Annotated in this window: 55 protein-coding genes (2 of these 55 running past the window's edge); 20 read left to right on the top strand and 35 right to left on the bottom strand. The window is 28.5% G+C overall.

Annotation, left to right across the window (positions count from 1 at the left end):
- The 5 genes from ACQY5W_RS04665 to ACQY5W_RS04645 all read right to left on the bottom strand — a co-directional run.
- A protein-coding gene (locus ACQY5W_RS04665) for a DEAD/DEAH box helicase (RefSeq protein ID WP_428023785.1) crosses the window boundary here: on the bottom strand, positions 1 to 121 show its 5' portion. Its footprint begins 2,849 nt before the window's first position; only the first 121 of its 2,970 coding nucleotides appear in the window; the start codon lies at positions 119 to 121; its stop codon lies beyond the left edge, outside the window.
- 2 nt (positions 122 to 123) lie between these two features.
- Positions 124 to 420: a hypothetical protein gene (locus tag ACQY5W_RS04660; protein ID WP_428023784.1), complete on the bottom strand. Its 297-nt coding sequence runs from the start codon at positions 418 to 420 to the stop codon at positions 124 to 126.
- Positions 421 to 526: 106 nt separating this feature from the next.
- The gene (locus ACQY5W_RS04655) at positions 527 to 1,426 is read right to left on the bottom strand and encodes a nucleotidyl transferase AbiEii/AbiGii toxin family protein (RefSeq protein ID WP_428023783.1); all 900 of its coding nucleotides are present in this window, start codon (positions 1,424 to 1,426) and stop codon (positions 527 to 529) included.
- A gap of 1 nt (position 1,427) precedes the next feature.
- Positions 1,428 to 2,066: a type IV toxin-antitoxin system AbiEi family antitoxin domain-containing protein gene (locus ACQY5W_RS04650; RefSeq protein WP_428023782.1), complete on the bottom strand. Its 639-nt coding sequence runs from the start codon at positions 2,064 to 2,066 to the stop codon at positions 1,428 to 1,430.
- Between the two features lie 323 nt (positions 2,067 to 2,389).
- Positions 2,390 to 2,737: a winged helix-turn-helix transcriptional regulator gene (locus tag ACQY5W_RS04645; RefSeq protein ID WP_428023781.1), complete on the bottom strand. Its 348-nt coding sequence runs from the start codon at positions 2,735 to 2,737 to the stop codon at positions 2,390 to 2,392.
- Between the two features lie 217 nt (positions 2,738 to 2,954).
- Here ACQY5W_RS04645 and ACQY5W_RS04640 point away from each other — a divergent pair, with 217 nt between their 5' ends.
- Both ACQY5W_RS04640 and ACQY5W_RS04635 read left to right on the top strand, forming a co-directional pair.
- Positions 2,955 to 3,824 carry an NAD(P)-dependent oxidoreductase gene (locus tag ACQY5W_RS04640; RefSeq protein ID WP_428023780.1) on the top strand — a complete coding sequence of 290 codons (870 nt, stop codon included), beginning with the start codon at positions 2,955 to 2,957 and terminating at the stop codon, positions 3,822 to 3,824.
- Between the two features lie 17 nt (positions 3,825 to 3,841).
- Complete coding sequence (locus ACQY5W_RS04635; RefSeq protein ID WP_428023779.1) at positions 3,842 to 4,348, top strand: SRPBCC domain-containing protein; 507 nt, start codon at positions 3,842 to 3,844, stop codon at positions 4,346 to 4,348.
- Positions 4,349 to 4,425: 77 nt separating this feature from the next.
- On the opposite strand, the gene ACQY5W_RS04630 is transcribed toward ACQY5W_RS04635, so the two are convergent.
- The gene (locus ACQY5W_RS04630; protein ID WP_428023778.1) at positions 4,426 to 5,133 is read right to left on the bottom strand and encodes a DUF445 domain-containing protein; all 708 of its coding nucleotides are present in this window, start codon (positions 5,131 to 5,133) and stop codon (positions 4,426 to 4,428) included.
- A gap of 122 nt (positions 5,134 to 5,255) precedes the next feature.
- Between ACQY5W_RS04630 and ACQY5W_RS04625 the strand changes: the two genes are divergently transcribed.
- On the top strand, positions 5,256 to 6,962 hold the full coding sequence (locus ACQY5W_RS04625) for a GNAT family N-acyltransferase (RefSeq protein ID WP_428023777.1): 1,707 nt from the start codon (positions 5,256 to 5,258) through the stop codon (positions 6,960 to 6,962).
- Positions 6,963 to 6,976: 14 nt separating this feature from the next.
- Here ACQY5W_RS04625 and ACQY5W_RS04620 read toward each other — a convergent pair whose 3' ends face one another.
- The 9 genes from ACQY5W_RS04620 to ACQY5W_RS04580 all read right to left on the bottom strand — a co-directional run bounded on the left by ACQY5W_RS04620 (position 6,977) and on the right by ACQY5W_RS04580 (position 17,090).
- Positions 6,977 to 8,605 carry a cation:proton antiporter gene (locus ACQY5W_RS04620; protein WP_428023776.1) on the bottom strand — a complete coding sequence of 543 codons (1,629 nt, stop codon included), beginning with the start codon at positions 8,603 to 8,605 and terminating at the stop codon, positions 6,977 to 6,979.
- A 7-nt stretch (positions 8,606 to 8,612) separates the two neighbouring features.
- Positions 8,613 to 10,733, bottom strand: a complete 2,121-nt coding sequence (locus ACQY5W_RS04615; protein ID WP_428023775.1) for a TOTE conflict system archaeo-eukaryotic primase domain-containing protein — start codon at positions 10,731 to 10,733, stop codon at positions 8,613 to 8,615.
- The gene (locus tag ACQY5W_RS04610) at positions 10,702 to 11,160 is read right to left on the bottom strand and encodes a bactofilin family protein (protein ID WP_428023774.1); all 459 of its coding nucleotides are present in this window, start codon (positions 11,158 to 11,160) and stop codon (positions 10,702 to 10,704) included. The genes ACQY5W_RS04615 and ACQY5W_RS04610 overlap by 32 nt, the downstream gene beginning before the upstream one ends.
- A complete protein-coding gene (locus ACQY5W_RS04605) occupies positions 11,106 to 12,020 on the bottom strand; it encodes a peptidoglycan DD-metalloendopeptidase family protein (RefSeq protein WP_428023773.1) in 915 nt (304 codons plus the stop codon). The genes ACQY5W_RS04610 and ACQY5W_RS04605 overlap by 55 nt, the downstream gene beginning before the upstream one ends.
- Positions 12,004 to 13,173 carry a bifunctional folylpolyglutamate synthase/dihydrofolate synthase gene (locus ACQY5W_RS04600; RefSeq protein ID WP_428023772.1) on the bottom strand — a complete coding sequence of 390 codons (1,170 nt, stop codon included), beginning with the start codon at positions 13,171 to 13,173 and terminating at the stop codon, positions 12,004 to 12,006. The genes ACQY5W_RS04605 and ACQY5W_RS04600 overlap by 17 nt, the downstream gene beginning before the upstream one ends.
- Positions 13,174 to 13,176: 3 nt before the next feature.
- Positions 13,177 to 13,716, bottom strand: coding sequence for an LPS assembly lipoprotein LptE (lptE, locus tag ACQY5W_RS04595; protein WP_428023771.1), 540 nt, complete (start codon positions 13,714 to 13,716; stop codon positions 13,177 to 13,179).
- 2 nt (positions 13,717 to 13,718) lie between these two features.
- Positions 13,719 to 16,184 carry a leucine--tRNA ligase gene (gene leuS, locus ACQY5W_RS04590; protein WP_428023770.1) on the bottom strand — a complete coding sequence of 822 codons (2,466 nt, stop codon included), beginning with the start codon at positions 16,182 to 16,184 and terminating at the stop codon, positions 13,719 to 13,721.
- Positions 16,184 to 16,528 (bottom strand): DUF6394 family protein, encoded by a 345-nt coding sequence (locus tag ACQY5W_RS04585; protein ID WP_013134466.1) that lies wholly within the window; start codon positions 16,526 to 16,528, stop codon positions 16,184 to 16,186. The genes leuS and ACQY5W_RS04585 overlap by 1 nt, the downstream gene beginning before the upstream one ends.
- A gap of 94 nt (positions 16,529 to 16,622) precedes the next feature.
- Entirely contained in the window at positions 16,623 to 17,090 is a 468-nt protein-coding gene (locus ACQY5W_RS04580; protein ID WP_428023769.1) for a hypothetical protein, read from the bottom strand.
- Positions 17,091 to 17,209: 119 nt separating this feature from the next.
- On the opposite strand from ACQY5W_RS04580, the gene ACQY5W_RS04575 reads away from it, so the two are divergent.
- Positions 17,210 to 17,947, top strand: a complete 738-nt coding sequence (locus ACQY5W_RS04575; protein WP_428023768.1) for a hypothetical protein — start codon at positions 17,210 to 17,212, stop codon at positions 17,945 to 17,947.
- A gap of 66 nt (positions 17,948 to 18,013) precedes the next feature.
- Here the strand turns inward: ACQY5W_RS04575 and ACQY5W_RS04570 are convergent, their stop codons facing one another.
- The 5 genes from ACQY5W_RS04570 to yajC all read right to left on the bottom strand — a co-directional run bounded on the left by ACQY5W_RS04570 (position 18,014) and on the right by yajC (position 21,677).
- Complete coding sequence (locus ACQY5W_RS04570) at positions 18,014 to 18,319, bottom strand: CcdB family protein (RefSeq protein ID WP_428023767.1); 306 nt, start codon at positions 18,317 to 18,319, stop codon at positions 18,014 to 18,016.
- Entirely contained in the window at positions 18,319 to 18,564 is a 246-nt protein-coding gene (locus tag ACQY5W_RS04565) for a type II toxin-antitoxin system CcdA family antitoxin (RefSeq protein ID WP_428023766.1), read from the bottom strand. The genes ACQY5W_RS04570 and ACQY5W_RS04565 overlap by 1 nt, the downstream gene beginning before the upstream one ends.
- A gap of 228 nt (positions 18,565 to 18,792) precedes the next feature.
- Positions 18,793 to 19,764, bottom strand: a complete 972-nt coding sequence (gene secF, locus ACQY5W_RS04560) for a protein translocase subunit SecF (protein WP_428023765.1) — start codon at positions 19,762 to 19,764, stop codon at positions 18,793 to 18,795.
- Positions 19,764 to 21,332 carry a protein translocase subunit SecD gene (secD, locus tag ACQY5W_RS04555; RefSeq protein ID WP_428023764.1) on the bottom strand — a complete coding sequence of 523 codons (1,569 nt, stop codon included), beginning with the start codon at positions 21,330 to 21,332 and terminating at the stop codon, positions 19,764 to 19,766. The genes secF and secD overlap by 1 nt, the downstream gene beginning before the upstream one ends.
- 75 nt (positions 21,333 to 21,407) lie before the next feature.
- Positions 21,408 to 21,677 (bottom strand): preprotein translocase subunit YajC, encoded by a 270-nt coding sequence (gene yajC, locus ACQY5W_RS04550; protein ID WP_428023763.1) that lies wholly within the window; start codon positions 21,675 to 21,677, stop codon positions 21,408 to 21,410.
- A gap of 25 nt (positions 21,678 to 21,702) precedes the next feature.
- Between yajC and ACQY5W_RS04545 the strand changes: the two genes are divergently transcribed.
- From ACQY5W_RS04545 to ACQY5W_RS04490, 12 genes are all read left to right on the top strand, one after another.
- Complete coding sequence (locus tag ACQY5W_RS04545) at positions 21,703 to 22,938, top strand: apolipoprotein N-acyltransferase (protein WP_428023762.1); 1,236 nt, start codon at positions 21,703 to 21,705, stop codon at positions 22,936 to 22,938.
- Between the two features lie 51 nt (positions 22,939 to 22,989).
- Positions 22,990 to 23,874 (top strand): DMT family transporter, encoded by an 885-nt coding sequence (locus ACQY5W_RS04540; protein ID WP_428023761.1) that lies wholly within the window; start codon positions 22,990 to 22,992, stop codon positions 23,872 to 23,874.
- Between the two features lie 192 nt (positions 23,875 to 24,066).
- Positions 24,067 to 24,300: a hypothetical protein gene (locus ACQY5W_RS04535; RefSeq protein WP_428023760.1), complete on the top strand. Its 234-nt coding sequence runs from the start codon at positions 24,067 to 24,069 to the stop codon at positions 24,298 to 24,300.
- Positions 24,300 to 24,959, top strand: coding sequence for a hypothetical protein (locus tag ACQY5W_RS04530; protein ID WP_428023759.1), 660 nt, complete (start codon positions 24,300 to 24,302; stop codon positions 24,957 to 24,959). Before ACQY5W_RS04535 ends, ACQY5W_RS04530 begins: the two co-directional genes overlap by 1 nt.
- 22 nt (positions 24,960 to 24,981) lie before the next feature.
- Complete coding sequence (locus tag ACQY5W_RS04525) at positions 24,982 to 26,106, top strand: branched-chain amino acid ABC transporter substrate-binding protein (protein WP_428023758.1); 1,125 nt, start codon at positions 24,982 to 24,984, stop codon at positions 26,104 to 26,106.
- A gap of 14 nt (positions 26,107 to 26,120) precedes the next feature.
- A complete protein-coding gene (locus ACQY5W_RS04520) occupies positions 26,121 to 27,023 on the top strand; it encodes a branched-chain amino acid ABC transporter permease (protein ID WP_428023757.1) in 903 nt (300 codons plus the stop codon).
- Positions 27,023 to 27,979 carry a branched-chain amino acid ABC transporter permease gene (locus ACQY5W_RS04515; protein WP_428023756.1) on the top strand — a complete coding sequence of 319 codons (957 nt, stop codon included), beginning with the start codon at positions 27,023 to 27,025 and terminating at the stop codon, positions 27,977 to 27,979. Before ACQY5W_RS04520 ends, ACQY5W_RS04515 begins: the two co-directional genes overlap by 1 nt.
- A complete protein-coding gene (locus ACQY5W_RS04510; RefSeq protein ID WP_428023755.1) occupies positions 27,979 to 28,755 on the top strand; it encodes an ABC transporter ATP-binding protein in 777 nt (258 codons plus the stop codon). Before ACQY5W_RS04515 ends, ACQY5W_RS04510 begins: the two co-directional genes overlap by 1 nt.
- Positions 28,755 to 29,477 (top strand): ABC transporter ATP-binding protein, encoded by a 723-nt coding sequence (locus tag ACQY5W_RS04505; RefSeq protein ID WP_428023754.1) that lies wholly within the window; start codon positions 28,755 to 28,757, stop codon positions 29,475 to 29,477. The genes ACQY5W_RS04510 and ACQY5W_RS04505 overlap by 1 nt, the downstream gene beginning before the upstream one ends.
- Before the next feature lie 185 nt (positions 29,478 to 29,662).
- Entirely contained in the window at positions 29,663 to 33,232 is a 3,570-nt protein-coding gene (locus ACQY5W_RS04500; RefSeq protein WP_428023753.1) for a proline dehydrogenase family protein, read from the top strand.
- 94 nt (positions 33,233 to 33,326) lie between these two features.
- The gene (locus tag ACQY5W_RS04495; protein WP_428023752.1) at positions 33,327 to 35,024 is read left to right on the top strand and encodes a glutamate synthase-related protein; all 1,698 of its coding nucleotides are present in this window, start codon (positions 33,327 to 33,329) and stop codon (positions 35,022 to 35,024) included.
- Between the two features lie 189 nt (positions 35,025 to 35,213).
- Positions 35,214 to 37,079, top strand: coding sequence for a methyl-accepting chemotaxis protein (locus ACQY5W_RS04490; RefSeq protein ID WP_428023751.1), 1,866 nt, complete (start codon positions 35,214 to 35,216; stop codon positions 37,077 to 37,079).
- Positions 37,080 to 37,157: 78 nt separating this feature from the next.
- Here ACQY5W_RS04490 and ACQY5W_RS04485 read toward each other — a convergent pair whose 3' ends face one another.
- From ACQY5W_RS04485 to ACQY5W_RS04440, 10 genes are read right to left on the bottom strand one after another with little or no spacing between them, the layout of a single operon-like run.
- A complete protein-coding gene (locus tag ACQY5W_RS04485; RefSeq protein ID WP_428023750.1) occupies positions 37,158 to 38,570 on the bottom strand; it encodes a CCA tRNA nucleotidyltransferase in 1,413 nt (470 codons plus the stop codon).
- Complete coding sequence (locus tag ACQY5W_RS04480) at positions 38,542 to 39,357, bottom strand: mechanosensitive ion channel family protein (protein ID WP_428023749.1); 816 nt, start codon at positions 39,355 to 39,357, stop codon at positions 38,542 to 38,544. The genes ACQY5W_RS04485 and ACQY5W_RS04480 overlap by 29 nt, the downstream gene beginning before the upstream one ends.
- A 9-nt stretch (positions 39,358 to 39,366) precedes the next feature.
- The gene (locus ACQY5W_RS04475; protein ID WP_428023748.1) at positions 39,367 to 41,085 is read right to left on the bottom strand and encodes a proline--tRNA ligase; all 1,719 of its coding nucleotides are present in this window, start codon (positions 41,083 to 41,085) and stop codon (positions 39,367 to 39,369) included.
- Between the two features lie 10 nt (positions 41,086 to 41,095).
- A complete protein-coding gene (hemA, locus tag ACQY5W_RS04470) occupies positions 41,096 to 42,388 on the bottom strand; it encodes a glutamyl-tRNA reductase (RefSeq protein ID WP_428023747.1) in 1,293 nt (430 codons plus the stop codon).
- Between the two features lie 3 nt (positions 42,389 to 42,391).
- Positions 42,392 to 43,288, bottom strand: a complete 897-nt coding sequence (locus ACQY5W_RS04465; RefSeq protein WP_428023746.1) for a polyprenyl synthetase family protein — start codon at positions 43,286 to 43,288, stop codon at positions 42,392 to 42,394.
- An 11-nt stretch (positions 43,289 to 43,299) separates the two neighbouring features.
- Positions 43,300 to 43,569 (bottom strand): DUF2018 family protein, encoded by a 270-nt coding sequence (locus ACQY5W_RS04460; RefSeq protein WP_428023745.1) that lies wholly within the window; start codon positions 43,567 to 43,569, stop codon positions 43,300 to 43,302.
- A 1-nt stretch (position 43,570) separates the two neighbouring features.
- Complete coding sequence (hisD, locus tag ACQY5W_RS04455) at positions 43,571 to 44,863, bottom strand: histidinol dehydrogenase (RefSeq protein WP_428023744.1); 1,293 nt, start codon at positions 44,861 to 44,863, stop codon at positions 43,571 to 43,573.
- A gap of 7 nt (positions 44,864 to 44,870) precedes the next feature.
- On the bottom strand, positions 44,871 to 45,383 hold the full coding sequence (locus tag ACQY5W_RS04450) for a shikimate kinase (RefSeq protein WP_428023743.1): 513 nt from the start codon (positions 45,381 to 45,383) through the stop codon (positions 44,871 to 44,873).
- A 33-nt stretch (positions 45,384 to 45,416) separates the two neighbouring features.
- Positions 45,417 to 48,332, bottom strand: a complete 2,916-nt coding sequence (locus ACQY5W_RS04445) for an ABC transporter substrate-binding protein (protein WP_428023742.1) — start codon at positions 48,330 to 48,332, stop codon at positions 45,417 to 45,419.
- A 26-nt stretch (positions 48,333 to 48,358) separates the two neighbouring features.
- Positions 48,359 to 49,246: a 1-aminocyclopropane-1-carboxylate deaminase/D-cysteine desulfhydrase gene (locus ACQY5W_RS04440; RefSeq protein WP_428023741.1), complete on the bottom strand. Its 888-nt coding sequence runs from the start codon at positions 49,244 to 49,246 to the stop codon at positions 48,359 to 48,361.
- Positions 49,247 to 49,289: 43 nt separating this feature from the next.
- Between ACQY5W_RS04440 and ACQY5W_RS04435 the strand changes: the two genes are divergently transcribed.
- The 4 genes from ACQY5W_RS04435 to ACQY5W_RS04420 all read left to right on the top strand — a co-directional run bounded on the left by ACQY5W_RS04435 (position 49,290) and on the right by ACQY5W_RS04420 (position 53,076).
- On the top strand, positions 49,290 to 49,766 hold the full coding sequence (locus ACQY5W_RS04435; RefSeq protein ID WP_428023740.1) for a MotA/TolQ/ExbB proton channel family protein: 477 nt from the start codon (positions 49,290 to 49,292) through the stop codon (positions 49,764 to 49,766).
- Positions 49,763 to 50,152, top strand: coding sequence for an ExbD/TolR family protein (locus ACQY5W_RS04430; RefSeq protein ID WP_428023739.1), 390 nt, complete (start codon positions 49,763 to 49,765; stop codon positions 50,150 to 50,152). The genes ACQY5W_RS04435 and ACQY5W_RS04430 overlap by 4 nt, the downstream gene beginning before the upstream one ends.
- 82 nt (positions 50,153 to 50,234) lie before the next feature.
- Positions 50,235 to 50,915: a response regulator transcription factor gene (locus ACQY5W_RS04425; protein ID WP_428023738.1), complete on the top strand. Its 681-nt coding sequence runs from the start codon at positions 50,235 to 50,237 to the stop codon at positions 50,913 to 50,915.
- A 1-nt stretch (position 50,916) separates the two neighbouring features.
- Positions 50,917 to 53,076, top strand: a complete 2,160-nt coding sequence (locus ACQY5W_RS04420; RefSeq protein WP_428023737.1) for a cache domain-containing protein — start codon at positions 50,917 to 50,919, stop codon at positions 53,074 to 53,076.
- Here ACQY5W_RS04420 and ACQY5W_RS04415 read toward each other — a convergent pair.
- From ACQY5W_RS04415 to ACQY5W_RS04395, 5 genes are all read right to left on the bottom strand, one after another.
- Positions 53,073 to 54,128 (bottom strand): AbrB family transcriptional regulator, encoded by a 1,056-nt coding sequence (locus ACQY5W_RS04415; RefSeq protein WP_428023736.1) that lies wholly within the window; start codon positions 54,126 to 54,128, stop codon positions 53,073 to 53,075. The genes ACQY5W_RS04420 and ACQY5W_RS04415 overlap by 4 nt on opposite strands.
- Before the next feature lie 23 nt (positions 54,129 to 54,151).
- Positions 54,152 to 54,994 carry a universal stress protein gene (locus tag ACQY5W_RS04410; protein ID WP_428023735.1) on the bottom strand — a complete coding sequence of 281 codons (843 nt, stop codon included), beginning with the start codon at positions 54,992 to 54,994 and terminating at the stop codon, positions 54,152 to 54,154.
- 9 nt (positions 54,995 to 55,003) lie between these two features.
- Positions 55,004 to 56,509: a tripartite tricarboxylate transporter permease gene (locus ACQY5W_RS04405; protein WP_428023734.1), complete on the bottom strand. Its 1,506-nt coding sequence runs from the start codon at positions 56,507 to 56,509 to the stop codon at positions 55,004 to 55,006.
- Positions 56,510 to 56,513: 4 nt separating this feature from the next.
- On the bottom strand, positions 56,514 to 56,960 hold the full coding sequence (locus ACQY5W_RS04400; protein ID WP_428023733.1) for a tripartite tricarboxylate transporter TctB family protein: 447 nt from the start codon (positions 56,958 to 56,960) through the stop codon (positions 56,514 to 56,516).
- Positions 56,961 to 57,202: 242 nt separating this feature from the next.
- Positions 57,203 to 57,671, bottom strand: the 3' end of a protein-coding gene (locus ACQY5W_RS04395) for a Bug family tripartite tricarboxylate transporter substrate binding protein (protein WP_428023732.1). 491 nt of this gene lie beyond the right edge of the window; 469 of the gene's 960 nt are visible here — the last part of the coding sequence; the start codon falls outside the window, past its right edge — the gene reads right to left on this strand; the stop codon is at positions 57,203 to 57,205.

Genomic DNA, 57,671 nt, shown 5'->3' with positions numbered 1-57,671 from the left:
GAAAAGGTTTCTTTTTATTGAAAGCTAAAACATCATAAGCTTCTTGTGCTTCTTTATCATCACTTACTATTAAAAGTTTACAATCATTTTTTTCTTTAAAAAATTCAAATAAAGAGTTCAAAATTATTTAACCTCTTCAAAATCATTTGTCATCTTGTCATAAGTGTAAGCAGGATAAGGAGTCTCATTAAGTAAAAAAACCATATTACATGAGTCAAATTCTGTCTTTTGTAAACCTTTTTTAAATATTTCTAAAATATAAGCCTTTGTAGCAAAAGTTGTAGTGGTGGAAGTTCCTGTATAAACAAACTCTTCATCTGGAACTTTTATAAACCCCTCTTTTACAACATGCTTTTCAAAAACTTCTTTGTCCTTCAATCCACTAACTTCTAATATAACTAATAATTCTATGCCGTCCAATTCTTTTCCATTATAATAATTTGCCTCGCAATTTTAGCATATTAAAACTTTCTAATTTATACATAGTAAAGATTAATTTTCAAGGCTAACTATATTTTTTATCTAATTATTTTGTAAACTTAATCATATTTGCAATAGCACTAAAAAATTCTTTACTCCAAATATTTAATTCATTTTCATCAGAAATAAATCTTTTTACATCATCTTTTGCTAATTCAATATCAAGGGTTTCTATTCTTTTTTGTAATAAGTTTTTAATATTCTCTTCTGAATACCCTTCTATAGAGTTAGGCAAGTTTTCATCTATGCTTTCTAATGCTTTACATCCGCCAGTTAATCTTGTTGCAAGATGGAATAAGTCTAATTCATAAGCACTTTGAACATACCAAACTAAATCATACCAATCTCTACCTTTGGGTCTAGTCTTCCAACCCCTGCACAAAATAGCATGAATTTTACCAGCAAATAAAGATGATGGTGTCATTGTTCTAATCATAAATGGACTTGGTAGTAAATGAAGTTTTTCTTCATCATTAAAATTTATTGGAGGATTTGTATCTACTTCAAATTTAATCTTTAATGTTTTTCCTGAATGAAATGTTTTTATAATATCATCAGGAGCATTAATAGCTATTAAATGTTTAAGAGTATTTCCTTTTAAAAAAGCAGATTGTACAGCACTTGTATCTTTTATTTTTGTTTGTATTTGGGCTTCAAATCCATATGTTTGGAGCTTGTCTATTACAGCTTTTTCATACTTTGAAAGGTCAAATGATGGGTCAGGTTTTATTAATGAAAAATCTAAATCTTCCGAAAATCGTGGTAAATTATAAAGTATTCTTAATGCTGTTCCTCCATAAAATACTGCATGTTTAAAAAAACCTGCATCACTTAAAGCAGCTAATACAATCTCTTGTAAAATTTCTCTTAATGCTTCAAATGGATCATCTTTTGTTAAATCATATTTCTTTAACATTGCTTCTATATGTGGATGTGCTGTTGCCAACTTAACTCCTTTTGATTATTGAGGCTAGAGATTGTAAAGTTTTTGATGAATATGCCATAGAAATTTTCCATATAAGTTTACTATCTAAACTTTTTAAATCATCAATATCAATTCTTAAATCCTCTTCCAAATAACTTTCTATTTCATCTTTTTTAATATTTGAAACTCTTTTATCTGTATATATTTTATCACACAATGCTTTCTCAGCCGTCGCAATCATATATCCACCATCATTTTCATCAAACTTCCAATCTATACCCAAAGAGTATGCTATTAAAGGAATCTTTGTATATGAAAATCTTCCTAATGGTGTTTCAAATTCTTTACTACGGGATGTACTAGCTGATGTAATTGTATATACTCTTTCAGGTATTAAGCTATAAAAAGACAAAGCATATTCAAATGATACATAAGAGGGTTTATATAGCATATTTGCAGTTGAAATTAAATTTAAAGAATGATTTCTATAATCTTCTGAAAAAGTATAAATACCTTTTTTTAACTGAATTAATTCACCCTTTTTAATCATTGCATTAATTTTTTGTACAGGATGGGAGTATTCTTCTTGTAAAATACTTTTTATCATCTCAACTGAAAAAGTGTTTAGACTTAATTTTTTTCTAATATCAAATATATTCATAAAAGAACTATATATCATTTAAACTTAAATTAAGCTATATTAAACATAATAATATACAAAAAACATATTATTTAGTTCAATATAGCTTAAATATTAATTAATTTAATAAATTTATATTTTTTTGTATTATTCCACTCTTTTAAAATATTCGATATTTTCATTTATTGTGTTTTAAAATTTCAATCCACTAACTTCTAATATAACTAATAATTCAATATTTTCCAATTTTTCTCCTAAAGTACTACAAAAATCAATTAAATAAATTTATGAAAATAATATTGTATTTAAAATAAGGTTTACTTTGGGGTTTAAATAATTACTAATCAAAGCTTGCAAAGCACTTCAATTCCATTGTTTTCTCCATATTCAACACCCCATTCTTTCATCAAAATAAATATTTCACCTAATTTTTTACCTTGTTCTGTCAATGAGTATTCAACTTTTGGCGGAATTTGATTATAAACCTTTCTCTGAACTAATTTACTTTTTTCCATTTCTCTTAATTGTTGAGTTAACATTTTTTGGGTTATTTCAGGTATTGCTCTATCTAATTCACCATATCTTAAAATACCTTTTTCATGAAGATGCCAAAGTATTAAACCTTTCCATTTTCCACCTACAAGTTCTAATGTCAATTCAAAACCACAGTTGTATGACTTTTTCTTTGCCAAATACATTCCTTTTTATATGTACAATATTTTTATTGTATTATAGCAAAAAATATTCTATATAGTTGGTTTAGCAAATCAAAAATTTGATTTTTTTAATTCTTTTTATACATTACTTTTCAATATATCTTACTTTTTAGTATGTATCATACTTTTTAGTATATACTTGACTAAAACAAATATATAAACTATGATTTCATAAAAATTAAAAGGAAAGCAAATGAAAATAGGATGGATAGGTTTAGGAGCTATGGGAAAACCTATGGCTACAAATCTTTTAAATGAGTTAAAAAGTATAAATGTTTATAATAGAACTACTCAAAAAACACTAGAACTAGTAAGTAAGGGTGCTACAGCTTTTAATAGTATAAAAGAATTAGTTGAAAATTCAGATATTATCTTTTTAATGTTAACAAATACAGATGCAATAAGAGATGTATTGACATCAAAAGATTGTGTTTTAGATTCACTAATAAAAGGGAAAATAATAGTAGATATGAGTACAATCTCTCCAGAAGATTCAAAAGAATTTTTCTCGTTAGTAAAAGAAAAAGATTGTTCATATATAGATGCACCAGTATCAGGTTCTATAGGGGCAGCAATTACAAAGCAATTAGTTGTTTTAACTGGTGGCGAAGAAAAAGCAAAAGATGTTTGTAAAAAATATTTTGAAATATTAGGTAAAGCTACTATTGATTTTGGAGAAAGTTCAAATGGAAGTATTGCAAAACTGTCAATCAATATGCTTTTAGGTGTATTTACCCAATCTATGGCTGAGTCTTTAACTTTTGCTCTAAAGCTTGGATTAGAAAAAGAGAAAGTACTAAATATGATATCTTTATCAGGAATGAATACACCTCTATTTCAATCAAAAATAGAATCTTTTACAAAAGAGATTTACCCTTCAGCTTTTGCACTTGAACTTATGTCAAAAGATTTAGGATTGTTAAACGATATGATAGATAAACATCATTTAGATCTCCCTTTAAGCAAAATCGCAAATGAAACATATAAAAAAGCAAAAGAGAGTGGTTATGGAAAAGAAGATTTAGCAGCAGTTATCAAAACTGTAAGAGAAGATAATAAATAAATTTAAAAGGATAAAATATGAATTCAATAGTTTGGCCAAAAGGTTATGTACCAGGATATAGTGATAATTATGTATCAAATGAGATGATAATAAAAGATTTGTCTTTAGAAGCTGTTTGGGAAAATTTAGTAAATACTTCTGTTTGGGATAAATACTACTCTAATATGGCAGATGTAGAGTTTTACAATGAAAAAGGACCTTATTTAGAAGAAAACTCTCGATTTAAGTTTAAAACATTTGGTTTTCCAATAGAAGCAGAGATAACAGAATTTGTTCCACCTTTTGATGGGGAAGCAGGAAGAGTTGCTTGGCATGGTTGGAATGAGGTTGAAAATCAAGATGAAAGACTAGATGTGATTCATGCTTGGTTAATAGAAGAGTTACCAGGAAATAGAGTAAGAGTTTTAACTCAAGAAACTCAAAATGGTAAACCAGCAATTGAATTAGCAAAAACAAGACCAAATCCAATGTTAAATGGTCATCAAGAATGGCTTGATGGACTTATATCATACTCAAAAAATTAGTTTTATTGTTATCGTTTAGAATATTCTAAATGATAACAATAACCTTTTTTAGAATAGAAAAGTTATTTATTATCAACCTACATTATTAAAGTAGATGCGAATCCAATAAGTCCACCAAAAACTCCACCCCAAACAACAAGCCAACCAAGGTGTTCTTTTATCATCTTTTGAACAATCTCTTTTACCATCTTTGGAGTTAACTCTTCAAGTCTTTTATTTACAATAAGACTTACTTTTTCATAAATATCATCACTTACATTTGATGAACCTAAACTTTGGTGAAGTGAAGATTGAAAAGATTCGTTTTTTGAGATACCAACAATTGCACCTTTTAATTTATCTACAAATGGTTCTTTCAAAGGTTCAAGTGCAGCTTCTCCACCAAACATTCCTAGCATTCCACCAAATGGTGATTCAAGTACTGCTTGTTTTAGAGAATCAAAAGCTGGCGTAAAATCTGTCTTTTCTAAAATTGGTGATAAATCAAAATGTGATTTTTTTGAAGTGATTTCTTCTTCAAAAAACTTTTGTAAGTTTTCTTTTGTAAAAAACTGCTCCATAATTAAAGAATGAATCCCATTTTTAAACTCACTAAATCTATTTTCAACTACACCACTTCCATATAAAAAAGGAACTTTTTCAAAAAGCATATGTACTGCAAGCCAATTTGTAACTGCACCACTTAGAGCAAAAAGCCCTACCATAAAAAGTACATCTTGTTTTAAAACAAAACCTAAAATAACCACTACCAATGATAATAAATTTGTTGCTAATGATTTGTTCAAAAACTTCTCCCTTGACTTTTTTTTGTGGAGTTTACCATAAACAAACAAAGGAAAAAATCAAAAAAAGAGTAACCATCATGTAATCATTTAAATATAAAATTTCAAATAACAAAAGGATACAAATGGTAGATGTAAAAAAAGAGATAAAGAAAAAATTTCCAAAGATAGATATTGAATCATCTTTTATAAATAAATCTTTAATCAAAATTGCAAAAAAAGTAGTACATGAAGAGTCTATAAATGAATTTTTACAAACAAATGCCCATAAAAAAGGTTTTGAGTTTGTTGATGCTGTTTTAGATAATTTTGATTTTGATTATACTGTTTCAAGTAATGATATACAAAATATACCAACTTCTGGAAAAGTAGTAATTATAGCAAATCACCCACTAGGTGGTTTAGATGCTTTATGTTTATTAAAACTTGTGGGAAAAGTAAGAAAAGATGTAAAAATAGTTGCAAATGACTTTTTAGCAGGAATTGAAGCTCTTAGTTCTTTATTTGTACCAATTGACAATTACAAAAGAAGACAAAGTAAAAAAGATATCAAGGCTATCTATGATGCACTAAATGCTGACCAAGCTATTATAATATTTCCAGCTGGAGAAGTAAGTCGTGCAACAGCTAAAGGTATAAAAGACCCTTCTTGGAATAAAGGCTTCTTAAGTTTTGCACAACATTGCAATGCCCCGATACTTCCTATACTTGTTGATGGTAAAAACTCAAAACTATTTTATACTATCTCAATACTAAATAAAACTTTTTCAACTCTACTTTTATCAAATGAGATGTTTAAAAAGAAATCAAAAAGAATTAGTATCAAAATTGGTGAAATTATTCCAAATGAACATATTATGCCAAAAGGAATTGATAAAAAATATCTAATCACTTTATATAAAAAACATCTTTATGCTCTAAAAAAAGGAAAAAAATCTTTTTTTATAACCCAAAAAGCAATAGCCCATCCAGAAAGCAGACAAGAGATAATCAATGAATTAAAAAATTCAAAAGTTATTGGTGAAACTTCTGATGGTAAAATAATATACTTGTATAACTATAGTGAAGACTCAATTGTCTTAAAAGAACTTGGAAGATTAAGGGAGTTATCATTTAGAAGTGTTGGTGAAGGAATCAACAAAAAAAGAGATACTGACAAATATGATATTTATTATGAACACATTATATTATGGGATAAAGATGCTTTAGAAATAGTAGGTTCATATAGAATTGGAAATGGTGAATTTATAAATAATAATTTAGGAGTTTCTGGATTTTATTCTCATACTTTATTTGAATATAAAAATGATTTCATACCTTATTTAAATGATTCGATTGAGTTAGGACGTAGTTTTGTTCAGCCAAAATATTGGGGAAGTAGAGCTTTAGATTATCTTTGGTATGGAATAGGTGCATACTTAAAAGCAAATCCACAAATCAAATATATGTATGGTCCAGTTTCTATTTCAGCTTCACTACCAAAAATTGCAAAAGATATGCTTGTATTTTATTACTCTTTATATTATTCAAGTGATAAAAATTTACTTGAATCAAAACTACCGTATCAATACTCTGTTGATGTTAAATCATTAAAAGAGATGTTTTCATGTAGCGATAAAAAAGAGGATTTTAAAAGATTAAAAACAGCATTATCAAATATGGGTGTTGCTGTTCCAACTCTATATAAACAATATTCAGAGCTATGTGAAGATGGTGGAGTTAATTTTCAAGGATTTAACATAGACCCTAATTTTTCAAATTGTGTTGATGGTTTGATTGTTGTGGAAATAGAAAAAATAAAAGATAAACAAAAAGCTAGATATATGAAATAAGATACTTTTGTATCTTATTTCTTAGAAAAATCAATACTACAAACTCTCGTTTCTTCAACTAAAGCTTTTGCTACTATTTGGTCATCTACAACAATATGTTCTAAATGTAATCCCTCTAAAAGTTTTATATCTTCTGTTTTTGTAACTTTTACTATTGTTTTAGTATTTTTTGTCAAATCATGGACTGTTTCACACACAATTCTTAGCTGATTTGGATTATCTATTGCTACAATAACTGCACAAGCTTTTTTTATATTTACAGACTCTAAAATATGTTTTTGAGCTGCATTTCCAAAAATAATTGGCTCATTATCATTTTTTCCCATTTGGTAAAATAAAACCTTATTTTCAATAATTATATAATCATTTCTCATATCTTTTAATTCTCGTACAATCTCTTGCCCCAAATGCCCATATCCAAGAACAACCACATGACCTTTTAAATCCTTGTCAACTGCCATTGTTGTAGGAACTTCCATCACATCATCAGGCAATAATGAAGTTGTGATTTTTGATAGGTTTTTAAGTGCTATTGGAGTTAAAACCATAGATAAAACTATTGTTACTATTAATATTTGAGTGTGAGTAGAGTCCAGTAAATTTGCACTTCTAGCTAACTCTAAAATAGCCAGTGAGAACTCACCAATTTGTACTAAAGAAAAAGCTGTTTTAAAAGCAACTCTTTTTGTATCATCAATTCTAACAATTGCATAGATTATCAAATATTTTAAAATCATTAAAATAGGAAGTAATAATAAAATCGTAAATAGATGCTCATAAATCATAGAAAAATTTATTTGCATACCAACGGTAATAAAGAAAACTCCAAGTAACAAATTCCTAAATGGAATAAGATCTGATTCTACTTGATGTTTAAATTTAGTTTCAGATATCATCATACCAGCTACAAAAGCTCCCAATGAATAAGAAAAGCCAAAATAGTGAGCCATGTATGAAGCACCTATTGCAATAAGCAATACTGAACCCACAAATAACTCTTCTGAATTTGTTTCGCTAACATGGGTAAAAAATGGTTCAAGTAAATATTTACCTGCTAAATATAGTATTCCTATTAAAACAGCTGCTGCAACAGTTGTTTGAAAAATTATATATGCAACACTATCTTCAGAGTTTGTTGTAAAAATTGATATCATTAAAAGGATTGGGATTACAGCAATATCTTGCATAATCAAAATCCCTAAAACCCTTTGTCCATGTCTTTTTTTAATATCTCTATTTTCATTATATGTTTTTAGTACTATTGCTGTAGAAGATAATGATAAAGCAGTTCCAATTATCATAGAAGTTTGAAAATCAAAATTTAATATATAAAAAGAGATAAAAACTACTATTAGTGTAGTAATTACAACTTGTAAACTTCCAGTTAAAAAAACTTCCCTTTTCATTCTAATAAGGGCATCAACAGAGAACTCTAAACCAATTGTAAACATCAAAAATACAACCCCGAACTCTGCTATTTCTTTTAGGTCGTGATTGTTTACCACTGTTTCATGTAAACCAAATAAATAAGCAATAATAGTACCTGTAAATATATATCCAATGATAGTTGGCAAGTGAAATTTTTTTAAAATCAAATTAACAATAATTGCGATAAAGATTGTTGATACAATAATTCCTAACATTTTTATCCTAAAAAATTCTATAGTGCATCTGTTTATAACCTTCAAGCCTTTTTTTAAAAGTAGAGTTTAACATTGCATTTTTTGAATCAAGTAAATCTATGGCTAAGCACTCTTGCCCATCTCGACCAACTCTTCCTAAATATTGAACCAGTCTTCCATAATATGAAATAGGAGTAACAAAAATAATTGTATTTAAATGTGGGAAATCTATCCCCTCACCAAAGTACGAAGTTGTTGCAAGTATTAAGTTGCTATTTTCTATTAAATCCAAATTCTCTTGTTGCTCTTTTTTACCTAGACTTCCATGAATACTAACATATTCTAGGTTGTTTTTTATTAATAGCTCTTCTAAAATATTGATGTGTTCAATTCTATCAGTTAAAATTAAGATTTTTCTGTTTTTATGCTCTAAAATCTCTTTTATAATCAACTCATTTCTTTGTTTATCTACAGTTATTTCATTTATCAGTTGTGCATAATTATCTGCTTCACTTTTAAAATCAGTATTTACTACTTTTACCCTATGTGTCATTGTTCTTTTCTTTTTATATTCATAGGATATTTGTCCTAGTTGCTGAAAAAGTATTGGTTCTAAGCCATCTTTTCTATTTGGTGTTGCACTAAGTCCTAAAACATATTTACCACAATATTGTTTTATAATTTGCTCAAAAGTAACAGCTGGTATATGGTGACACTCATCAACAATCACAAAAGAGTAGTTTTTTATAAGTTCTGGTTGATTTTTCAAACTTTGCATAGTTGCAATATCAAGTTTATTATTAAGTTTATTTTTGCTTTTTCCCAAAAATCCTATCTCTTTTTTATTCATGCCAAAATAATCCACAAACCTTTGAATCCACTGATCTAAAAGCATATTTTTGTTTACTATAATTAAAGTATTTACTGCTCTTTGCTCTATCATTTTTGCACCAATTAAAGTTTTTCCAAATCCAGGAGGAGCAACACAAATAGAAAAATCTTTTTTCAATACTTTTGATATGGCTAAGTTTTGTTCCTCCCTTAGCTCAAATTTTATTTTAGGAAAATTCTCTTTATTTTCTACTCTTTTATCTTCTAAAGAGTAATTTACATCATTTTGTTTTAATATTTTTAAAACTGCCCCAAGTAGACCCCTTGGAAGTTTTAAATAACTCTCATCTTCTTCATAATTTTTTATTTGTTTAGGAGTATTGTAAAGAGGTTTTCGTAAAGAAATTAAAATTTTAATTTGTGGATTATCAAAAACGGCTAAGTTTTTTAACTCATTTAAAAATGATTTTGATAAATTTTTTGTTTTTATATATACATAATCAAAAATAGTTATTTCTAGAATAAATTTAGGATATTCAACCCTATCTTGAGCTTTATTTTCCCAGCTTTGTAAACTATTTTCTTCATTTGATTTTGAGATAGTTAAAACTTTGCTTTTAGATATTTTTTCTACATTTGCCAAATAATTCCATTGGTCATCATATGGCATAAAGGTATTACAATCAAAAAAAACAGTTTTATTACTCTCTCTAAGTTTTAAATGCAATGGCAATTCAATATAAGAACCAAAATTTGAGCTATTTACAAACTCCGAATTTGGATAAATTTTAGCACTAATATTTGCACTTTTAATAATATTTTGTAAGAACTCTTTTGCTTCACTTGCTTGAATATTCTCTTCAAAAAAGAACCAAACTAAAATATCATTATAAGAATCAAATTGATAGTTCCCATTTAGCGTTAACTGTTTCAAAGCACTTTGTAATTTTGATATATCATTTTTAGAGATTTTTAAAACTGCATATTTACATCTATTACTTATGGATATAGTGTAAGTTGCAAGTTGTACTTTTCCCCGTAAGTGCTGTTCAATATCTTGATTTAAAAGGGGTAAGTAATCCTCACCTTGGAAAGTTTTAGTAACAGGGAAATAAGACTCTTTTGTGGAGTCTTTACTAACCCATTTTTTTAAGTACACATCAGGACGAGACACAAATAAAGATTTAAATAAATCGATTTTTTCATCTTTATTTAACTCTTTTTTATTTAACTCTTTTTCTAATAGAGCTATCTCTTTTTCAATATTTAGTTTGTCTTGGTAAAGCTTATTTAATCTTTTCTGTATTTGGGTTTGCATATGGGCTATCTTCTTGTTTACTTGATACAAAACCACCAATTCTGTTCTCTATTTCGTTATATCTACTTTTTAGTTCAGAATTTTTTCTACTAACTCTTCCTTCAAATTTAGCATCTTCTTCGATTATTAAATCATTGTAAGTAAAATCACCAATAACTTTTCCAGCAGATAATACTTGCATAATATTACAATCAATTTTACCATCAAAAAAACCACTTATAACCACGTGATTTGCTTTAATATCACCGATTACTTCTCCAGTTTTTCCAATAGAAATTGCATCGGCTTCTAAAATAACACCTTCAAATTTACCATCAATATGAACAGTACCTTGTGTAGAAATTCCACCAATAATACAAGTTCCTTTTGCTATTACAGTTGCCCCAGCTTCTGTTGCTCTTTTATCAGATTTACCAAATATTCCCACCTTACTCTCCTTTGTTTACTAAATATTGAATCATATTTCTTCAAATCCCAATCAATAAAATCCTTTGGATCTAAAACCATACTTGCATATCTTACCTCATAATGTAAGTGTGGACCTGTACTTCTCCCAGAATTTCCAGTCATTCCAATAACTTGATTCTTTTTAATTACATCACCAAGTTTAACATTTGTAGCTTTTAGATGTGCATAAACCGTTTCAAATCCAAAGTTATGTGCAATAATTACTACTCTACCAAAATCTCCTGTATCACGTGATTGGACATACCTAACTACACCATCAGCAGTTGCATAAACTGGCGTTTTTATATGGGCACGTAAATCAATTCCCCTATGAAATTTTTTTTCATTTGTCACAGGATGAATCCTATATCCAAAATTTGCAGATACGCTAATCTCTTGCAATGGTGTACCATTTGGAATAGTAGATAACATATACATTTTTTGAGCTGGTGTTATTTTAGTCAAAGTAGCCTTTGTAATAGCTATTTGTTCATTTGAATCTCTTTTTAATCCTACAATTTCTTCAATACTATCTAGTTTGCTACTTAATTCTTCTATATCTTGAACTTTACCCTTAATTTGCATAGAGTAAAAAAGATTTTGTGCTTGTAGCTTCTTCTCTTTTTCTGTTAATATTGCAATCTCTTTTTCTTTTTTGGCTTTAAATTCACTAATTTCACTTGATAAAAATGAAATAAACCAAAAAGAACCAGCTATAATCAATACAGTTGCAATAATTACAATAAAAATAATCTTTCTAAAAAGCTGATGAATATTGTATGATTTAGTGCTATTTACATCCGAAACTGTAATAACTAATCTATTATTTAATATCTTCATCTACTCTTTTCTCAATTTTCAAAAATTTTTCTACGACCAAAAATGAACCAAAAACCAAATACTCTTCATTTTCTAAGATCTCATTTTTAAACAATTCCGATATTATATTCAAATTTTCACAAACATTCATTAAAGTAGTCTGTTTTACCACTCTTTTATCATCTAATGGCAAAATATACAACTTTTTTATTATAGGTTTTAGTATCTTAAGTACTTTTTCATAATCTTTATCCCCATAACTATTATAAATAAGATTGATTTTTTTATTGCTAAACTCTTCTAAAATACTTCTTGCAGCTAAAGGATTATGACCAACATCTAAAGTAATATTACTTTTATATTTTTCACATCTTCCACTTAATTTCATATTTTCAAACATTTTTATATGTAACTCAATATTTAAATACTTTAAAGCTGCAATTACTAAAGAGATATTTTTTAATAAATATTTAGGAAAATATGTATTTAAATCACTTACATCAATATTAAAATCATTTAAAGTAAATAATTCTATACCTCTTTCCTCTTTTATTGTTTCTCCATGCAAATAGACTTCATCATGGATTTGTGCACCAATAATCATGACCTTATCACATGAACGCATTTTTGTTAAAGAGATATCTTTTATGGAATTGCCAAGAAAACTTTGATGGTCTAAATCTATTGTAGTAATTAGTGATAAATCATTTGTTGCAACATTTGTTGCATCAAACTCTCCACCAAGTCCTGCTTCTAAAATAAGATAATCTCTATTTGAACTTAAATAAAAAGCTAAAAGTGTAGTGTACTCAAAGTAAGTAAGTTTTTCTAAAAGTGATATTTCTAAAATATCTTGCAAAAACTTGTGTGCTTTTTCTAGTTCTGTATCACTTACATCAAAATTATTTATCCATATTCTTTCATTAAAATCTTTTATATGTGGAGAGCTATAATGAAGAACATTTTTGCCAATATTAAACAAATATGTTGATAAAAATCTTCCTGTAGTCCCTTTTCCATTAGTTCCAACAATATGAATTATATAGGGTAGTTTTATTTTTTGTTTTAAAATTTCAAAAGAGTTCCTAACTATGCTAAAGTCTATTTTATCATAGTACATAGTTTTATAATCTAGAAACTCTTTTAAAGGAATTTTCTTAAAATCAATCTTCACGTTTTAGTTTTTGTTTAATGTTTTTTTTGGCTTTTCAAATGATAATACTGCTATTTTAGATATTACTTCATCTAAAGCTTTTGTTGATGCAATTTTTATAGCTTCAAATCTTTTTGCATCTGAAATAGTTCCACCATTATCTATTGAAAAATCATATGTTCCTGAAACATTAAAATTTCTATATATTTTTTGCTTTTCGTTAGTATAATGTACATTTACACTTGATGTTGCTTTATACAATTTTGAATAACCATCAGCATCATATTGTAGTGTTGTAAAACTTGTAGAGTTCAAAGTTACTATTGCAATTGTATCAGCAAGTTCTTTTTTATTAACTAATTTAGCATCTAATTTATGAACTAAAAGTTCATTCATTGCATCTTTTATTAATACAGAGTTTTTTGGATCTTCTATATTAACTCTTAAGTCAACAAAAACATTTCCATTTATCTCTTTTTTTGCATAATACGAACCTGGTTTATATCCGCAAGCTGTAAAAATAAAGCCAATTAAAAATGCCAATACAATTGATTTTAGTTTCATAATTATCCCTTAATTACTAAGTTCACCAATTTATTTGGAACAACTATTTCTTTTATTATCTCTTTTCCCTCTATCCATTTTTCTGTTGTCTGTTTTGCTATTGCCAATACTTCATCTTTTGAAGCATTTGGAGCAACTTCTATTTCAGCTCTTTTTTTACCGTTTATTGTAATAGCTAAAGTTATTGTATCTGATACAAAAACCTCTTCTTTTACTTTTGTTTCATTATTAAAGTTTTTCAACTCAAATAATTGATTTGATAATTCCCAACAAAGATGAGGAATAATAGGTTCTAAAATATTTGTTAATACATAATAACCCTCTGCCCAAATAGTTTTATTATCTTGAACATTTAAAGCATTCATAGCTTCCATTGAAGCAGCAATTAATGTATTGAAAGCATAAGTTTTAGAGAAAACTTCATTTGATTTTTGTAAAGCTTCATAAACTTTTTTTCTAGCTTCTTTTTCATCTTTTGATAAAGAGTTATGGTCAATAGAGTTTATCTCTTCGATTGTCACCCCTTGAGCCATTTCAGCTTTAGATGAAAATCTTTTTATAAATCTATATGCTCCATCAACTGCACTATCATTCCAATCAAGCTCTTTTGTTGGAGGAGCAGCAAAAAGCATAAATAACCTTGCCGTATCAGCACCATATTTTTCAACAATCATATCAGGATCTACAACATTCCCTTTTGATTTTGACATTTTTGCACCATCTTTTAAAACCATACCTTGAGTAAGAAGTCTTTTAAATGGCTCTTTTGAGTTAGTATATCCAAGTTTATTTAAAGCTTTAGTGAAAAATCTTGCATATAATAGATGTAATATCGCATGCTCAATTCCACCAATATATTGGTCAACATCCATCCAATAATCACTATCTTCTTTAGATATTCCTTCAGTATTCCATTTTTTATTATTTGTAGCATATCTTAAAAAGTACCAAGATGATTGAACAAATGTATCAAGAGTATCTGTTTCTCTAATGGCATCTTTACCACATTTTGGACATGTACAATGCTTCCATGTAGGATGTTTATCTAAAGGATTTCCTTCACCTGTTATCTCCACATCTTCTGGTAATGCAACTGGAAGATTTTCGATTTTTTCAGGAACCAAACCACAATCATCACAATGTATAAATGGAATTGGAGCTCCCCAATATCTTTGTCTTGAAACACCCCAATCTCTTAGTTTATAATTAACTTTTTTTGTTCCAAAAGAATTTTGTTCAAAGTGATAAATAATAGCTTTTTTTGCTTTTTCATTATCTAAGTTTGTAAAACCTTCAGAATTAATCAAAGTTCCTGCATCAGTATAAGCCTCTTTCAGATTTGAAATAAGCCCATCTTTTCCAACAATTACTTGATTGATTGGTAAATCATACTCACGTGCAAATTCAAAATCTCTTTGGTCATGTGCAGGTACTGCCATAACTGCTCCACTTCCATATGATACTAATACAAAGTTTGCAACCCACACAGGTATTGTTTTTCCTGTTAATGGATGAAGAACATCTAATTCTAAAGAAACACCCTCTTTAGGCATAGTTGCTCTATCTCTTTCGCTAACTTTTTGCATAGCTTTTATTTTATTTATTTTGTTTTCATCAAGTAGTTCATTTTCTACTAGATATTTAACAATCGGGTGTTCTGGTGAAAGAGCAGTATATGAAACTCCATAGATAGTATCAGGTCTTGTTGTAAAAACATCAAACGAAGCAAAGTTTTTATTTAATTTATATCTTGAGTCTTTTGTAAGTTCAAATGTAAATTCTAAACCTTCACTTCTTCCTATCCAATTCTCTTGCATAGTAAGTACTTGTGATGGCCATGAACCTTCAAGTGTTTTTAAATCATCAAGTAATTCTTGTGCAAATTTTGTAATTGCAACATAATAGCCAGGCATCTCTTTTTGCTCAACAGGAGTATCACATCTCCAACAACATCCCTCTTCTACTTGCTCATTTGCTAAAACTGTATGACAAGGTTCACACCAGTTTACAGTAGTTGATTTTTTGTATAAAAGACCCTCTTCATACATCTTAATAATAAACTCTTGTTCCCATCTAGTGTATAGTTCATCACTAGTTGCAAACTCTCTATTTTGAGAAAAACTTAAACCTAAACCATTAAGCTCTTTTCTCATATAGTCTATGTTTTCATAAGTCCATTTTTTAGGGTGTAATTTGTGCTTAATAGCTGCATTTTCAGCAGGCATACCAAAACTATCCCAACCAATTGGATGCAATACATTGAAGTTTGATTTTCTAAAAAATCTAGCAAAAGCATCACCTAAACAGTAGTTTCTAACATGTCCCATATGTATCCTACCACTTGGGTATGGAAACATACTTAAAATATATTTTTTATCTTTTTTTGTATCATCACTTGGTTCAAAACTATTGTTTTCTAACCAATAGTTTTGCCACTTTTTCTCTATCTCTTGTGGATTGTACTCCATTAAAACTCATCCTTTTCTTGACTTTTTGCACTTTCGATTAATGCTAAGGCTATAGAAAAAATATTTGCAACAATTGCCCCAATAGCAAGAGCTATAGCCAATCTTTCATCACCCATAAAAGTAAGAACCATAAATGCAGGTATCAAGTGTAAGTCAGCAACTAAAGAACTTGCAAGTAATTCCGCAGACAATAAGTTTCTAACACCTAATTTTAAAATTGTAGATATTACATTAACCCCAGCTGCTAAAAACAGTGCCAAAGAGTTTGGCTCATATAAAAACCCTGCTGTTGTAGTTAAAGACATTAGTGAAAAGAATATATAGGTTACTTTACCCCAATCCATGTTCATCCTTTTAAAGTATTTCTAAAAGCAGTTATAATAGCTAAAATATGTTAAAAAAGCTCTTTTATAGTTCTAAAAACTAAAAGTATGATTTTTAATTTTTTGAAGTTCGAAGGGACTTGATAAGTTGATATATCAAATAAAAAATTATGATTTTGAAAAATAGTTGAATAATTAGGTTTATTCCCGTATCACTTTGAATCAGCCTAAAAATATTTATGTTGTTTATAAATAAATCAAAAACAAAATCATGGGTAGTAATCAAATAAAGACCAATAAAACCAAATAAAATAAGAAACAAAATAAAACTCTTATTCCAAAATACAAGATTATAAACACATAACCAAATATACACCGTAACTATCAGTCCAATAATTATTTCTGAATAAACACCATCAGGAATATGTAGCATAATACTTGGTGTTTGATGTACAAAAGAGTATTCAATAAGCGTAGCAAGTATTTCAAATATAACTATCCAAAATAGTGCTAAACTCCAACTTTCAGAGTTATTAGAAGTTATTTTATCAAAATTATTTTTTAAAGCTATATATTTTTTCATATTTATTCCATTGTAAAAATTATATTCTATAGTTTTATGTTTAAATTTTGTATTAAAATAATCTTAAAGTTATTATATTATAATTATTCATTAATCCTACTCACAACTAAAGAAATATAATGAATGATTTTAGTAAAAATGAAAAGTCTCTCTTATTTAAGATTGAAACTATACAACGTGAAGCCAGTAATATTAGAAAAGACATCTCAATTAATTTTGCTGTTTTAATTGCACTTGTATCATATTATTCTACTTCAGATATTGTTGGATTACACTATGTACTTTTTTCTATTTTTTCACTAAACTACAAGTATAATGAATTAGAAATTCTCTTATCACTTTATATGTCTTTTTTTATTTTAACTATATGCATAATTATCTTTAGAAATTTAACTATCCTCTATGGAATTAATAAAGAGTTATTTAAATATAAACCTTTAAATTACAAAAAACTATATAATTTTTCAAGCTATGCTTGGATTACAATAGCAACATTACTTTTATTAATAATAACTTATTTATTTTCTACTGATTATTCTAACAGATATACTGAAAAACAAATTGATGATAAAATAAATACTAGTCAAATGAATAGAATAGATTTTCGATTCTGTAACTACGAAAATGTTACTATAATAGGTAAAAAATTCGAAAGAAACTATGATAATAATAAAAACCCTATATCAGTAACTGATACAAAATTAATCCAAATGAATAATATAATTTACAAATGTACAAGGGAAACTTTTATAAAAGACTCTCCAAACAAAATTTTATATAAAGTTTTCTATATCTCTAATGGAAAATCTTATGAATTAAAAGATTTAACTAAAAGCTATCCATCTATCATTTATTAATATAAATTATATTTCCATAGATAAGACTGTTATTTTATTAGATTTTAAAGAACAGTCTTATCAAATTTAAAATCCTGTAATCAAAAAATCAATCGCCCCAATTATTTCATCTCTTCTTTCTTCTAAAGAACAAACTTTTTCACCTATTTTATCATTTGGAATACTTGCAAGTTCAGCAGTTGACATAATAACTTTTTGGTTTTCTATTTCAAATATTGGGTTTAATATTTTTGCACCTTTTGATTTTAAAACTAAAGGAACAACCACCCGGGAGGATAAGTTTTTTAAAATATTATTTTGAATATCTAATAAATAAGGAATAGATTCTTTTGAACTTTCATTTATATTTTTATATACATCAAACTGTGCCATCAGAAACTTCTTAACCCATTGCTAAAAAGACCATTTTGTACTATTCTATTGTTGTAGTCATTGATAGCTTCTTTATTTTCTTCTTCCCATAATTGAACTTCTTTTTCTTTTACTAAAACTTCTAAAGTTTTTTCTATACTTGAAGAAATATTTATCTTATAATATTTTGCCTTTTCCAATAAATCTGAATTGATAGAAACATTTGTAGCTTTTTTCTTTGCTGTTTTATCATAAATAGCAGTCATGTGTACTCCTTATGCATATATTTTATATACATAATTCTAGCATAAAAAAATTTGAAAACAAAGACTAATGAATTTCTAGGAGAAACGTAGTTTATAAATATTAGATTTTGTGAGAATTCAAGGCGGAGAGGAAGTTTAAAGCGGAGCGTACACTTTAGTACGTGAGCATTTAAAATTCCTCTCCAACGCAGAAATTTTGCAAAAGATGATGTTTAGAAACTACGTTTCTTAGACTGTTCCCTGCTCAAACATCGCTCTTAGTTTTTCTTTCTCTTTTTGCTTTTTCATCTTCTCTGCTTCTTTACTTCTAAAATTCTCAATTGAGAATTTAAGCTGTACTAAAAACGAAGCTGCGATAAAAATAGATGAATATGTACCAACAATAATACCAACTAATAATGTAAAGGCAAAACCATTGATAATCTCTCCACCAAAGAAGTATAAAGTTGCAACCACAAAGAATGTTGTCAATGATGTAAGAGTAGTTCTTGATAATGTTCTTGAAACTGATTCATTAACCACAACTCCTAAATCACTCTCTTTAGAAGTTTGAACACCCTCTCTAATTCTATCAAATACAATAATTGTATCATTTAATGAGTACCCAAGGAGTGTAAGAATAGCTGCTAAAATATCAAGATTAACTTCCACATTAAATAAACTCACGGCACCTAAGGCAATCGTAACATCATGCACTAAAGCTAAAATAGAAGCAAAGGCAAATCTCCACTCAAATCTAAATGAAACATAAGCCATAATCACAATAAGTGATAAAACAAATGCCATAAGACCTTTTTCTCTTAATTCACCACCAACTTTTGGACCAACGATATCAACTCTTCTAATCTCAAAGTTTCCAGTATTTACCAATACTTTTCTAATCTCATCACCTAAGTCATTTGATACACTATTTGTAGAACTTGTCACTCTAATAACAATCTCTTCATCACTACCAAATTTCGTAATAGCTGAGTTTTTATACTCTTTTGTATTGTTTAATATCTCTCTAATTTTATCAATTGGAGCAGGAGTTTCATATTTAACTTGAACTAAAGTTCCACCTGCAAAATCAATACCAAAATTAACACCTTTTGTAAGAAGTAATACAATTGATGCCACGACTAAAATAGCTGAAAAACCTAAAAATGGTAATCTCTTACCCATAAAATTGTATATTTTATCACCTTTAAAAAATTCCATTATTTTATCCCAAACCATTTTCTTAAATTTTTCTCTCTATTCATCTTTGGTAATAAAGATTCATAAATACCATGTGTTCCTAAAATAGCTGTTAACATAGATGCCAAAATACCAATAGAAATAGTAATAGCAAACCCTTTAATAGGTCCCGTTCCATATACATATAAAATAACTGCCACAAGAAGTGTTGTAATATTTGCATCTAAGATTGCTCTCATTGCATTTGAATATCCATCTTCGATAGCTTTTGTAATTGATACTCCATTATGAAGTAACTCTTTAATTCTCTCTGTAATAATTACGTTAGCATCAACTGCCATACCTACAGTTAATACAATCCCTGCCATACCAGGAAGTGTTAAAGTAGCTCCAAACATTGCCATAACTGCTATTATTATAAAAATATTTGTTACAAGAGCTACATTTGCAATAACTCCAGCCATTCCATAATAAACAATCATAAATACAACAACTAAAGCAAATCCAGCAATAAGTGCAATCATAGATGCTTTGATAGAATCAGCTCCTAAAGATGGTCCAACACTTCTTTTTTCTAATAACTCAACAGAAGCTGGTAAAGCTCCACTTCTTAAAGCAATTGCAACATTTCCAGCTTCAACTAAAGTAAATCCACCAGAAATTTGTCCACTTCCACCACCAATTCGCTCTCGTATATTTGGAGCAGAATAAACTTTACCATCTAAAACAATAGCAAGTCTTTTTCCTATACTTTTAGAAGTAAATTCTCCAAAAACTTTTGCACCAATAGAGTTTAGAGTAAAATTAATAATTGCTTGATTTGATTGGTCAAAGGCAACTTGTGCATCTGTTACTTGACTTCCATTTAAAATAGGTATTTCTCTTACTAGATATTTTTTTGTTGCATCTTTTGCATCTTCTAAAATAATATCTCCATATTGTGAAGCCTGTGCCGAACTCATAGTGTAAACTTGGTCAAATCTATCCTCATCTACTGCCATAAGTTCTAAGTTTGCAGGTTTAGATATAAGTTCCCTTGCTGCTTGTTCATCAGCTTGTGTTTTAATCCCTGGAAGTTCAACAACTATATCAGTTTGACCTTGTCTTATAACAGTTGGTTCAGCTAGTCCAAATTGGTCAAGTCTGTTTCTAATAGTCTCAACAGCTTGTGATACTGCTTGATCTTTTGTAATAGCTATCTCTTCAGGAGTTAAAGTAATTGAGTAGTTATTATCTTCTGATTTTTCAATGTTCAAACCCTTTATTTTGCTTAACATTTCATCAACTCTTTTAACCTCATCTGGGTCAAGTACTAAAAATCGTACGCTATCAGAATTAATAGTTAAATCTTCTATTAATATCTCTTCATCTTCTGAGTAGTATTTTACGGTTGCTGCTATAGATTTGATTTTTGAAACTACTGCTTCATTGGTTTTAACACCCAAAAGTAAATGCAATCCACCTTGTAAATCAAGTCCTAGTGAGATTTTTTTTCCTGAATCAGTTTGGAGGAAAGATGGTATAGAAAATACTACACCAAAAATAATGCTTAAAATAAATATAATAAGTCTATAATTTAAGATTTTCAATCTTTATCCTTAAATAGTAAGTTAGGTTATAGGAATAAGTGGTAAAACATGTAAAAAATTTACATGTTTTATCTATCAATCAGCAATTCTAGCTACGAACTCTCTTGCTAATTTCATTTCTGAACCATCTATATTTTTTACAGTAAAAGAAGTCTCTTCAACTTTAGAAATTTCAACGATTAAGCCACCATTTGTTACAATCTTATCACCTTTTTTAAGATCCGCAATCATTTGCTTATGCTGTTTAGCTTGCTTTTGTTGTGGTCTAATAATTAAAAAGTAAAATATTGCAAATAATGCAACAAGAGGTAATAATGAACTTATTAAGTCACCGCTTTGACCCATGGTACTTCCTTTATAATGATTTAATATGTTTTTCCTAAAACGCGAGTATTTTAACAAAACCAATATAATAAAAGGCTTGATTACAGCTTTATTGTTTTCAACTCCTATTTATTTGGCATATTTTAATCTTGAAATAAAACTAATAAATACGATTTTTGTACTTTTATCTTTTTATTTTATTCTTACTATAAATAGAAGTTCACTATTTTTTACGGGCTTTTTTATTGGAATATTTTGGTTTTATTGGATAAGTTTTTCCTTTCGATATTATGATTTAACTTTTTTAATTCCTTTAGTTATATTAGGGTTTGCTTTTATATATGCTTTTTTATTTATAGCTATTAGTATAAAAGATCATCTTATCTTAAGAGCCATAATATTTTTCGCTTTAAGTTTTATCGAACCACTTGGTTTTAATTGGTTTAAACCAGAAATTTTACTTTTAGATACTTATTTTGAAGCAAATAAAATTATTCTAGCACTACTTATTTTTACTACGATATTTTTAGTAAAAAAAAGAGTTCTTTTTTACTTTATTTGCATACTAATTATCTTTTTTATAAATTTAAACCCTAGTCCAGAAAAAATAAATAACATAAAAATATCTTTGCCTGAATATTCAGTTAATCAAGATTATAAATGGGACAGAAAAAACCTAGCTTCAATTATTGATATGAATTTTGAACAAATAAATAGTGCAATCAAAAACAAAGATGATGTGGTGGTTTTACCAGAGACTGCTTTCCCTTTGCTACTAAATAAACAAGAATTCATAATGCAAAGTTTACTTGATAAATCACATCACATCACTATTGTAACAGGAGCACTATTTTATGAAAAAGGTGAATACAAAAACTCAACATATATTTTTAATAATGGTAATGTAAAACTTGCACATAAGGTTGTACTTGTACCTTTTGGTGAAGCTATTCCTTTGCCTAAATTTATTACTGATTTTATTAATGATACTTTTTATAATGGAGCAAAAGATTATACGAAAGAAAAAAATCCAACTGATTATAAAGTAAAAGATACTAATTTTAGAAATGCCATTTGTTATGAAGCTACAAGTGAAGAGTTGTATCAAAATCTCAAAAATACAAAAAACATGATAGTAATTTCAAATAATGCTTGGTTTACCCCATCTATAGAGCCTACTTTGCAAAAACTTTTGTTAAGACTTTACTCAAATAAATATGGGATAAATATTTTTCATCAAGTAAATGGAAGCAAAAACTATTTAATAAGTTCAAATAAATAATTTTTCATAAAGCTTTTTAGGAGTAACATTTCAAAAAATTTTAGGAAAATTATGAATTTATTATCAAATGATTACAAATATGCTTTATTGGCTGTATTTCTTTGGTCAACTGTTGCAACAGCATTTAAAATATCTTTGCAATCATTGGCTCCATATGAACTTTTATTTTATTCTAGTTTAGTCTCTACTATACTTTTTTTATCAGTTATTATCAAAAATAGACAACTAAAAGTTTTATTTGAATTTATAAATAACAATAAAAAAAATGTATTAATATCCTCTTTATTAAATCCATTTTTATATTATTTGATGCTTTTTAAAGCCTATGACTTATTGCCAGCACAAGAAGCACAAGCCATAAACTATACTTGGGCTTTAGTCTTAGCATACTTTTCTGCAATATTTTTAAAGCACTCACTTACACTAAAGGATATCATTGCAGGTATTATGTGTTATTTTGGAGTACTAATTATTTCAACTAAAGGAAATGTCTTAGGTTTAGAATTTTCAAATTTAGAAGGTTTGATGTATGCAATTATATCAACTATACTTTGGGCAACATATTGGATAATAAACACTAAAAATAAATTTGACCCTATTATAAGTCTATGTTCTTACTTTTTGGTATCACTACCTTTTATTTCTATTTATATACTTCTATTTCACTCATTTTCAATTCCAAGTATTGAAGGTATTTTAGGAGCTACTTATGTGGGATTATTTGAAATGGGTATTACCTTTTTATTATGGTTAAAAGCATTACAACTAACACCAAAGGTTGGTAGAATTGCAAACTTAATATTTATCTCTCCTTTTATCTCTTTAATCTTTATACACTTTATAGTTGGTGAAGAGATTTTTATTTCTACAGTAATTGGATTAATTACAATAATCTTAGGACTAATTTTACAACAACTAAAAAAATCTCCATTTTAACTCTTACGTAGCATTAACATAGCATTAACATAGCATTAACATAGCATTTCATAAAAAAAGCCAAAATGTATATTTTTTATACAGTTTTTGGCTAATTTTTAAGTCCCAGTTAAGTTTCAATATGAAATAATCCCTAATATAAAAAAGGTAGTACAAAAAGTAGTACCAAATTTTTATTAGGACTTTTAGAAAATGGCAAAGCTTAAAAATAACAGAGCAGTTATTCAAAATGTTATTGATAAACATTTAAAAAAAAACAAAAAAGAGGTTTCACAACTAACTATTAAAATAAATAGTGAGTTAGATGTAGCACTTGTTATTTTAAGTAAAAATCTAGGAATTTCTAAAAATAAACTTATTGAAGATATTTTATTTGAAAGTGGAATTATTCAAGAAGTTGATGAAAACTATAGAGAGCACGAATAATGAATATATTTCCAAAGCAAGATGAAGTTATTGATGCAGTAATTGCAGGAATAAACAAAGCGAAAAGAAATTATAGCTTTTGGACTTCAGATGAATTATATCTATCTAATGCAACTGAAAACTTTTTGACGATTCATGTTGCACAAGAAATAGGTAAAATTGAAGATACTCCAGAGATATTTATAGATGCTACTGTTTCTGACATCTTAAGATGTTCTTTACCAAATAGAACTGCTTTTAAAGAGTTTATGAAAAATAAATCAATAACTGATAGATACTTATCTATCACACTTGATACAAGGTTTAAACATCGAACAGATAATGACTCTATATCAAGAGTTATTATGTCAATAAAAAATGGTGTAAGAAATGCACAAGATGAATATAAAAATGACATTCATCTTATGTGTCAAATGTTAGAGCGAACAAAAAAAGAAGATTCAACTTTGGATTATGGAATGTTTGCTTTTTATTTAGATATTTCTAATAGTGCAAGAAAAGATGCAAAAAAAAGATTAGAAGAGATAATAAAAGCATTTGATGAAATAGTTTATTCATACAAAAATTTAAAATCTAGTTTCAAAGGAGGCGATATAAAAAAAATAGAAAAAATTGGTGAATGGTGTATCGGTTGTTACATCATAGAGCATACTTTATAAATCAAAAATAGAAAGGGAAAAAATGAATATAAAAAATATAACAAAAGCTATTGCAGTAAGTGCAATTGTTACTAGCTCATTATTAGCTAGCGATGTGGTTAAAATTGGGGTTCAAGCACCAATTACAGGAGAATATGCAAATGAAGGTCAAAGTATAGAAAACTTTGTAAAACTTATAGTAGATGAGAAAAATGCTGCAGGTGGACTTCTTGGTAAAAAAATCGAAGTTGTAACTTGTGATGACGAAGCAAAAGCTCAAAAAGCTGCAGTTTGTGCTAAAAAATTAGCAAATGAAGGTGTTATTGCTGTAATTGGTTCTTATACTTCAGGTGCAACTGAAGCAGCACAAACTACATATTTTAGAAAAAATATACTTCAAACAAGTGATGGAACAAGTGATTCTTTAATTACAAAAAAATACTGGACTTTCTTTAGAAATTCTTTTCCAAACTCTTCTCAAAGTGATTTTACAGCTGAGTATATGGTAAAAACTAAAAAATATAAAAATATCGTAGTTTTATCTGACTATTCTTCTTATTCAACTGGTCTTGGTGATGCAACAGAAGCTTCAATAAAAGCACTTGGTGGAAATGTAATTTTCAGAGGAAAAATCAAATCAGGTACTCAAAACTTTACAGCAATGTTAACAAAAGTTAAAGCAATGAACCCAGATGTAATTTACTACTCTGGTTACTATACTGATGGTGGATTGTTAAGAGCTCAACAAAAACAATTACAAATAAATGCTGACTTTATCGGTGGGGATTCAAATGATAACCCAGATTTCTATAAACTTGCAGGTGATGCAGCCGAAGGTACAGTTTTAATTAACTTCCCAACTCCTGAAATTTTACCATACCCAGAAGCTAAAAAATATTTAGCAGCATATAAAGATAGATTTAAAATGAATCCTCCATCAATTTGGCCTGTTACAAATGCAGATGGATTAAGAGCTGTTATTGAAGGTGTTGAAAAAACAAAATCATTTGATACTAAAAAGATTTCTGATTACATTAGAAATACTATGAAAGATTTCGCAGGAATTACTGGACCATTTAACATTAGAGAAGATGGTGAAAGAGTTGGTGCTAAATTTGTTGTTTATAAAATGAAAAATGATGGTACAAAACAAGTAGTTACTGAATAATAGGGCATTAAAATATGGATACTTTACTTCAACAGTTAATAAATGGTTTAACAATAGGAAGTCTGTATGCATTGGTAGCTTTAGGTTATACAATGGTTTACGGTGTGATGAAGTTAATTAACTTCGCACACGGTGACCTTGTTGCCTTTTCTGCTTATGTAGGATTGACTATTTTTACGCAGTTTTATGGTTCAAATGCATTGTCATTAGTAAATATTGTTATTGTATTTACATTAACAGCGTTAGTTGTGGCTTTTGTGGGTGTTCTTCTTGAGCGTCTTGCATATAGACCTTTAAGAACGGCACCAAGATTAAGTGCTGTTGTTTCAGCACTTGGTGCATCTCTTGTAATACAAAATGGAATTATGCTTATTTGGGGTCCAAATATGGAAATTTTTCCAGCTGATGTATTTCCAAGCACTTCATGGAACTTTGGTGGGGTAATTATTTCATTTACACAATTAGTAATTTTAGCACTTTCATCTGTACTAATGATTGCACTTTATTTATTTATTAATAAAACAAAAATGGGAACAGCAATTAGAGCATCAGCAATTGATCAAGATGCTGCAAAACTTATGGGTATCAATGTAAATAGAGTTATTATGACTATTTTTATTATTGGTTCTATGTTAGGAGCAATTGGTGGTTTATTTATTGGAATTTATTATAGAGGTTTAACATTTGATATGGGATGGCTTTATGGTTTAAATGCCTTTATTGCAGCAATTATTGGTGGAATTGGAAATATTCCAGGAGCTATGCTTGGTGGATTATTACTTGGATTATTTAATGCCTTAATTTCAGGATATATCTCTACTACATGGGCAGAGACATTTACATTTATTTTATTAATTATAATATTAATTGTAAAACCAACTGGAATTCTTGGTGAAAAAACGGCGGAGAAAGTATAATGAACAGAACAACAATTATTGCTACACTTTTTTTAATAATCATGGCAGTTTTTCCTTTTTTAGTTGACTCTGCTTGGTTAAGTATTGGTATTACATTTTTAGTATTTGCTGTTGTTGCATTTTCTCAAGATATTATTCTAGGACGTGCTGGTGTATTTAATATGGGACATGCCATTTTCTTTGGTATGGGAGCATATACAACAGCTATATTAAATGTACATTTTGGTTTTACTATTATTGAAACTATTCCATTTGCAATTTTATTGCCAGTTGTTATTTCTGTTTTACTTGCAGGTCCAATTATTCACTTAAGAGGAGATTATTTATTAGTTGCAACTGTTGGTTTTAATATTATATTTGAACAAGTACTAAAAAATGACATCTTTGGTTTAACAGGTGGTCCAAATGGTATTTTTGGAATTGATTTTATTAAAGTTTTTGGATATGAATTTACATCTGATACATCAATTTATTATGTTGCATTTGGTTTATTAATTATAACTTTATTTATTATAAGAAATTTAGATACTTCAAAATATGGAAGAGCCTTATATTATATAAATAAAAATGAAATTGCAGCAAAATCTATGGGTGTTAACATTTCATACTACAAACTTTTTGCTTTTGCTTTAGGTGCTGCTATTGCTGGAGCTGCGGGTGCGGTATTTGCAGTACAATATTCAGCTGTAAGTCCAGAGTCATTTAACTTTATGCAATCAGTTATGTTCTTTGCAATTGTTTTAGTTGGTGGATCAGCTTCACTTCCTGGAATTATTGTTGGTACATTTGTTATGTTCGTTTTACCTGAATTATTTACAGAATTTAAAGAATCAAGATATTTAATTTTTGGGGCAGCTATGGTTCTTACAATGATATTAAGACCAAATGGTGTTTGGCCAGCAAAATTCGGAAATATCCCAAAATTTCTTAAAGAGAAAGCGGGGGAGGCAAAATAATGAAATATGTACTAGAGATTGAAAATGTTACAAAATATTTCCATGGATTAGTTGCAATTGATAATTTAACTATTAATGTAAAACCAGGTCAAATATATGGAATCATTGGACCTAATGGTGCTGGAAAAACTACATTATTCAACTGTGTAACAGGTATTTATACTCCAGAACGTGGAACAATTAGATATAAAGGTGAAGATATTACAGGAATGGAACCACATAAAATTGCTCAAAGAGGGGTTTTAAGAACATTCCAAAATATTAGATTATTTAAAGAGATGAGTGTAGCAGAAAATATTATTGCAGGATGTCACACAAAATCTAAACAAAATTGGTACCATGCGATTATTCACACTCCTTTTTATAAAAAAGATGAAAAGAAACGATGGGAAAAAGTTGATGAATTGATGGATTTTTTTGGTTTATCTAAATATGCTGATACGCCAGCAGGTGACTTATCATATGGTAATCAAAGAAAAGTAGAAATGGCAAGAGCACTTGCAGCTGAACCTGAGCTTCTTATCTTAGATGAGCCAGCAGCTGGACTTAATGAAAATGAAACAATCGAACTTACAAATATCATCTTAAAAATAAAAGAGATGGGACTTGGGATTATGATGATTGAACATGATATGGATATGGTTATGAAATTAACTGATTATATCACTGTTATTAACTTTGGTAAAGAGATTTCTCAAGGTGTTCCATCTTTTGTTCAAGATGACCCAAAAGTAATTGAAGCATATATTGGAACAGATGATGAGGAGAACGAATAATGGTAAATAATGAAGTATTATTAGAGATTAGAGATCTTCATGTATCTTATGGAGCAATTTCAGCTATTAAAGGTATCTCTTTAAAAGTATTAAGAGGAGAAGTTGTAACAATTCTTGGTGCAAATGGTGCTGGGAAAACTACAACTTTACAAACAATTTCTGGACTTCTAAAAGCGAAATCAGGAAATATTATTTTTGATAAAAATGATATTACTAAATGTGAAGCGCATGATATTGTAGGACTTGGTATGTCTCATTCTCCTGAAGGAAGAAGAGTTTTTGGAACATTGACTGTTGAAGAAAATCTTATGATGGGAGCTTATACATTAAAACACCATGATAAAGAGACTTTAGAGTGGATTTATGACATTTTACCAAGATTAAAAGAGAGAAAAAAACAACTTGCAGGTACTTTATCTGGTGGTGAGCAACAAATGCTTGCTATTGGAAGAGCTATTATGAGTAAGCCTAAACTTTTAATTTTGGATGAGCCATCACTTGGACTTGCTCCAATTTTAATTAAAGCAATTTTTAAAGCAGTAAAAGAGATTGCATTAAGTGGTGTTACAGTTTTACTAGTAGAACAAAATGCAAAAGCAGCGTTAAAACTAGCTGACAGAGCATATGTTTTAGAAGTAGGAAAAATAACACATGAAGGAACTGCAGAAGAGTTATTAAACTCAAAAACAATTCAAGAAGCGTATTTAGGGAAAAAACATTAATTATGAGACATAAACGTAGATTAAAATCAAAAATACAAGATTTACATAAAGGCCAGTGAATCCTTAATTAAAATAGCAAAATGACTATATTTAAAGTCATTTGTCTTTTGAGCACATTTAAAAGGAGTGCTCTTAGACTGCTTAAAAAATAATTTAAGAAAACAATAAATTTTTAAGGATAATAAATGAAAAACGAAACAGAAATTATAAACTCAGCAATACAATTAGCTGAAAAATGGCAAAATAGAGCAACACAACTTGTAAGTGATTGGGATAGAGAATTTTATGTAAAAATGAATAAAATGCTTGAACATCCTAAAGATAAAGCTCTTTTAATAGAGTTGATGGATCAATGTTTTAGATGTGATTCTAATGCAAGGGTTGCTGATCAAATTATTTTTCTTTTAGAAAAACATGGAATGGCTCACTTTTTTACGACTAAAGATAAAACACTTTTATGGTTATTCCAAAACTTTGGTAAATTTTTACCAAACTTATCTGTTCCTATGTTTGTAAATCAAATAAGAGAAGATACAAAAACAGTAGTTATTAAAGGAGAGGATGAGCCTTTTAATAAACACTTAATAATGAGAAAAAAAGAAGGTACTAGAGTAAATATCAATTTAATTGGTGAAGTTGTTCTTGGTGAAGAAGAAGCTAGTGAAAGAATGGAAAAATATTTAAAAGCACTAACTAATCCAAATATTGACTATATTTCAATCAAAATATCAACAATTTATTCTCAAATCAACGCATTAAACTTTGAACATACAGTTGAAGTATTAGTTGAAAAACTATCTAAAATATTTGCACAAGCACAAAAATATCCTTATATTGCACCAGATGGTACAAAATCAAATAAATTTATAAATCTTGATATGGAAGAGTATAGAGATTTAGCTATTACTGTTGAAGTATTTAAAAGAACATTAGACAAACCTGAATTTAAAAACTTTTATGCAGGTATCGTTTTACAAGCATATTTACCTGATTCATTTAATTGGCAAAAAGATTTATGTGAATGGGCAAAAGTAAGAGTTCAAAATGGTGGAAGCCCTATCAAGTTTAGACTTGTAAAAGGTGCTAACATGGAAATGGAAGAGACTGAAGCTAGTCAAAAACATTGGGAAATGGTTACATATACTGATAAATCTGATACAGACTCAAACTATAAAAGAATGGCAAGATATGCACTTCAAAGTGAAAATGCTCCATATATGCACATAGGAACTGCTTCTCACAATCTTTTTGAGCTAGCATATGCTACTACATTAGCAGAAGAAAATAATACAACGGCATACCATACATTAGAGATGTTAGAAGGTATGAGTGAAGCTGCAAGATTAGCAATCAAAGAGATTTCAAAATCTGTAATTTTATATGCTCCAACTGCTGCAAAAGAACAATTTACAAATGCAATTGCTTACTTAGTAAGAAGACTTGATGAAAATACTGGTCCTGATAACTTTATTAGATACTCTTTTGGATTGACTGTTGGTTCAAAAGATTGGAAGATGCAAAAAGAGCTATTTTTAAAATCTTTTGAAAATGAAAAAACATCATTTGTAGGTGCAAAAAGAAAACAAAATAGACTTGAAGAAAAATGGGATGATTTCTCTAACTCATCTTATGACACAAAAGAATATCATGCAGAAGCTGACACAGATTTCGTATTACCTAAAAATCAAGAATGGGCTAGAAATATTGTAAAAAAATGGAAGTTTACAAAAGATACAGAACATAAAATTGCTCCAATAGTTGTTGGTGGTGAAGAGATTGTTGAAGGTAGAAAAATTGTTGAAGCAATTGATAAATGCCAACTAAAAGATGGTGTTTTAGCAGGTAAATTTGCAAATGCAAATGCTGAAGACCTTAAAAAAGCTGTTGAAATAGCGAAAGCAGATGTTGATGGTTGGAGAAGTTTAACACATGAACAAAGACATGCTGCACTTAAAAAAGTTGCTATTAAATTAAGAGAAAGAAGAGATGATTTAATAGGTATTGCGGCTGCTGAAGTTGGTAAAGTTTTCACTGAAACTGATGTTGAAGTTTCTGAAGCAGTTGACTTCGTAGAATTCTACCCATATAGTGCACACTATTTTGAAAAATATTCAAACTTAGAGTTTACAGGGAAAGGTGTTGGTGTTGTTGTACCACCTTGGAACTTCCCTGTTGCTATTCCATTAGGTGGAGTTGCTGCTACACTTGCTGCTGGAAATACAGTTATTATCAAACCAGCTTCTGTTGCTGCTTTAACTGCTTATGAAATGTGTAAATGTTTTTGGGATGCTGGTATTTCTAAAAATGTATTACAATTTACTCCTTGTCCAGGAGCACTTGCTGGTGAGCATTTAATTGCAAATAAAGATGTAGATTTTGTAATTTTAACTGGTGGTGAAGATACAGCGGCTACTATGCTAAAAACAAGACCTGATCTATTGCTAACAGCAGAAACTGGTGGAAAAGATGCAACTATTGTAACAAATATGGCTGATAGAGAACAAGCAGTTAAAAATGTTTGTAATAGTGCATTTGGAAACTCTGGTCAAAAATGTTCTGCTACTTCACTTTTAGTATTGGAAGAAGAAGTTTATAATGATGAAGGATTTAAAAAAGCTTTAGTAGATACTGCACGTTCAATGAGTGTTGGTTCTGTTTGGGATTTCAAAAACAGAATTGGTACTTTAGCAAATCCTGTTTCTGGAAATCTTAAAAAAGCAATTGAAACTCTTGAAGGTAATGAAGAGTGGTTATTGGCACCTGAATATGCTGAAAACAATGAATATATGCTAAAACCAGCAATTAAATGGGGAGTTAGTGAAGGAAGTTTTATTCATATGAACGAACTTTTTGGACCTGTACTTGCTGTTATAAAAGCAAAAGATTTAGCACACGCTGTTAAAATTGTAAATGATACTGGATATGGTTTAACTTCTGGAATTGAATCACTAGATGAAAGAGAAGTAGCATACTGGAAAGAGAACCTTAAAGCTGGAAATCTTTATGTAAATAGAGGAACAACAGGAGCAATAGTTCTTAGACAACCATTTGGTGGAATGGGTAAATCTGCAATTGGTGCAGGAAGAAAAGTTGGTATTTTCAACTACATTACACAATTTGTTGACTTTACAGAAAAATCAGCTCCAAAAACATCAAAAAAATATACTACTGAATTAAGTAAATTTATTGATGATTGTAAATCTTCTGGAAAAAATAAAGAGGATTTTGAAAAATTATCTATTGCCTTACAATCATATTATGAAAACTATGAAAATGAATTTAGTAAAGCAAAAGATTATTGTGAAGTAAGAGGAGAAGATAACCACTTTAAATATCTTCCTTTAACAAGAGTTATTATTAGAGTAAGTTCAGATGATACTATTTTTGAAGCCGTATCAAGAATACTTGCTGCAAAAGTTTCAAATGTTCAATTTACTGTTTCTGTAAACAATAATAAAGAGATTACTGAATTTTTAAGAAAATCTCCACAATTAATTGGAGCAGGAAATAATCTTGTTGAACAAGATGACAAAACATTTGCAAGTGTAATTAAAGATTATCAAAGAGTTATTTACTCAAATATATCTAAAGTTCCAAGCGCAATTTTTGAAGAAGCAGCAAAAACTCTTACATTTATTGTAAGACAAGCGCCAATGATGGAAGGAAGAATTGAACTTCTTAATTATTTCATTGAGCAATCAATATCTCACTCATTCCATAGATATGGAAATATTGGAGCAAGAGGTTTAAAATAAGAAGGTTTATTCCTTCTTATTAACCTTTTATTTTAACCCAGTATTTACACATATTGTGATGTTAAAATCCTTAAAAATTTAATAGGAAAAATCTATGGGAACATGGTTTATTATTTTGATAGTTTTTTGTTTGATTATATTCATGTGGTATGTACATGATAAATATGTTCAAAGAACACATCAAATTTTAGTTAATTATCCAATAATAGGTCGTTTAAGATTTGTTTTTCAAGAATTTAGAGAACCTTTTAGACAATACTTTGGTGACGAAAAATTTTATGAATCAATGGATAAATTAGATTGGGTATATAGTGCCTCAAGAGACAAAGTAAACTTTTCATCTTTCTCTCCATCTCAACCTTTACCAAAACCAAAATTTATGCTTAGACATGTAAATATTGTATTAAATGATAATGAAGTTGATGATGATTTTTCAGTTACTTTTGGAGAAAAAAGAGAAAAACCATTTGTTGCTTCTTCTATAATAGGAAGAGCCCCTATGAGTGATGGTTCTATATCTCCTGAAGGAACTAGAGCTTTTGTTTATGGTGCACAAAGAGGTAATTTTCCTATCAATTCAGGAGAAGGTGGATTAACATCAAATTTTTTTGTTACACACTATAACTATGATAAAAATTATATGCAAGTAGTTAGAGGAAACTCTTTTATTTATAGAGTTTTTAAACTTGCTAAATTCTTTTTTAATGAACCAGTAGCAATTGATTTTTATAGAAAAATGATATTTAAAGGGAATCAAGAAGCAGATACCTATGTGTTTAATAAAGATAAAAAATGTTTTTATAGACCAAATTGGAATGCACCACTTGAAAATTTCCCAAAAGAAGTTCCTGCTGATATGCCTGATATTATTTTACAAATTAGTTCAGGGCTTTATGGTGTAAGGGATAAAGATGGTAATTTTGATATGGAACGTTACAAAAAGCAAATGAGCTTTTGTAAGATGACAGAAATTAAACTTGCACAAGGGGCAAAACAAACTGGTGGGAAATTAGTAGCAGAAAAAGTTACTCCATCAATTGCTTACTATAGAAATATTGAAGCACATAAGGATTTATTTTCACCAAATAGATTTCCATATGCTACTTCAAATGAAGAACTTTTTGATTTTATTGGCACACTTCAAGAAGCTTCAGGGAAACCTGTAGGAATTAAAATTGTAGTTTCTGATTATGACAATATTGTTCCAATAGCAAAAGAGATTAAAAGAAGAATACCTTTAAATCTTCCATTCCCTGATTATATTTCTATCGATGGTGGTAGTGGTGGAAGTGCTACTGCACCTTTAGAGATGATGGAACGAATTGGTATGGACATTAGAGATGCTTTATATTTAGTTGATAAAGTTCTCAAAGATTATGGTGTAAGAGAACACATAAAAATATCTGCTAGTGGAAAAATTTTAACACCTGATGATGTTGTAATTACATTGTGTTTAGGTGCTGATTTTGTACAAATTGCAAGAGGTTTTATGATGAGTGCAGGATGTATTAGAGCTAGATATTGTTCAGGAGCTACTAAACATCAATGTCCAGTTGGACTTGCAACACAGGATATCAAAAAAAGACGACATTACTTTGTTCAAAAACATTCAAATTATGTAAAAAATTATCATAATAATATTTTAAAAAGTATGAAAAGTCTATTAGCAGTAATGGGACTTAAAAATGTAAAAGAATTAAATAAAGAAAAATTAATATTTTTAGATATTGATTCAATAATACATGATGATATGGATGCATTATTTGAAAGAAGGATATCACTCAAAAAATAAGTTTTTGTATCCACTAGCGAGTAGGTATATTTAAAAGACACACCCCCCATATGTCCTCTTTATATTCCGTCCGTATGCCTACTCACTAGTGGATACAATATTATTAATTAAATTTTTATTTAATAATTTTTATTAAGATAAAAAAATGAATTTTAAAATATAATATAACATAGTTTTAAAGGATTAAATATGTTAAATATAAATAACTTAAACATAGGCAAAAGAATCATTATTGCACCAGCAATAGCTATGATATTTTTACTAGTTTTGACACTTTTTTCTAATAAAGCACTAAAATCAGATAGAGAAACACTAAATGAAATAGTTCAAGTTAAATTTGAACTTTATGTTTTAAGTACAAAACTTTTGACTGATATGGAGTTATATAACACTGTATTATATAAAGTATTTAACTATGTAACTGGAGCATATGAAGAGTCTGAAATTGAAGCTGAAGTTAAAGTATTAATTAATATACAAAAAGAAGTTAACCAAGATATAAAAAAACTAAAACAAGCAATAGTTCATGATGAAAATGTTATAAAAAGTATTAAACAAATAGAAGTTGATATAAAAGAATATAATACTCAAATAAACGATGCAATGAACGATGTTATGAATATCTATTTAGATAAAATTTTAGAGACAGATATTCCATATTCTAAGATAACTAAAGAGTTAAATAAGATTACAAAATTTGCTTATAATGAAAATAATAAAAGCTACGACTTAGCGTTAGAAAAAATTAGCAATACCTTATCTACACTAAATGTTCTAAGTATTATTGCCTTTGCCTTATCATTTAGCATTATTATTTTTGTTACTAAATCAATTATAAACCCTTTGAAAAAGTTTCAAGATGGACTTCTTGAATTCTTTAGGTATTTAAATAAAGAGATTGATGATACACAACTAATTGAATTAAATAGTAGTGATGAATTAGGTAAAATGGCTAGTGCTATAAATAATGGTATTTTACAAATAAAAGATGGTGTAGAAAAAGACAAACTGTTAGTTGCTAGTTCAATTGAATGTGCAAATGAAGCAAAAAAAGGTTTTTTAAATGTAAGAATAAGTGGTAGTACAAATAATCCTGCTTTAACTGAATTAAAAGACGTAATAAATGAAATGCTAAGTTCAATTGAATCAAATATAAAAAATGCAATGATAGTTTTAGATAAATATACTCAATATGACTACAGACCAAAAGTAGATTTAAAAACCATGGGTGGTGATTTAAAAGAATTAAGTGAAGATATAAATAGTTTAGGAAGTGCAATTACTTCTATGCTTTTAGAAAATAAAGAGTTAGGACAATTTTTATCAAACAAAGCAGATACCCTATCTGCAAATGTTCATACGCTAAGCTCTTCAGCAAACAATCAAGCTGCATCCCTTGAAGAAACAGCTGCTGCAATCGAAGAGATAACAGCAAATATGAAAAATAGTTCCCATAATATTTTAGAAGTTACAAATTATGCAAATGAAGTATCACAATCAGTTAATGATGGATTAGAGTTAGCATCTAAAACAACATCAGCTATGGATATAATAAATGAGCAAACAAATGCCATTGCGGATGCTATAACTGTTATTGACCAAATAGCATTCCAAACAAATATTCTTTCACTTAATGCTGCTGTTGAAGCAGCTACTGCTGGTGAAGCAGGAAAAGGATTTGCGGTTGTTGCTGCAGAAGTTAGAAATCTAGCTTCTAGAAGTGCTGAAGCTGCAAAAGAGATAAAATCACTTGTTGAAAATGCAACAATAAAAGCAAATGATGGTAAAACAATTTCAAATGAGATGATTAATGGATATGGAAAATTAAATGAAAATATCCAACATACACTAAAACTTATCTCAGAAGTTTCAACTTCATCAAAAGAACAATTTAGTGCAATGGAACAAATCAACGATACTGTTAATAGATTAGATCAAGTAACACAACAAAATGCCTCTTCAACAAGTGAGTCAAATAAAATTGCTCAAGAGGTAAAAGAAATAGCAGAAAAAGTTGTATTACATACAAATGAAAAGGAATTTGAAGGAAAATAAAACTCTATTTAATATCTATTGGTGAGTAGGCAGACTAAAGAAACGCCATATGTTCTTTTTATATTCCGTCATATATGCCTATTCACCCGTGGATATCTTATATTGTTTTTTTACCCTTTGTAATATTTGCTTTTTTTCCAAATTTTCATCAAGTTGTAAATCAAAAGCAAATTCTAAAATCTCTTTAAATAAAACTCCAGGCTTATAACCCAAATCCATCAAGTCTTTTCCCATTACTATAGGTTTTGGTCCACTATTACTAACTTCTAATTGACTAGCTTTATTTTTTAACCAAGAAATAGCTTCGTGACATTTACATTTATCTTCTATTGTTCGTCCTAAACAATCAGCCAAACAGACCAAACAAAGCATCTCAATATCAACTTTTAGCGCTAATCTTTTAACAGCTTTATCACTACTATTATGCAAATACAATTGAAAAGGTGCAAGATGATTTTTAACCAAAGGAATAATTTCTGCAATTAGTTTTTTGTCATTTGTAAGTTTTTCTAAAAATGATACTGTAGGCTCTATTCCCAAAGACTCATGTTTATAGGAAGTAATTTTGTTTTTTATCATTTTTGTACAAAGTGGTTTTCCAAAATCATGGCAAAGTATTGCAAAAAATAGAACTAAATCTTTATAATCATCACCTGTTTTTAATTTTGCCATCTCATCTAAACTCATAAGGGTATGAATCCAAACATCACCTTCAGGATGGTATTCTGGTTCTTGAATACATCCTATTAAAGCTTTCAATTCAGGAAAATATTTTAAAATACCTAACTCTTTCATAAGTTCAAACCCATATGAGGGTTTAGATGATTTTAAAAAAAGTTTTTTTAATTCTTCAAAAATTCTCTCTTTTGCTAACTCTTCCAAATCACCAGAGAAAACCATTTTTTTGCATAAGTCAAAAGTTTTATTATCTAAAGTAAAACCAAATCTTGAAGTAAATTGTATAGCTCTATATACTCTTAGTGGGTCTTCAATAAAACTATTATTATCTATATGTCTTAAAATTTTGTTTTCCAAATCTTTTAAACCATCAAAGGGGTCTAAAAACTCATTTTTTACGAAATCATATCCAAGTGCATTAATTGTAAAATCTCTTCTCCTAGCTGCTTCTTTGAAGCTTAAAGCACTATTGCTGATAACTTCAAAACCTTTATGACCTTTTGATATCTTTTTTTCAACTCTAGGAATAGCAAAATCATACTCATCATTGCCAATACAAAGTTTTAAAACTCCATAGGATTTTCCCACAAGTTTTACTTTTCCAAATTGTTCTAAATATTCTCTAAGGGTTTCAAAATTTTCCACATGGAAAACTTCTATATCATAATCTTTTATTTCTAAGTTTAAGAAGTGATCTCTAACGCAACCTCCCACAAGAATAGGAGTTGTCCCTTTTTCTTGTAAAAGATTGAGTATCTCTGTTAGAGTTTCAGGTAAGTTGATACTAATTTTTTTCGTTGTAGATATGTACATCTCTTTGTGGAAATGGAATTGAAATTCCTTCTTTATCAAAAGTATTTTTAATCTCTTCAGTTAATCCCCATTTTACATCCCAATAATCAGGTGTCATAACCCAAGCACGAACTACAAAATTAACAGAAGAATCAGCAAGTTCTGCAACTGCAACTGTTATGCCATCATCTTTTAAAACTTTTTCATTTGATTCAATTATTTTAGTAATTGTCTCTTTTGCTTTTTTCAAGTCATCACCATATCCAACACCAACAGTTAAATCAACTCTTCTTTTTGGATGAGCATTAATATTTACTATACTTCCAGCTGTAATAGCTCCATTTGGTACAAGAATTTTTTGATTATCACCAGTTGTAAATTCAGTGTTAAAAAGATGTACTTCAGTGATTTTTCCAGTTGTTCCACCAGCAGTTACCACATCACCTATTTTAAAAGGTTTAAAGAAAATTATCATAACTCCAGAAGCAAAGTTTGATAAAGAATCTTTAAGTGCCAAACCAACTGCTAAACCAGCAGCTCCTAAAATAGCTAAAAATGAAGTTGATTTTACACCTACTTGTTCTAAGGCAGTTAAAACAACTACCACAAGCAATAAGTAATAAATAATATCATCAAAAAATTTCACAAGTGTTTCATCAAATTTTGGGTTTTTCTTTATAATAACAACCAAAATATTTGTTATTTTTTTTGCTAACCATTTACCCACAACAAATATTACAATTGCAAGTGCTACATTTAATGAATATAAACCAATCACATCAGATACTGTTTCTACACTATTTCCCATCTTCTTTCCTTAGATTAATTTTTTTAATTTAGTAACAACTTCACTTAAAGAAACTTCTTCTTTATCTAAAGTTTTTCTGTTAACAATTTCCACCATACCATCTTCTAATCTTTTTCCAACAACAACAGCATATGGAAAACCAATTAGTTCAAAATCACTCATTTTAAATCCAAATCTTGCATTTACTCTATCATCTAAAATTGTAGAAATTCCTGCAATTTTTAAATCATTATAAATCTTTTTACCAGCTTCTAATTCTTCATTTTTTTTAGCATTTGAAACAATTACATCAACCATAAATGGAGCTGATTCTTTTGTCCAAATACATCCTTTATCATCATGATGTTGTTCAATTACAGTTGCAACAAGTCTTGATACACCAATACCATAAGTTCCCATTACAAAAGGTTTTGATTTTCCATTTTCATCTAAAAAATTTGCACCTAATGGTTCAGAATATTTTGTTCCTAGTTGAAAGATATGTCCAGCTTCTATTCCTTTTGTATGAATAAGTTTTCCACCACAACAAGCGCAAGTATCACCCTCTTGAACAGCAATTAAATCAAAATATTTTACATCTTTTAATGTTGTTAAGTCAGTACCAGTAAAGTGATAGTTTTCTTCATTTGCACCACAAACTAAACCAATCTCATCTTTTAGTTCATTATCAATAACAAAAGTGATATTTGCAGGTAAATTAAATGGTCCACAATATCCAGCAACCAAACCTGCACTTAAAATATCATCATCATTTGCATCTATTAACTCTAAAGCATCAACTGCATTGCATGCTTTTGTCTCTTCAAGTTCATCATTTCCTCTTACAAAGAAAACCACAACTTCTTCTTTTTCTTCATAAATAGCTTTTTTAATAACTGCTTTTATTGATTGTGCTTTTGGTGTACTTAAAAAGTTTGAAACATCTTCAATAGTTTTCATACCTTCTGTTAAAACTTTTTCCATCTTAATTTCAACAGCTGTCAAATCATACCAAGTATTTGTTTCTTTTTTTGCTCTAGTAGCTGCTTCAATATTTGCTCCATATTCACAAGCTTCACATACAACAATAGTATCTTCACCAGAGTTTGCTAATACCATAAACTCTTTACTTCCACTTCCACCAATAGCTCCACTATCAGCAGCAACTACACGAAACTCTAAACCTAATCTTGTAAAAATCTTTTTGTAAGTCTCTTCCATAAGATTAAATTCTCTAATCATATCTTCTTCACTAGAATGGAAAGAATAAGAGTCTTTCATTAAAAACTCTCTTCCTCTCATAAGTCCAAATCTAGGACGTGCTTCATCCCTAAATTTTGTATTAATTTGATATAAATGAACAGGTAAATCTTTATATGAAGTAACTCTATTTTTTACTAGATTAACCATCGCCTCTTCATTTGTAGGACTTAAAACAAAATCTGCCCCTTTTCTATCTTTGATTCGAAGCATCTCTAGACCCATTTTAGAAGCACGACCACTCTCTTCCCAAAGAGCAGTTGGTGTTACAAATGATAATTGAACTTCATTAAGTCCAGCATTATCAAGTTCTTCTTTTACAATAGCTCTAATTTTATCTAAAACTATTTTTCCTAAAGGCATAAAATTATATAAACCAGCACCCTCTTGGTTGATAAATCCACCTCTTATTAGATATTGATGAGAAGGTAAAGTGGCATCTTTTGGAGCTTCTTTTGTCGTTGGTATAAACATTTGAGAAAATTTCATTAATATATTCCTAATTATTAAATTTTATTACATGGTCACATTTAAGTGAATTAGACTTATCTTCAAGTCCAAAAACAGATTGTACAGTTCCTAATACTAAATCACATTCTACATCTTTTGAAATCTTTTTTAATCTTGTTGTTGGCTCATGTAAAAACTCATTTAAAACTGTTTGACAAAGTTTTTTAATATTTTCCTCATCTTCAGATTTTATAAAACCTTTTTTTATAGCATTTTGTAATTTCTTTTGAATTACATCATCACCTTTTACATAAAGATGTTTTACCACAGGTTCTACTTCAAGAGATTTTAACCACTTAAAAAACTCTTCTGATTCTTTTAATACAATCATATATGCTTTTTTAGCTTGTTCAGCTCTTAAAGTCATATTTGAATTTACAATATCTTGTAAATCATCAACCGCATATATTTTAAGATTTGGACTATCAATTTCTTCAATATCCCTTGGAACTGCTATATCAAACCAATATCTGTTAAAAGAACAATTTTTTACCATACTCTCTTTTATAATTGGATATGGTGCAGAAGTTGCTGTAATCATTACTGGTATTTCATTTAAAAGTTTTTCTAAATTTTCATATGGCTCTACTTGAACATCAAAATCAAAAGTTTCAACAAGCATTTTTGCTTTTTTAATATCTCTACTTGTAAGAATAATATCAAAACCTGCTTTGTTTAGATGTTTCATTGTAAGCTCACTCATCTCACCAGCACCAATAACTAAAGCTTTTACTCCATTTGTATTTTGAATAATATCTTTAGCCTTTGCTACAGCAGTTGAAGCAACAGAAACAGAACCTGTCCCTAAAGTGGTCTCATTTCTAACATTGGCTGCACACTTAAAAGCATAATTCATAGCCTTTGATATCTCTTTTCCACAATACCCTTTAGATAAAGCTAATCTAAAAGCATCTTTTAATTGTCCAACTATTTGTGTCTCACCAACAACTAAAGAATCTAATGCTGAAGCTACAGAAAAAAGATGATGAATTGCACCTGAATTATCATATATATCAGCTCTTTCAAGTAAGTTCTCATAATCAAGTCCTGAATACTTTGCTAGGATTTGAAAAATTTTCTCTTTTGATTGTTTGATATTTGTAGTTGTAGTCATAATCTCAACTCTATTACATGTGGATAATAAAACTACCTCATCAATAGAGTTATCAGATTGTATTGTTTTTAAAAAAGTTTCAACTGAACTCTCATTTGAAAATGCAATCTTTTCTCTTGTTTGTAAGTCTGTATTTTTATGTGTAAAAGAGATGCTTAAATAACTCATGACCTAAAACTCTCTTTCTATCATTTCTTTCATAATCTTAATTAATCCCTCAGAATTTTCATCTTCCAAAATCATAATTGCCTCTCTTCCTAAAGCTTTTGCTTGAGAAATTGCATCATTTAAAGAGTCTGTTCGCTCCATTTGTTGTTTAATCCAAAGGGCTTCTTCTTCTGTCAACTCTTTTTTAAATAGTGATTCTAATTTTGTTTTATCATCTAATCTTTGATGTAATAACAGATATGGAATAGTTACTTTTCCTTCAACAAAATCAAACATTGCTGGTTTTCCTAAAGTAGTTGAGTCTTGAGTAATATCTAAAATATCATCAATCATTTGAAAAGCAAGACCAAGATTTTTTCCATAAAGTGCATATTTTTCTTCATCTTTATTTACCAAAATAGCAGCACTTGCAGCACTTGCTTCTATTAAAGATGCTGTTTTTTTATAAATCATATCAAAATATTTTTTATAATCAGTATTAAAAGTTTCAGTTAAATCAATATCCATCATCTCACCAATACTTAATTTAGTAACAGCACTTGAAATATTGTATGCAACTTTTTTATTCATTTGAGAAAGTTCAGTAAAGGCTTTAGAGTATAAAACATCTCCAAACATAATAGCAGTTTTAGCATCATATAAAGCATTTACAGAAGGGCTTCCTCTTCTTGTATCTGCTTCATCAATAACATCATCATGTAAAAGTGATGCAGCATGAATCATCTCAACTATTGCACACAGTTTTATTGATTCTTCATTAACTCCAGCTATTTTTAATATCAATTTAGAACGCAACATCTTTCCTGTTGCTAGATGTCCAAAAAGCTCTATACTCTTTTCATCCTCACACTCTTTTACAAACTCTAAAATCTTATCTTTTACTATTTTTAACTCTTCCACTACCAAATACCTTATGAATCTAATCTACAAATAATTTCACCTGTAAATTCAATATACAAATCATCTTTTACTTTAGAAACTTCATCAAGGTTTTCTAAAACAAAAGAGTTTATATCTTCATTTACATCATAGTTCTCACCTTTATCTTTTGATAAAAGTAATTCCATAGCTGCATATTTTTCTAATATTTTGTCTAACTCATCACTTACAATTTCACTTGATGCGTGTTTAATTACATCCAAGAATTTTGATTTTGGAGTTCCAAATAAAATATCATCCATATTATTTTTCTAATCTCACTCTTACAGATTTAGCATGGGCTGTTAGACCTTCTGTATCTGCTAATAATGCACAAGCTTCACCTAACTCATCTATAGCTTCTTGAGAAAAACTAATAATCGAAGATTTTTTCAAAAAATTTTCCACATTTAATGGGCTATAAAATTTAGCTGTACTTCCAGTAGGAAGAGTATGGTTTGGACCTGCAATATAATCACCTATTGGTTCAGGTGTATTTTTACCTAAGAAAATTGCTCCAGCATGTTTTATTTTTGGTAATAATTCAAAGGCATTATTAGTCATTACTTCCAAGTGTTCTGGTGCTATTTCATTCATAAGTTTTATAGCCTCATCCATATTTGAAGCTACAATAATAATACCTCTTTCATCAATAGATTTTTTAGCTATTTCTCTTCTGCTTAACTCTTCTAAAAATCTATCAACCTCTATTGAAGTAAGCTCTGCTACTTTGTCACAAGTTGTTATCATAATAGAACTTGCCATCTCATCATGTTCTGCTTGAGAAAGTAAATCAATAGCTAAATATCTAGGATTTGCACTTGCATCACTTAAGATTCCAATCTCACTTGGACCTGCAATCATATCAATATTAACTTCCCCAAAAACCAACTTTTTAGCAGTTGCTACAAAAATATTTCCCGGACCAGTTATAACATCAACTTTTGGAATAGTTTGTGTCCCATATGCCATAGCAGCAATTGCACTTGCACCTCCTACTTTAAAAGCTTTTTTTATACCACAAATATAACATGCTGCTAAAAGTAATTCATTTATCTCATTGTTTGGAGTTGGAGTACATACAACTATTTCCTCAACACCTGCAACTATTGCTGGGATTGCATTCATAAGTAAGCTACTTGGATATGCAGCTTTTCCACCAGGAATATAAAGCCCTGCTCTATCAACAGCAGTTACTTTTTGCCCCAAAATTGTTCCATTTTTTTCAAAATCAATCCAAGATTTTGGAAGTTGTTTTTCATGGTAAGCTTTAATTCTATCATATGCTATATGAAGTGATTTTTTAAGTTTTTCATCAATATTCTCATAAGCTTTTTTCATATCATCAAGAGATATTTCTAAATCACTATCTTGCTTTACTTCCCATTTATCAAATTTTGAAATATGCTCTTTTATAGCACCATTTCCTTTTTCAACAATCTCTTCAATAATATTTGTAACTATTGCAGAAACACCTTTGATATCAGTTTTTGCTCTAGCTAGTATATTTTCAAACTCTTCTTTAAAATTTGAATCTGTAGTATTTATTATTTTCATTTAGTCCTCATTCACACTTACTTAGTAGCTCTTTGATTATATCTTCCATATCTCTAGCTTCCACATCAACTATTACATCAGAAACTCTTTCATACTCTTTTACTCTTGTTTCATAAAGTTTTTTTGCTTCATCTAAATTTTTAAGAAGCGGTCTTTTATCAAGTTTTTGCTTTGCATTTGGAGCATCATTAATTCTTTTTAAAATACCTTCAAAAGATGATTTTAAATAGACAACTTTACCAATATTTTTAATATTTTCTTGTCTATAAAATCCGCCACCTGTAGATATAACGGTATTCGTAATTGACTTTTCTAGCCAAATAGAACACTGTTTTTCTAAATCTCTAAAATAAGATTCACCCTCATCTTTAAAAATCTCTTTGATTTTCTTTTTTGTAATACTCTCAATTAAGTCATCAGTATCTATTGAAAATCTTCCACTGTATTTAAATAATGCACGGGCAACTGTACCTTTACCTACACCCATAAAGCCGATTAGTATAATATTGTTTTTATTCATAGTTTGCGATTATATCTAAATAAAAGTAAAAGTTTAAAGGGTTGGCAGATAAATCAAAAAATTGGCACCCTTTAGTGTTTTATTTTCCCATTCATATTCTTCATTTTTAACTTCAAGTTTTCCATTCATATGATTTTCAATTATTTGATGGGTCATATATAAACCAATTCCAGTTCCATTACTTTGGTGTTTTGTCGTAAAATATGGCTCATAAATTTTATCAATTATATCAGATGGAATTCCACCACCACTATCTTTTATTGATAATACAAGATAATTATCTTCCTTATAAAGTACAAAAAATATGAACTTATTTTCATCTTTATCATTTAAAAGTAAAACATCTTTTGCATTATTAAATATATTAACTGTTGCCTGAATAAGTTCATTTAAATACGTATTTATCTCTAAGTTTTCACATCTGTTTTCTACAATCAATTCAATGTTATTATCTTTTAAACTACTTATAATCAAATTTTTATTTTTTTCAATAATTTGATTTGAACTTATATAAGTTTTCTTTTTATCTGTTTTATAAAAATTTCTAAAATCATCTATAGTTTGAGATAAATATTGTGCTGACTCATTCATATTATCTAAAGATGAAAGAATAGCTTTTTCTTCATATTCACCTAACATAAATTTCAATTTTAAACCTGTTGACACCGCACTAATCACACTCAATGGTTGTCTCCATTGATGGGCAATATTTCCAATCATTTCACCCATTGCAGCCATTTTTGATTGCCTAAAAAAGATCATTTCTTTCTCTTTTATCTCTCTTAAATCAATAACACTGATTATATATACAGGTTTACCTTCAAAATTAGTTGTTTTTACTTTAACTAAAGATGGAATAATACTTCTATTTTTATTTTTTATATTAACCTCAAAGGGTTCATGATTTTCATATAGATTTCTAATAATCTCTTTTTTTGAACTATTTTCAATATATTCAAAAATATTTTTTCCTATTAGTTCACGTTTTGATTCATAACCTAATAAAGATACGCCATTTTCATTTGTATCAATACAGATATTCTTTTCAACCACAAAAATAGAATCCATAGTAGAACCAAGAAGGGTTTCAAAACTCTTTAAAGTCTTTTCAAGCTCCTTTTGTATTCTTTTAAATTGATTGTTACTCTCTTTTAATTTATTTTTTTGCTCTTCAATTTTTTTATTTTTTTGAATCAACTCTTTTTGTTTATAACCAATAAGAAGTAAAATAACAAAAAAACCTATGACTATTTTCCATACAAGAGAATAGTCTATTCCTTTTTCAAACTTAACATTTATCCATTTATTATAGATTTCATGCTTTTTTTCTTCTGGAATATTTTTAATAAGCTTATCAAAAATTTCTAATAAAATTAAATCATCTTTTTGAACTCCAACGCTTAAATCCAATGAATCATCAAATTTACCTGCAATTTTAAGTTCACCTATAAAGTCTTTTTGTATTTCATAACCAATGACAGATAAACAATCAATGAAACCATAAATTTTTCCATCTGCAACCATTTGTAAGCCATCTTTTAAAGTATCAACTTCAACTATATTTTTATAATTATATTTTTTCTTTAATATATCAACTATGGCATAATTTTTTACAACACCAAGTTTTTTTTCTCCAATTATAGCTTTTACATCAGGGATAAATAACTCATTGTTTTTTGTAGCAACAACAAAATGAGAAGAGAGATATGGTTTAGTAAAATTTATATATTTATCTCTTTCTTTTGTATTCATTGCAAGAGAAACAATATCACATTTTTTTGCTTTTATTTTATCTAAACTTTCACCCCAAGTTTTTGTAGAAAGTAGTGTAATTGGTACTTTTAAAATATTTTGAAAATAATCCATATAATCTTTTGAGATACCAATATGCTTTCCATTTTCTATTTTCTCAAGGGGAGGCCAATTTGGATCAATACACATTTTGATTTGTTTTTTTTCTAGTAAATATTGTTTTTCTTTTGTATTTAAAATATTTTTTGATTTAAGATATTTTGTATCAAAAACAATATCTTCAATATTTATATTTTTATTAGTAGAAAACTCTTTTAATTTAAATAAAATATCCTTCACCAAATCATCTCTAATACTACCTAGTTTATAAATATTTGGCATCATTAACTTTTGTATTTCATTTGCTTCAAAAAGTAAAGCATCTTTTGATTTTAGTTTAGAGTATTTATTATAAATTATATCAACTAACTCTTCTTTGTGTTCAAAGGCATATTCCCAACCCTTGTTTGTAGCTTCTATAATTTTCTTCATCTTATTAGGATTTGATAAAGCACTATTTTTTAAAGTAAATAAATTTAAGCCAAAAGTATATAATCCATAGTTTGCTGGATCAACAACATTATAAGGTATTTTTGATTTTTTGATTTGATATAACTCATTTGATAAATAAGCTGTCGTAATATCTACTTTGCCATTGATAAAATCGTCTGCAGAAAAAGTATGTTCTTTTATCTCTTTAAAATCTGATTGTTTTATTTCAAACTTTTTAAGTAACTCTGCAAGAATAGATTTATTTAGTTGACTTTTTTCTGCCATTAAAATTTTATTTTTAAAATCATATGGAGTAATAATATCTTGCTTTGATATAAATACCAATGCAGATTTTTTCATATAATTAGCTAAAAGCATTAAAGGAGTTTTTTCATCATAATATTCTAATAAAGATAAATCAAAAATACCAAAATCTGCTTTTTTGTTTTTTACTTCATTTATAACATCTATACTATCTTTAAATTCTAATAGCTTAACATCAAAACCAAAATCTTTATAAAATCCCTTTTCATATGCAGCAATAAATCCTGCAAATTCAAATTGATATTTCCAATTAAGTTGAATTGATACTTTTTCTAATTCTTTAGCATTTAAAGTATTAAACAGACAGAATAGTAATATTAGAAGTGATTTAATTAATTTCATGGTTTAGCATTCTAGTAAATTTAAACTTAAAGGTATTTGTTTTCATAGCGTTTTATCATACTTTCATTTCCTAATATGCCACCTTGATGTATATATAAAATTTTATTCTGTGTAAAATATTTTGAAGATATTAAGTTAAGCCATCCTAAACTATCATAGAGTAAATCAAACTCTATTTGAGTTTCATCTAAAAGTTCTAAGTGAATATCATAGAACTCTTTATAAAGTTTTCCAAAATGGTATTTCTTTTTATTTTTTAAAATTGTTGGGTGTTTTGATTCATCACTATTCAATTGTAAAAACTGCTTTTTAAGGTAAGCTTCATCTCCAACACAAGCACAAGTTAACACTTCCATATCTAAATGTTTCTGTAAAAAAAGTGCTGTTGTTCCAGTTCCACTTGGTAAAAAAATTTTTAGATTATTTTCATCATTATCTTTTGCCCAATTCATTATTTCATCTGCTAATATTTTAATACCAGATTCTGCCTCTTTTACCCTTCCACCCTCTTCTATATAAATATAATGCTCTTCATTTTTTAAAATATTTTCTTCAACATACTCTTGTGTTGTTTGTTCTATATTATTTAGCTCTATAATATTTGCACCATTTTTTAATGCTTCTTTATAATTTCCATGGGGATTTTGTTTTAAATAAGAAGCAATATGAGAAACATAAAAATCTAGCTTAACATTTTTGATTTTTGCTAATACAGATAAAGAGTACAAAGAATTTGCTTGAGGTGAACCAAAAGAGATAATCTTTTTGATACCATTAAAATCATAATTTAAAAAATAGTAAAATTTTCTAGCTTTATTACCCGAAAAATATTTGTCTAATAAATCATCTCTTTTTATAAAAACTTGATGATTTTTAAAATTTATTGTGTCAATTGGTGAGTTTATATATTTCATTAAACTTATTATACTAAAATAACAAAAAAATTTGGAGTACTTTATGGATTTGATGCAATATGTTGACAAGGGTGGTATTATTGTTTACATTCTTATTTTTTTAAATATTATTGGATTTACAATTATTATTTGGAAATTTTTAACACTACCTAGAAAAAATGCAATGGTACAAAAAATAAGAGAAAAAGTTAATACTCAAAATGGTCTTACAATATATGCACAAATAGAGTATGAAGTAAAAAAACTAGAAGCAGGTTTAACATATGTAAAAAACATAGCTTCTATCGCTCCACTTTTAGGTCTTTTAGGTACTGTTTATGGAGTATTTAAAGCCTTTGAATCCATCACAAAAAGTGGTTTAGGCGACCCAACAGTTTTTAGTAATGGTATTTCAATAGCACTTATTACTACAATAGCTGGACTTATTGTTGCTATTCCTCATCATATTGCTTATAATCACTTTATTTCTCAAATAGATGCCATAGAACTTAAAGCTAAAAAAGAGATTGTTGCTTCATGAAAAGAAGGGAAACGTTAGGAATAGATTTAACACCTGTTATAGATGTTGTTTTTATTTTATTGATTTTTTTTATTGTAACTTCTGTATTTAAAAAGGAAGAATTAGCACTTATTTTAGACTTACCAAAATCAAGTGCAAAGGAAGCTGAAGTTTCAAAGGATGATATTTTTATAGAACTCTCACCTACAAAGTTAGCTATTAAAGGTATAGAAGTTTCATTTGAATCATTAGAAGATAATCTAAAAGAGATAAAAGACAAGACAAAACCTTTGATTGTAAGAATTGATGAAAAAGTAGAATACAAAAGAGTTGTAAAAGTTTTGGATTTACTTCAAAAATATGATTTAAATAATTTAGCTTTGATTACAGAACAAGAAAATAAATAATTGCTATCTGATACCTAGAATTTTATTTTTTTTTAACTTTTTTATTTTATCATGATATTTAAACTAAACTTTAGAGGATTTTATGACAATCGATAAACAATTTTCTCACTTAAAACTCCTTTATATCGAGGATGATGAAGGTATTAGAAACATTAATAGTCGAATCTTAAATAGAATGTTTCAAAGTGTCTATGAAGCAGTAAATGGTGAAGATGGTCTAAAAAAACACGAAATGTATAATCCTGACATAATCATAACAGACCTTAAAATGCCACTTCTTGATGGTATCTCAATGGTTAAAAAAATCAGAGAAAAAGATAAAAAAACAAGAATCATAATCACTACAGCTTTTACAGAAGAGCAAAACCTCATAGATGCTGTAGAACTCGATATTGTAAGATATATTGTAAAACCACTAAATCAAAGAAACCTCATACCCGCTTTAGAAAAAGCAATTGAACAGTTAGGAGATACAGGAAAACTCTCTCTTGGTGAAGATATCACTTTAAATATGAACAATAATATTTTAATAAACAAAGACAAAGAGTTTAAACTTACAAAAAAAGAGTTTTTATTTTTAGAACTATTAGCAAAAAATCCACAAAGAGTTGTACATTACGAAGAAATAGAATCATATATCTGGTATGATGAGCCTATGAGTATCTACTCTTTAAGAACACTTGTGGGAAATATTCGTAAAAAATTTAATCTAGAAGAATATTTACAAAATATTTCTGGTATAGGTTACAAACTGGTAAAGTAATATGAAAGAAACTGGTCTTAAACGTCTTTTACTTTTTAGCTCAACTATTGTGATTATTATAATCACATCAATAGTAAGTTACTTTTTAATAGTAATTGAAAATAGAAACTTTGAACAAGAAACAAAAAGAATAGAAAAAGAGTTATTAGACAATAAAAAAAGATATTTAGAAAACCGTTTAAAAATGATTATCAAAGAGATTAATTTTGATCGAACTTTCATAAAAAAATTTGAACTAGATAAAGTAGATAGCTATGTCAATGCCATCTCAAAAACCTTAAATACTGTTGAGACAAAAAACCTCAAAGTTATCAAAAAAATTCTAAATGGATACAATACAAATAACGATATAAAACCTTTTGTATTTTTTGGAGATGGTACACTATTTTGGAATCCAAATAATCCAAAAACTGAAGGAAAAAATTATTTTGACTTTGAAGATATCAATGGCTTTAAATATGTCAAAGATATGATTATTAGAGCGAAAAGCAATAACCATACATCTAGACATCATATCTGGTATCTACCAAATAGTTCAGTACTTTCAAATAGCACTGCATTTGTTAAATATGTTCCTCGCCTTAATTTAGTTGTGGGTGCATATATTTCTAAAGAGTCCATAGAAACAACTATAAAAAATACAATATTAGAAAAACTCTCTAAGTACAAATTTGACAAGGATTCATTTTTATATGTTGACTACTTTAAAAGCTATAATATGTCTGATAATGTATCAAAATCCTTACTTCATCTTGGGGATAAAGAGTCCTTAATATCATTAGAAGATAAAACTTTAAAAAAACAGATTACTGATATTTTTTTAACAAATGGATTTAATGGAATATATTCAAAAAATATAGAGTATAAAGATACTCACTACTTAATATATACTTCCTTATTAAATCAATATAAATGGATAATAGGTATTGGTGAAAATTTAAAAGAGCTTTACAAAACAAAAGAGTTAAAAAAACAAATCTCTGAACAAAACCTAAATAGCAAAATATCTAATCTAATCTTTTTAAGTATTATTACTGCTATATTCTTTTTTATAATTTCAATATTTTTAGTGAAAAAAATCGAAAAGATTTTAATAAACCATCAAAAAAGAGCAGATATAGAGTCAAATAAATATCAAGCTTTGTACCAATATAGTAACGACTCTTTTTTACTGGCAAATGAAAGCTACAAAATTATAGATGCAAATCCAAAGTCAACTACCCTTTCAAACCTCTCAAAAGAAGAACTATTATCAGAATCATTAAAAAACCTTTTCCCACAAATAGATTTTGAAAAAGTTCAAACTCAAAAATCAGGGTACTATAGAACGGTATTTAAAGATGCTTTAGAAAATAAAAAAACTGTTGAGTTTACCTTTGTCTGGCTAGATATGGAAAATGAAAAAATCATCTTTGCTTCAATTAGAGATATAACTGAAAGAATAAATCTACTAAATGAAAAAAGAGAGCAAGAACAGATTTTAATACAACAGTCTAAAATGGCTGCTATGGGTGAAATGATAGGAAATATTGCTCACCAATGGAGACAACCTCTTAGTCAAATCTCTGGATTATTTATGGATATAGCTTCAGCATATAGCTATAAAGAACTTGATGATAAATATCTCCATACTGTTATAAATGAAGCAAATGATATTATAGAATATATGTCCCATACAATAGATGACTTTAGAAACTTTTTCAATCCAAATAAACCAAAAGAGAACTTTTTAGCATCAAAAGCACTTGAAAATGCTATAAAAATCATAAAATCATCTTTTGATTTTCAAGGAATCAATATACAAAAAACAGTAAAAAGTGAAAATCCTATTTATGGATATCCAAATGAATATTCACAAGTTATTTTAAATATTCTTTCAAATGCAAAAGATATATTTGTTGAAAGAAATATAAAAAATCCACAAATAATAATAGAGATTAATAAAGCTGAAAATAAAACATGTTTAACTATCTCTGATAATGCAGGTGGAATAGAACAGAAAAGTTTAGAACGTATTTTTGAGCCATACTTTACAACAAAATATGACTATGGTACAGGTATTGGTCTTTATATGTCAAAAATCATAATAGAGAAAAATATAGGTGGAACAATCAGTGTATCAAACTCAGAACTAGGTGCAACATTTACAATTTGTATTTAAAACTCTTTATCTTTTGTATGCTTTTCAAAACTCTTATGTATAGCAGGTAAGATTGCCATAATTATAAACATTCTAAAAGTATGATGTAGTGCTACAAATGGTACATTTGCAGATACTAAAATAGCTATTAGATTCATATCACTTTGTCCACCAGGTGCAAATGCTAATAATACAGATAACCATTGCTCACCAGTAATCCAAATAGAAATAGAGCAAAAAATCAATGCCAATAATATCAGTCCAACAAAATGCCCCATACCAAATAACAAAACTTTTGCAAGTTCTTTAAACCCAATCCCATTAAAAGATGAACCAATAGATGCACCTAAAATAAGTTGTACTATGTTAATTATCTCAAATGGAGGTTTATCATTTATAAGATTAAAAATATAAAAAAACATACTAATAATCATAGGTCCTAGTAAACTAGCAGCAGATAACTTAACTTTATTTCCAATCCACCATCCAAATAATCCACAAAAAATCATAAGTAAACCGTCATTTAATTGTAAATCAACAATTGAAGGAAGTAAACTACCAGAATTTGATTTAGGAAGCTCTATATTTAAAAATGTATGAATTATAAAAGGTAGAGATACTACCATTATCATAAGTCTAGAAGATTGAGCCAGTATTACTTTTTGGACATTAGCTCCTGTACTTTGAGCTAACATAACCATCTCAACAAAACCTCCAGGTTGAGAGGCAAAAAAAGCACTATTTTTATCAAGACCTACAAACTTATTATAATAGTAAACCCCAAATACACTTGAGACTAAAACAAAGGGTATGATTAAAAGAATACTAAACATATAATGGTGTAAATCGTTTAAAATAAATGCACTAAAAGCACTTCCTACAGTTACACCAATTATCATTTTTGCAGGGTTTGCAATACTTGAAGTAAGTTTTAATGTAGTAATTTTTGGTATATTACTTGCGATGGCAACTGTAAAAACAGGACCCATCATCCAAGGTAATGGCAATGATAACACTTTGAAAATAACTACTCCTATAAGAGCAAATACAAATGTTACCATTACTTTTTTCATAAAATATTCTTCAGTATAAAGTTTTAATGTGTCATAAATACTGGAATATCTGAGTGTTCAAACAGATACTTTGTAGCAGCTCCAAACATGATTTCACGTAAACCTTTATGTCCAAATGCACCTGCAACAATCATATCAAAGTTGCCATTTTTTGCTGCAGTGAGGATTGTTTGGCCTGGGTATTTTAATGTTTTTACAAGCTCTACAGTGGCATTTATTCCATGTCGAGAAAGATACTCTTGTATCTTCTCTAGTTTTGAAAAATCTGGATCATACTCTTTAGATGAAACTATATGAACTCTTTTTGCTTGCTTTAAAATTTCTATTGAAGATGTTATTGCACGTGATGATTCAACAGAATTGTTCCAACCTATTATGATAGACTCTGTACTAAACTTTTTCATAACTCTTGGAATCATAATAACTGGTTTTCCACTTTGAAGAACACTTGCTTCAAATGTAGCTGTCATCACACCATTTGGTGGAGTTGCAGCAACTACCAAATCACAGAATTTTGATTCTTCTTCGACAATAATACTTCTTTTTCCATGTTTTATCTCTGCATATATTGTAGCTTGTTCACCAAGATTTTTCTTAGTAATTGGAATATTTAATTCATTTGTAACTTCTATAAGTAATTCTTGAAAATTATTATTCTCTATTTCATAATGATTTGCAATTGCACCTTTTAATTCTTTAAGAACAAAAGAAGGGATATTATAACCATTTTGGACATCCAAACCAGGTAAACACTGAAGAACTTCAAGATGTGCATTAAAATGTTTTGCAACTAATATTGCACCATAAAGTCTCTCTTTTAATTCAGAACCCCCACCAATTGGGAAAAAAAACTTTTTGTAACTCATGAATACCCTTTAGTTACTTTTATTAACTTTTTTTCTATATAGTTTTACTAATATAGGTACAAAAATCATAAATAGTGTCATAATGTATAATACTACTGCATTTGTAGAATCATACAAAATACTCCAATCTCCAGCAGAGATAGAAAGTGCACGTCTTAAATTATCTTCAAATAGATGTCCAAGAACAAATCCTAAAATAACTGGTGCTAAAGAAAACTCTAGCTTACGTAATATCCATCCTAAAAGTCCAAGACCAATAATCATATAAAGATCAAAAGGGTTTCCTACAACAGAATATACACCAATAAATGCTAATACAGCAATCATAGGAGTTAGATATTGTTGAGGGATTGTTAATAATTTTGCAAACATACCAACTAAAGGTAAATTTATAATTAATAGTGCAAAGTTACCAATAAACATAGAAGCGATTAATCCCCAAGCAATTTCTGGTCTTTGTTCAAACATAAGTGGTCCTGGTTGAACATTAAACAGTAATAATGCACCAAGTAAAATAGCTGTTGTACCAGATCCAGGAATACCAAGAGTTAACATAGGTACCATAGCACCACCAGCAGAAGCATTATTTGCAGCTTCAGGAGCAGCTAATCCTCTTGGATCACCATTTCCAAAATCACCTTTATCTGCAGCTAATTTTTTTTCTGTACCATATGTGATAGCAGATGCTACAGATGCACCTGTTCCTGGTAAAACACCTACAAAAAAACCAATTAGAGATGATCTAAGAATAGTCCACTTAACAAACATAATATCCTTAAAACTTACAAAACTTTTCCCTATAGGTAAAAGTGTAAGATTACCACGAATTTGTTGCTCTACTAAATGAAATAACTCAGCCATACCAAATAGACCAATAACCACAACTAAAAAGTCAATACCAGCTAAAATATCAGGGATATCAAAAGTAAATCTTGGAACACCTGTATTAGCATCAATACCAATTGAAGCAAGAGTTAATCCAATCAATGCAGCAAAAAGTGATTTTATAGCATTTTTCCCAACTAAAGATGAAAGTGAAGCAAATGCAAAAACCATTAAAGCAACATAATCTGATGGATTAAATTTAACTGCAAATTTTGCTAACATTGGACCAAACATTGCTAGTAAAACAACTGCTAGTGTACCACCCACAAAAGATGCTATAGCGGATAGTGACAATGCCCGACCAGCTTCACCTTTTTTAGCCATAGGATTTCCATCTAGTGTACTCATAACAGCACCTGCATCTCCAGGGACGTTTAATAAAATAGATGATATACGACCACCATACTCTGCCCCATAATATATACCAGCAAGTAAAATAAGTGCTGATTCAGGAGGCAATCCAAAACTATAAGCTATTGGTAATAAAATAGCAACACCATTAATTGGACCTATACCAGGTAAAGCACCAATCAATGTACCAGCGAAACATCCCAATAGTACTAGCAGTAGATTCATTGGCATAAATGCAACGCTAAAACCATGGGAAAGACCTAATAAGACTTCATCCATAACATTATCCTAATAAAAATTCAAGTAGCCCAGCAGGCAAATTCAACTCTAATATCATTGCACATAGTACATAACCTATAACTCCTAAACCAATTCCAAAGTATATAGATTTCAAACTACTTGCTCCTAATAAACGCGCAAATAATCCACAAAATAAAAAAGTAGAAATAATAAAACCAAGTGGTTCATAAGTATATGCATATCCAAATAATAAAATAGTAACTGTAAATAATCTTATAAAAACTGATTTTGATATAGCTAAAGAGATTGAATCAGGTTTTAATAATAAATATAAAGCACTTAAGCCTGAAAAAATTGATAAGATTTGTGGCCAGCTTTCTGGACCTAATGGATCATATTGGAATGGTGCTTTAATAACATTAAAAGCGATATATCCATACCCTACAATCAAAAATAATGAAATTGTTGCAAATATTCTATCAGCAATCATTTTTATTCCTTTTAAATTGTCCCAATTGAAAAGGGACCCAAAATTATGACTTCTTTTAGCGATGAAAATAAATTTCATCTAAAGAAGCAAACCCTAAAGTGAACAACGTGTTGTTCTTAAAATTGTCCCAATTGAAAAAGGACCTAAAATAATAACTTCTTTAGATGAATACAGATTTCATCTAAAGAAGAAATTTTAAAGATAGAGTAAAACTAATTACTCTATCTATACTATTTAATTGATTATTTTATAAGACCTGCGTCTTTTGCAATCTCTCTAAGCTTTGCAATTCTTTTTTTAATAGAAGCATCAAGTTCTGCACCAGCCATATCTAAAGGCATAAGACCTTTTTCTTTTTGAACCTTTTTAAACTCTTCTGTTTTATATGCGTCTTTAAATACTTTTACCCAAGCTTTATATGCTTCATCTGAAACATTTTTACCCATATAATAACCTCTTAAAATTGTCCATTCTGCATCATATCCTTGCTCTTTAGCTGTAGGGAATGAAGCGTAAGGTTCAGGTAATCTCTCAGGTGAAAGAACTGCTAAAATTCTCATAGTACCAGCTTCAAGGTGAGAAGCCATCTCTCCAACATCTCCCATATAAACACCAATACTTCCACCAAGTAATCCAGCAATAGCATCCCCACCACCATCATATGCAACATATCTCATTTTTTTAGGGTCTTTATTTATTGATTTAAGAAGT

It is taken from the genome of Arcobacter sp., from assembly GCF_050300555.1.
In the GTDB taxonomy this organism is placed as follows: Bacteria; Campylobacterota; Campylobacteria; order Campylobacterales; family Arcobacteraceae; genus Arcobacter.
This window is presented reverse-complemented; position numbering and strand designations above follow the sequence as displayed.

Coding starts and splice junctions, on each gene's coding strand:
- ACQY5W_RS04540 (WP_428023761.1), top strand. CDS start 22,990: ATGAATTTATTATCAAATGATTACAAATATGCTTTATTGGCTGTATTT.
- ACQY5W_RS04520 (WP_428023757.1), top strand. CDS start 26,121: ATGGATACTTTACTTCAACAGTTAATAAATGGTTTAACAATAGGAAGT.
- ACQY5W_RS04650 (WP_428023782.1), bottom strand. CDS start 2,066: ATGAATATATTTGATATTAGAAAAAAATTAAGTCTAAACACTTTTTCA.
- ACQY5W_RS04475 (WP_428023748.1), bottom strand. CDS start 41,085: ATGAAATTTTCTCAAATGTTTATACCAACGACAAAAGAAGCTCCAAAA.
- ACQY5W_RS04565 (WP_428023766.1), bottom strand. CDS start 18,564: ATGACTGCTATTTATGATAAAACAGCAAAGAAAAAAGCTACAAATGTT.
- ACQY5W_RS04415 (WP_428023736.1), bottom strand. CDS start 54,128: ATGAAAAAAGTAATGGTAACATTTGTATTTGCTCTTATAGGAGTAGTT.
- ACQY5W_RS04545 (WP_428023762.1), top strand. CDS start 21,703: ATGTTTTTCCTAAAACGCGAGTATTTTAACAAAACCAATATAATAAAA.
- lptE (WP_428023771.1), bottom strand. CDS start 13,716: ATGAAACTAAAATCAATTGTATTGGCATTTTTAATTGGCTTTATTTTT.
- hemA (WP_428023747.1), bottom strand. CDS start 42,388: ATGAGTTATTTAAGCATCTCTTTTACACATAAAAATACAGACTTACAA.
- ACQY5W_RS04505 (WP_428023754.1), top strand. CDS start 28,755: ATGGTAAATAATGAAGTATTATTAGAGATTAGAGATCTTCATGTATCT.
- leuS (WP_428023770.1), bottom strand. CDS start 16,184: ATGGAGTACAATCCACAAGAGATAGAGAAAAAGTGGCAAAACTATTGG.
- ACQY5W_RS04430 (WP_428023739.1), top strand. CDS start 49,763: ATGAAAAGAAGGGAAACGTTAGGAATAGATTTAACACCTGTTATAGAT.
- secF (WP_428023765.1), bottom strand. CDS start 19,764: ATGGAATTTTTTAAAGGTGATAAAATATACAATTTTATGGGTAAGAGA.
- ACQY5W_RS04425 (WP_428023738.1), top strand. CDS start 50,235: ATGACAATCGATAAACAATTTTCTCACTTAAAACTCCTTTATATCGAG.
- ACQY5W_RS04495 (WP_428023752.1), top strand. CDS start 33,327: ATGGGAACATGGTTTATTATTTTGATAGTTTTTTGTTTGATTATATTC.
- ACQY5W_RS04500 (WP_428023753.1), top strand. CDS start 29,663: ATGAAAAACGAAACAGAAATTATAAACTCAGCAATACAATTAGCTGAA.
- ACQY5W_RS04410 (WP_428023735.1), bottom strand. CDS start 54,994: ATGAGTTACAAAAAGTTTTTTTTCCCAATTGGTGGGGGTTCTGAATTA.
- ACQY5W_RS04635 (WP_428023779.1), top strand. CDS start 3,842: ATGAATTCAATAGTTTGGCCAAAAGGTTATGTACCAGGATATAGTGAT.
- ACQY5W_RS04570 (WP_428023767.1), bottom strand. CDS start 18,319: ATGGCACAGTTTGATGTATATAAAAATATAAATGAAAGTTCAAAAGAA.
- ACQY5W_RS04485 (WP_428023750.1), bottom strand. CDS start 38,570: ATGTACATATCTACAACGAAAAAAATTAGTATCAACTTACCTGAAACT.
- ACQY5W_RS04400 (WP_428023733.1), bottom strand. CDS start 56,960: ATGATTGCTGATAGAATATTTGCAACAATTTCATTATTTTTGATTGTA.
- ACQY5W_RS04440 (WP_428023741.1), bottom strand. CDS start 49,246: ATGAAATATATAAACTCACCAATTGACACAATAAATTTTAAAAATCAT.
- ACQY5W_RS04445 (WP_428023742.1), bottom strand. CDS start 48,332: ATGAAATTAATTAAATCACTTCTAATATTACTATTCTGTCTGTTTAAT.
- yajC (WP_428023763.1), bottom strand. CDS start 21,677: ATGGGTCAAAGCGGTGACTTAATAAGTTCATTATTACCTCTTGTTGCA.
- ACQY5W_RS04535 (WP_428023760.1), top strand. CDS start 24,067: ATGGCAAAGCTTAAAAATAACAGAGCAGTTATTCAAAATGTTATTGAT.
- ACQY5W_RS04525 (WP_428023758.1), top strand. CDS start 24,982: ATGAATATAAAAAATATAACAAAAGCTATTGCAGTAAGTGCAATTGTT.
- ACQY5W_RS04625 (WP_428023777.1), top strand. CDS start 5,256: ATGGTAGATGTAAAAAAAGAGATAAAGAAAAAATTTCCAAAGATAGAT.
- hisD (WP_428023744.1), bottom strand. CDS start 44,863: ATGAAAATAATAAATACTACAGATTCAAATTTTAAAGAAGAGTTTGAA.
- ACQY5W_RS04420 (WP_428023737.1), top strand. CDS start 50,917: ATGAAAGAAACTGGTCTTAAACGTCTTTTACTTTTTAGCTCAACTATT.
- ACQY5W_RS04620 (WP_428023776.1), bottom strand. CDS start 8,605: ATGTTAGGAATTATTGTATCAACAATCTTTATCGCAATTATTGTTAAT.
- ACQY5W_RS04490 (WP_428023751.1), top strand. CDS start 35,214: ATGTTAAATATAAATAACTTAAACATAGGCAAAAGAATCATTATTGCA.
- ACQY5W_RS04450 (WP_428023743.1), bottom strand. CDS start 45,383: ATGAATAAAAACAATATTATACTAATCGGCTTTATGGGTGTAGGTAAA.
- ACQY5W_RS04530 (WP_428023759.1), top strand. CDS start 24,300: ATGAATATATTTCCAAAGCAAGATGAAGTTATTGATGCAGTAATTGCA.
- ACQY5W_RS04510 (WP_428023755.1), top strand. CDS start 27,979: ATGAAATATGTACTAGAGATTGAAAATGTTACAAAATATTTCCATGGA.
- ACQY5W_RS04640 (WP_428023780.1), top strand. CDS start 2,955: ATGAAAATAGGATGGATAGGTTTAGGAGCTATGGGAAAACCTATGGCT.
- ACQY5W_RS04405 (WP_428023734.1), bottom strand. CDS start 56,509: ATGGATGAAGTCTTATTAGGTCTTTCCCATGGTTTTAGCGTTGCATTT.
- ACQY5W_RS04435 (WP_428023740.1), top strand. CDS start 49,290: ATGGATTTGATGCAATATGTTGACAAGGGTGGTATTATTGTTTACATT.
- ACQY5W_RS04480 (WP_428023749.1), bottom strand. CDS start 39,357: ATGGGAAATAGTGTAGAAACAGTATCTGATGTGATTGGTTTATATTCA.
- ACQY5W_RS04585 (WP_013134466.1), bottom strand. CDS start 16,528: ATGGATTGGGGTAAAGTAACCTATATATTCTTTTCACTAATGTCTTTA.
- ACQY5W_RS04575 (WP_428023768.1), top strand. CDS start 17,210: ATGAATGATTTTAGTAAAAATGAAAAGTCTCTCTTATTTAAGATTGAA.
- ACQY5W_RS04580 (WP_428023769.1), bottom strand. CDS start 17,090: ATGAAAAAATATATAGCTTTAAAAAATAATTTTGATAAAATAACTTCT.
- ACQY5W_RS04515 (WP_428023756.1), top strand. CDS start 27,023: ATGAACAGAACAACAATTATTGCTACACTTTTTTTAATAATCATGGCA.
- ACQY5W_RS04605 (WP_428023773.1), bottom strand. CDS start 12,020: ATGAAGATATTAAATAATAGATTAGTTATTACAGTTTCGGATGTAAAT.
- ACQY5W_RS04460 (WP_428023745.1), bottom strand. CDS start 43,569: ATGGATGATATTTTATTTGGAACTCCAAAATCAAAATTCTTGGATGTA.
- ACQY5W_RS04615 (WP_428023775.1), bottom strand. CDS start 10,733: ATGCAAACCCAAATACAGAAAAGATTAAATAAGCTTTACCAAGACAAA.